General features: G+C 64.4%; 60 protein-coding genes (1 of these 60 running past the window's edge). 33 read left to right on the top strand and 27 right to left on the bottom strand.

The annotated features are described in order from the left end of the window. Window positions 1-312, top strand: the 3' end of a protein-coding gene (locus GJ698_RS22060) for a helix-turn-helix transcriptional regulator (protein WP_154360016.1). The gene continues 723 nt to the left of window position 1, outside the view; 312 of the gene's 1035 nt are visible here — the last part of the coding sequence; its start codon lies beyond the left edge, outside the window; it ends in the stop codon at window positions 310-312. Between the two features lie 211 nt (window positions 313-523). Further along, window positions 524-2368 carry a hybrid sensor histidine kinase/response regulator gene (locus tag GJ698_RS22055; protein ID WP_166454927.1) on the top strand — a complete coding sequence of 615 codons (1845 nt, stop codon included), beginning with the start codon at window positions 524-526 and terminating at the stop codon, window positions 2366-2368. On the opposite strand, the gene GJ698_RS22050 is transcribed toward GJ698_RS22055, so the two are convergent. Genes GJ698_RS22050 through GJ698_RS22040 form a run of 3 tightly spaced genes read right to left on the bottom strand, consistent with a single transcriptional unit; the run spans window position 2352 to window position 4526 of the window. Further along, on the bottom strand, window positions 2352-3500 hold the full coding sequence (locus GJ698_RS22050; RefSeq protein ID WP_154360014.1) for an SGNH/GDSL hydrolase family protein: 1149 nt from the start codon (window positions 3498-3500) through the stop codon (window positions 2352-2354). The genes GJ698_RS22055 and GJ698_RS22050 overlap by 17 nt on opposite strands. Beyond that, complete coding sequence (locus tag GJ698_RS22045) at window positions 3497-4072, bottom strand: TetR-like C-terminal domain-containing protein (RefSeq protein ID WP_154360013.1); 576 nt, start codon at window positions 4070-4072, stop codon at window positions 3497-3499. Before GJ698_RS22045 ends, GJ698_RS22050 begins: the two co-directional genes overlap by 4 nt. A 28-nt stretch (window positions 4073-4100) precedes the next feature. Beyond that, window positions 4101-4526 carry a hypothetical protein gene (locus GJ698_RS22040; protein WP_154360012.1) on the bottom strand — a complete coding sequence of 142 codons (426 nt, stop codon included), beginning with the start codon at window positions 4524-4526 and terminating at the stop codon, window positions 4101-4103. A gap of 117 nt (window positions 4527-4643) precedes the next feature. Between GJ698_RS22040 and paoA the strand changes: the two genes are divergently transcribed. Genes paoA through GJ698_RS22020 form a run of 4 tightly spaced genes read left to right on the top strand, consistent with a single transcriptional unit; the run spans window position 4644 to window position 8702 of the window. Next, entirely contained in the window at window positions 4644-5297 is a 654-nt protein-coding gene (gene paoA, locus GJ698_RS22035; protein ID WP_154360011.1) for an aldehyde dehydrogenase iron-sulfur subunit PaoA, read from the top strand. Beyond that, complete coding sequence (locus GJ698_RS22030; protein WP_154360010.1) at window positions 5294-6247, top strand: FAD binding domain-containing protein; 954 nt, start codon at window positions 5294-5296, stop codon at window positions 6245-6247. Before paoA ends, GJ698_RS22030 begins: the two co-directional genes overlap by 4 nt. 4 nt (window positions 6248-6251) lie before the next feature. After that, window positions 6252-8444 carry an aldehyde oxidoreductase molybdenum-binding subunit PaoC gene (paoC, locus tag GJ698_RS22025; RefSeq protein ID WP_154360009.1) on the top strand — a complete coding sequence of 731 codons (2193 nt, stop codon included), beginning with the start codon at window positions 6252-6254 and terminating at the stop codon, window positions 8442-8444. A gap of 42 nt (window positions 8445-8486) precedes the next feature. Further along, the gene (locus GJ698_RS22020; RefSeq protein WP_154360008.1) at window positions 8487-8702 is read left to right on the top strand and encodes a hypothetical protein; all 216 of its coding nucleotides are present in this window, start codon (window positions 8487-8489) and stop codon (window positions 8700-8702) included. A gap of 6 nt (window positions 8703-8708) precedes the next feature. On the opposite strand, the gene GJ698_RS22015 is transcribed toward GJ698_RS22020, so the two are convergent. Beyond that, the gene (locus tag GJ698_RS22015) at window positions 8709-9911 is read right to left on the bottom strand and encodes a serine hydrolase domain-containing protein (RefSeq protein ID WP_154360007.1); all 1203 of its coding nucleotides are present in this window, start codon (window positions 9909-9911) and stop codon (window positions 8709-8711) included. 2 nt (window positions 9912-9913) lie between these two features. After that, a complete protein-coding gene (locus tag GJ698_RS22010; RefSeq protein WP_154360006.1) occupies window positions 9914-11053 on the bottom strand; it encodes a pyridoxal phosphate-dependent aminotransferase in 1140 nt (379 codons plus the stop codon). A 53-nt stretch (window positions 11054-11106) separates the two neighbouring features. Between GJ698_RS22010 and GJ698_RS22005 the strand changes: the two genes are divergently transcribed. From GJ698_RS22005 to GJ698_RS21980, 6 genes are all read left to right on the top strand, one after another. Continuing rightward, window positions 11107-14469, top strand: a complete 3363-nt coding sequence (locus GJ698_RS22005; RefSeq protein ID WP_154360005.1) for a DUF748 domain-containing protein — start codon at window positions 11107-11109, stop codon at window positions 14467-14469. Window position 14470: 1 nt separating this feature from the next. After that, window positions 14471-15325: an EamA family transporter gene (locus tag GJ698_RS22000; RefSeq protein ID WP_154360004.1), complete on the top strand. Its 855-nt coding sequence runs from the start codon at window positions 14471-14473 to the stop codon at window positions 15323-15325. Between the two features lie 54 nt (window positions 15326-15379). Then, entirely contained in the window at window positions 15380-15652 is a 273-nt protein-coding gene (locus GJ698_RS21995; protein ID WP_154360003.1) for a hypothetical protein, read from the top strand. A 60-nt stretch (window positions 15653-15712) separates the two neighbouring features. After that, window positions 15713-16030 (top strand): hypothetical protein, encoded by a 318-nt coding sequence (locus tag GJ698_RS21990; protein ID WP_154360002.1) that lies wholly within the window; start codon window positions 15713-15715, stop codon window positions 16028-16030. A 108-nt stretch (window positions 16031-16138) separates the two neighbouring features. After that, a complete protein-coding gene (gene alaC / locus GJ698_RS21985) occupies window positions 16139-17338 on the top strand; it encodes an alanine transaminase (protein WP_154360001.1) in 1200 nt (399 codons plus the stop codon). An 88-nt stretch (window positions 17339-17426) separates the two neighbouring features. Next, window positions 17427-17954: a hypothetical protein gene (locus GJ698_RS21980; protein WP_154360000.1), complete on the top strand. Its 528-nt coding sequence runs from the start codon at window positions 17427-17429 to the stop codon at window positions 17952-17954. Here GJ698_RS21980 and GJ698_RS21975 read toward each other — a convergent pair. After that, window positions 17951-18967 (bottom strand): zinc-binding alcohol dehydrogenase family protein, encoded by a 1017-nt coding sequence (locus tag GJ698_RS21975; RefSeq protein WP_154359999.1) that lies wholly within the window; start codon window positions 18965-18967, stop codon window positions 17951-17953. The genes GJ698_RS21980 and GJ698_RS21975 overlap by 4 nt on opposite strands. A 98-nt stretch (window positions 18968-19065) precedes the next feature. Between GJ698_RS21975 and GJ698_RS21970 the strand changes: the two genes are divergently transcribed. Beyond that, a complete protein-coding gene (locus tag GJ698_RS21970) occupies window positions 19066-19965 on the top strand; it encodes a LysR family transcriptional regulator (protein WP_154359998.1) in 900 nt (299 codons plus the stop codon). Between the two features lie 87 nt (window positions 19966-20052). After that, window positions 20053-21129 carry an AI-2E family transporter gene (locus tag GJ698_RS21965; protein ID WP_154359997.1) on the top strand — a complete coding sequence of 359 codons (1077 nt, stop codon included), beginning with the start codon at window positions 20053-20055 and terminating at the stop codon, window positions 21127-21129. A 72-nt stretch (window positions 21130-21201) separates the two neighbouring features. On the opposite strand, the gene GJ698_RS21960 is transcribed toward GJ698_RS21965, so the two are convergent. After that, window positions 21202-21432 (bottom strand): hypothetical protein, encoded by a 231-nt coding sequence (locus tag GJ698_RS21960; RefSeq protein ID WP_090192292.1) that lies wholly within the window; start codon window positions 21430-21432, stop codon window positions 21202-21204. Window positions 21433-21660: 228 nt separating this feature from the next. On the opposite strand from GJ698_RS21960, the gene GJ698_RS21955 reads away from it, so the two are divergent. Genes GJ698_RS21955 through GJ698_RS21945 form a run of 3 tightly spaced genes read left to right on the top strand, consistent with a single transcriptional unit; the run spans window position 21661 to window position 24007 of the window. Then, window positions 21661-22284: a phosphatase PAP2 family protein gene (locus tag GJ698_RS21955; protein ID WP_154359996.1), complete on the top strand. Its 624-nt coding sequence runs from the start codon at window positions 21661-21663 to the stop codon at window positions 22282-22284. Window positions 22285-22289: 5 nt separating this feature from the next. After that, window positions 22290-23180 (top strand): diacylglycerol/lipid kinase family protein, encoded by an 891-nt coding sequence (locus GJ698_RS21950; protein ID WP_154359995.1) that lies wholly within the window; start codon window positions 22290-22292, stop codon window positions 23178-23180. A gap of 8 nt (window positions 23181-23188) precedes the next feature. After that, complete coding sequence (locus tag GJ698_RS21945; protein WP_154359994.1) at window positions 23189-24007, top strand: metallophosphoesterase family protein; 819 nt, start codon at window positions 23189-23191, stop codon at window positions 24005-24007. 94 nt (window positions 24008-24101) lie between these two features. Here the strand turns inward: GJ698_RS21945 and cls are convergent, their stop codons facing one another. Next, a complete protein-coding gene (gene cls, locus GJ698_RS21940; RefSeq protein ID WP_154359993.1) occupies window positions 24102-25493 on the bottom strand; it encodes a cardiolipin synthase in 1392 nt (463 codons plus the stop codon). A gap of 1 nt (window position 25494) precedes the next feature. Next, window positions 25495-27507: a site-specific recombinase gene (locus GJ698_RS21935; RefSeq protein ID WP_154359992.1), complete on the bottom strand. Its 2013-nt coding sequence runs from the start codon at window positions 27505-27507 to the stop codon at window positions 25495-25497. 175 nt (window positions 27508-27682) lie between these two features. On the opposite strand from GJ698_RS21935, the gene GJ698_RS21930 reads away from it, so the two are divergent. Further along, window positions 27683-28750, top strand: a complete 1068-nt coding sequence (locus GJ698_RS21930) for a porin (RefSeq protein WP_154359991.1) — start codon at window positions 27683-27685, stop codon at window positions 28748-28750. Window positions 28751-28785: 35 nt separating this feature from the next. Next, window positions 28786-29622, top strand: a complete 837-nt coding sequence (locus tag GJ698_RS21925) for a branched-chain amino acid aminotransferase (protein WP_154359990.1) — start codon at window positions 28786-28788, stop codon at window positions 29620-29622. 2 nt (window positions 29623-29624) lie between these two features. On the opposite strand, the gene GJ698_RS21920 is transcribed toward GJ698_RS21925, so the two are convergent. The 3 genes from GJ698_RS21920 to GJ698_RS21910 all read right to left on the bottom strand — a co-directional run bounded on the left by GJ698_RS21920 (window position 29625) and on the right by GJ698_RS21910 (window position 31051). Continuing rightward, window positions 29625-30152 carry a DUF3617 domain-containing protein gene (locus tag GJ698_RS21920; protein ID WP_154359989.1) on the bottom strand — a complete coding sequence of 176 codons (528 nt, stop codon included), beginning with the start codon at window positions 30150-30152 and terminating at the stop codon, window positions 29625-29627. A gap of 62 nt (window positions 30153-30214) precedes the next feature. Continuing rightward, window positions 30215-30361: a lmo0937 family membrane protein gene (locus tag GJ698_RS21915; protein ID WP_008446864.1), complete on the bottom strand. Its 147-nt coding sequence runs from the start codon at window positions 30359-30361 to the stop codon at window positions 30215-30217. A 78-nt stretch (window positions 30362-30439) separates the two neighbouring features. Further along, the gene (locus tag GJ698_RS21910; protein ID WP_154359988.1) at window positions 30440-31051 is read right to left on the bottom strand and encodes a glycine zipper 2TM domain-containing protein; all 612 of its coding nucleotides are present in this window, start codon (window positions 31049-31051) and stop codon (window positions 30440-30442) included. Window positions 31052-31172: 121 nt separating this feature from the next. Here GJ698_RS21910 and GJ698_RS21905 point away from each other — a divergent pair, with 121 nt between their 5' ends. Then, entirely contained in the window at window positions 31173-31892 is a 720-nt protein-coding gene (locus GJ698_RS21905) for a Crp/Fnr family transcriptional regulator (protein WP_154359987.1), read from the top strand. 43 nt (window positions 31893-31935) lie between these two features. Here GJ698_RS21905 and GJ698_RS21900 read toward each other — a convergent pair whose 3' ends face one another. Both GJ698_RS21900 and GJ698_RS21895 read right to left on the bottom strand, forming a co-directional pair. Further along, on the bottom strand, window positions 31936-32160 hold the full coding sequence (locus GJ698_RS21900; RefSeq protein WP_154359986.1) for a YMGG-like glycine zipper-containing protein: 225 nt from the start codon (window positions 32158-32160) through the stop codon (window positions 31936-31938). A 106-nt stretch (window positions 32161-32266) separates the two neighbouring features. Then, window positions 32267-34228 (bottom strand): AsmA family protein, encoded by a 1962-nt coding sequence (locus GJ698_RS21895; RefSeq protein ID WP_154359985.1) that lies wholly within the window; start codon window positions 34226-34228, stop codon window positions 32267-32269. A 126-nt stretch (window positions 34229-34354) separates the two neighbouring features. On the opposite strand from GJ698_RS21895, the gene GJ698_RS21890 reads away from it, so the two are divergent. From GJ698_RS21890 to GJ698_RS21860, 7 genes are all read left to right on the top strand, one after another. Further along, on the top strand, window positions 34355-34744 hold the full coding sequence (locus tag GJ698_RS21890) for a DUF4398 domain-containing protein (protein WP_154359984.1): 390 nt from the start codon (window positions 34355-34357) through the stop codon (window positions 34742-34744). Between the two features lie 17 nt (window positions 34745-34761). Beyond that, on the top strand, window positions 34762-35676 hold the full coding sequence (locus GJ698_RS21885; RefSeq protein WP_154359983.1) for an OmpA family protein: 915 nt from the start codon (window positions 34762-34764) through the stop codon (window positions 35674-35676). Between the two features lie 29 nt (window positions 35677-35705). Continuing rightward, complete coding sequence (locus GJ698_RS21880; protein WP_154359982.1) at window positions 35706-36251, top strand: ferritin-like domain-containing protein; 546 nt, start codon at window positions 35706-35708, stop codon at window positions 36249-36251. A gap of 64 nt (window positions 36252-36315) precedes the next feature. Continuing rightward, a complete protein-coding gene (locus GJ698_RS21875) occupies window positions 36316-36618 on the top strand; it encodes an ElaB/YgaM/YqjD family protein (protein ID WP_154359981.1) in 303 nt (100 codons plus the stop codon). A gap of 6 nt (window positions 36619-36624) precedes the next feature. Next, a complete protein-coding gene (locus tag GJ698_RS21870; RefSeq protein ID WP_371865411.1) occupies window positions 36625-37008 on the top strand; it encodes a phage holin family protein in 384 nt (127 codons plus the stop codon). 9 nt (window positions 37009-37017) lie between these two features. Continuing rightward, window positions 37018-37407 (top strand): hypothetical protein, encoded by a 390-nt coding sequence (locus GJ698_RS21865; protein WP_371865410.1) that lies wholly within the window; start codon window positions 37018-37020, stop codon window positions 37405-37407. Further along, window positions 37404-38561 (top strand): patatin-like phospholipase family protein, encoded by a 1158-nt coding sequence (locus GJ698_RS21860; protein WP_229260115.1) that lies wholly within the window; start codon window positions 37404-37406, stop codon window positions 38559-38561. The genes GJ698_RS21865 and GJ698_RS21860 overlap by 4 nt, the downstream gene beginning before the upstream one ends. A gap of 18 nt (window positions 38562-38579) precedes the next feature. On the opposite strand, the gene GJ698_RS21855 is transcribed toward GJ698_RS21860, so the two are convergent. The 3 genes from GJ698_RS21855 to GJ698_RS21845 are packed head-to-tail and all read right to left on the bottom strand — an operon-like array spanning window position 38580 to window position 39575. Then, window positions 38580-38906 (bottom strand): hypothetical protein, encoded by a 327-nt coding sequence (locus GJ698_RS21855; protein WP_154359980.1) that lies wholly within the window; start codon window positions 38904-38906, stop codon window positions 38580-38582. A 15-nt stretch (window positions 38907-38921) separates the two neighbouring features. Continuing rightward, a complete protein-coding gene (locus tag GJ698_RS21850; RefSeq protein ID WP_090192273.1) occupies window positions 38922-39074 on the bottom strand; it encodes a DUF3309 domain-containing protein in 153 nt (50 codons plus the stop codon). 60 nt (window positions 39075-39134) lie between these two features. After that, entirely contained in the window at window positions 39135-39575 is a 441-nt protein-coding gene (locus tag GJ698_RS21845; RefSeq protein WP_154359979.1) for a glycine zipper 2TM domain-containing protein, read from the bottom strand. A gap of 228 nt (window positions 39576-39803) precedes the next feature. Between GJ698_RS21845 and GJ698_RS21840 the strand changes: the two genes are divergently transcribed. Both GJ698_RS21840 and GJ698_RS21835 read left to right on the top strand, forming a co-directional pair. Beyond that, on the top strand, window positions 39804-40118 hold the full coding sequence (locus GJ698_RS21840; protein WP_154359978.1) for a BON domain-containing protein: 315 nt from the start codon (window positions 39804-39806) through the stop codon (window positions 40116-40118). A 52-nt stretch (window positions 40119-40170) separates the two neighbouring features. Next, window positions 40171-41367, top strand: coding sequence for an AI-2E family transporter (locus GJ698_RS21835; RefSeq protein ID WP_154359977.1), 1197 nt, complete (start codon window positions 40171-40173; stop codon window positions 41365-41367). Here GJ698_RS21835 and GJ698_RS21830 read toward each other — a convergent pair. Both GJ698_RS21830 and GJ698_RS21825 read right to left on the bottom strand, forming a co-directional pair. Beyond that, on the bottom strand, window positions 41353-42216 hold the full coding sequence (locus GJ698_RS21830) for a YihY/virulence factor BrkB family protein (protein ID WP_154359976.1): 864 nt from the start codon (window positions 42214-42216) through the stop codon (window positions 41353-41355). The genes GJ698_RS21835 and GJ698_RS21830 overlap by 15 nt on opposite strands. A 48-nt stretch (window positions 42217-42264) precedes the next feature. Beyond that, on the bottom strand, window positions 42265-43308 hold the full coding sequence (locus GJ698_RS21825) for an OmpA family protein (protein WP_371865409.1): 1044 nt from the start codon (window positions 43306-43308) through the stop codon (window positions 42265-42267). Window positions 43309-43594: 286 nt separating this feature from the next. Between GJ698_RS21825 and GJ698_RS21820 the strand changes: the two genes are divergently transcribed. Both GJ698_RS21820 and GJ698_RS21815 read left to right on the top strand, forming a co-directional pair. Continuing rightward, window positions 43595-44224: a winged helix-turn-helix domain-containing protein gene (locus GJ698_RS21820; protein WP_371865408.1), complete on the top strand. Its 630-nt coding sequence runs from the start codon at window positions 43595-43597 to the stop codon at window positions 44222-44224. A 130-nt stretch (window positions 44225-44354) separates the two neighbouring features. Further along, entirely contained in the window at window positions 44355-45221 is an 867-nt protein-coding gene (locus GJ698_RS21815; RefSeq protein ID WP_154359975.1) for a M90 family metallopeptidase, read from the top strand. Here the strand turns inward: GJ698_RS21815 and GJ698_RS21810 are convergent, their stop codons facing one another. The 4 genes from GJ698_RS21810 to GJ698_RS21795 are packed head-to-tail and all read right to left on the bottom strand — an operon-like array spanning window position 45222 to window position 49414. Beyond that, window positions 45222-45722 carry a response regulator gene (locus GJ698_RS21810; protein WP_154359974.1) on the bottom strand — a complete coding sequence of 167 codons (501 nt, stop codon included), beginning with the start codon at window positions 45720-45722 and terminating at the stop codon, window positions 45222-45224. It lies immediately after the preceding gene. Beyond that, entirely contained in the window at window positions 45719-47095 is a 1377-nt protein-coding gene (locus tag GJ698_RS21805) for an ATP-binding protein (protein ID WP_154359973.1), read from the bottom strand. Before GJ698_RS21805 ends, GJ698_RS21810 begins: the two co-directional genes overlap by 4 nt. Before the next feature lie 10 nt (window positions 47096-47105). Further along, on the bottom strand, window positions 47106-47921 hold the full coding sequence (locus GJ698_RS21800) for an HDOD domain-containing protein (protein WP_154359972.1): 816 nt from the start codon (window positions 47919-47921) through the stop codon (window positions 47106-47108). Then, the gene (locus GJ698_RS21795) at window positions 47918-49414 is read right to left on the bottom strand and encodes an EAL domain-containing protein (protein ID WP_154359971.1); all 1497 of its coding nucleotides are present in this window, start codon (window positions 49412-49414) and stop codon (window positions 47918-47920) included. The genes GJ698_RS21800 and GJ698_RS21795 overlap by 4 nt, the downstream gene beginning before the upstream one ends. 162 nt (window positions 49415-49576) lie before the next feature. Between GJ698_RS21795 and GJ698_RS21790 the strand changes: the two genes are divergently transcribed. Next, on the top strand, window positions 49577-50128 hold the full coding sequence (locus GJ698_RS21790; protein ID WP_154359970.1) for a glycine zipper domain-containing protein: 552 nt from the start codon (window positions 49577-49579) through the stop codon (window positions 50126-50128). Window positions 50129-50256: 128 nt separating this feature from the next. Further along, window positions 50257-50616 (top strand): hypothetical protein, encoded by a 360-nt coding sequence (locus GJ698_RS21785; RefSeq protein ID WP_154359969.1) that lies wholly within the window; start codon window positions 50257-50259, stop codon window positions 50614-50616. On the opposite strand, the gene GJ698_RS21780 is transcribed toward GJ698_RS21785, so the two are convergent. The 4 genes from GJ698_RS21780 to hyi all read right to left on the bottom strand — a co-directional run bounded on the left by GJ698_RS21780 (window position 50613) and on the right by hyi (window position 53085). Next, entirely contained in the window at window positions 50613-50987 is a 375-nt protein-coding gene (locus tag GJ698_RS21780; protein ID WP_154359968.1) for a TraR/DksA family transcriptional regulator, read from the bottom strand. The genes GJ698_RS21785 and GJ698_RS21780 overlap by 4 nt on opposite strands. Window positions 50988-51033: 46 nt before the next feature. Then, window positions 51034-51459, bottom strand: coding sequence for a hypothetical protein (locus tag GJ698_RS21775; protein WP_154359967.1), 426 nt, complete (start codon window positions 51457-51459; stop codon window positions 51034-51036). A 9-nt stretch (window positions 51460-51468) separates the two neighbouring features. After that, window positions 51469-52239: a hypothetical protein gene (locus GJ698_RS21770; protein WP_154359966.1), complete on the bottom strand. Its 771-nt coding sequence runs from the start codon at window positions 52237-52239 to the stop codon at window positions 51469-51471. A gap of 66 nt (window positions 52240-52305) precedes the next feature. Next, complete coding sequence (gene hyi / locus GJ698_RS21765) at window positions 52306-53085, bottom strand: hydroxypyruvate isomerase (protein ID WP_154359965.1); 780 nt, start codon at window positions 53083-53085, stop codon at window positions 52306-52308. Between the last annotated feature and the right edge of the window lie 170 nt (window positions 53086-53255).

Genomic DNA, 53255 nt, shown 5'->3' with positions numbered 1-53255 from the left:
TTATTTCCTTTGCCTGTTGAGGAAGAAAGTTACGCAGGGTGGCATGACGACCGGCACTTTATGCTCATCATCGACCTGCCAAACGACAATGTGGACGAGATTATGGCTCGGGCAGCAGTGCTCTTCGCGCTGAGCGGTGCCGAGCAGCGACTGGCGGCTGCACTGGTCAAGGGCTTGTCATTGGAACAGATCGCGGAGGCGCGAAATGTTTCGCACAATACCCTACGCACGCAAGTACGCAGCCTGCTGAGCAAGACCGGCTTCACGCGACAGATAGATTTCGTGCGGACAATGACCCGGCTGATTGGCTGAGCTGCATGACGGTCAGTGCGTATTGATGTCTCTTGGGGATGTCCTAGCCGCATAGCGAACTCTCCAGGTCCATCGCCAGCATCAATGCCTTGAACGGCACCGTCAGGACGAACCATAGCACGGCCAAGCACTGATTGTTTAGTCAGTGTGAGATGCGCACGATGCATAATGTGGGATGAGAACCGCTCAACGAATCGAAATACTGAAGACCATGGATACCCGACATACCGAACACCAAGACCGCTCAGACTCGGCGCTGCAACAGCGCGTCGACGAGCGTACCGCTGAACTGAGCCAGGCGCTGGCCGTGGTCGAAGCGCAAAAGCGCGAGCTGGAACACGCCTTGCGCATGCGCGACGAGATCCAGCTGCAGCTGGAAGCCGAGCTGGAAGACGCCCGCCTGCTGCACGGCATCAGCGCGATGCTGGTGGACGAGCACAACGTCGGCGAGCTGTTCCAGAAGCTGGTGGATGCCGCCACGCTGATCATGCGTTCCGATTTCGGCAGCATCCAGCGCTACGACGAAGCGCGCGGCGAGCTGCAGTTGATCGCCACCCGCGGCCTGAGCGACGAAGCGGTCAGTTACTGGCAATGGGTGCATCCCGGCCGCGCCACCACCTGCGGTCACGCGCTGCTGAAGTCGCAGCGGGTGGTGGTGCCGGATTTCGAGTCCTGGAACGACATCTCCGGCAGCGACGATCTGATCGCCTTCCGCGCAGCCGGCGTGCGCGCGGCGCAGTCGACGCCGCTGCTGACCCGCAGCGGCCGCCTGGTCGGCATGATCACCACGCACTGGACGCGCAGTCATGAACCGCAGGAGCGCGACCTGCGCCTGATCGATATCGTGGCCCGCCAGGCCGCCGACCTGATCGAGCGCAACTCCGCCGCCGAGGCCTTGCAGCACCACGCGCGCAAGCTGGTGGAGGCGGACCGCTACAAGGACGAATTCCTGGCCACGCTGGCGCACGAGTTGCGCAATCCGCTGGCGCCGATCCGCAACGGCCTGGCGGTGCTGAAGATCGGTAAGCCCGAGCAGGCGCAGCGCGTGCTGCCGATGATGGAGCGCCAGCTGCATCACATGGTGCACCTGATCGACGACCTGCTTGACGTGTCGCGCATTTCGCGCGGCATGGTGAATCTGAAACGCGCGCGGGTGCAGCTGAGCGCGGTGATCGACAGCGCGGTGGAAACCAGCCGGCCGCTGATCAGCGCGGCCAATCACCGTTTCACCATCACGCTGCCCGGCACGGCGGTCTGGCTGAATGCCGACATGACCCGCGTGGCGCAGATCATCAGCAACCTGCTCAACAACGCGGCCAAGTACACGCCGCCGGGTGGCGACATCGAACTGGTCGCGGAGGTGATCGGCGGCGAGGTGGTGGTGCGCGTGATCGACAGCGGCATCGGCATTCCGGCCGCCATGCTGCCGCGCATTTTTGAATTGTTCACGCAGGTGGATGGTTCGGCCGAACGCTCCAAGGGCGGCCTTGGCGTCGGCCTGGCGCTGGCGAAGCGGCTGGCGGAAATGCATGATGGCAGTGTTGACGTCGAGAGTCCCGGCGACAAGGCGGGCGCCGTGTTCACGCTGCGGCTGCCGATCATGGCATCCACGACGAACGTGGCGGACGACGATGGCAGCGATGGCGCGCCGGCGAAAGCGCGCGCGTTGCGCATCCTGATTGTCGATGACAACGAGGATGCCGCCGAAACGCTGTCCCTGCTGTTGCAGGAGCTTGGCCACGTGACCAGCGTGGTGACCGAGGCGCCGAAGGCGATGGCGGCGGCGCTTGCCTTCCAGCCCGAGATCGCGGTGCTGGATCTGGGCATGCCGCATCTCAACGGCTTTGATCTCGCGCGCCAGCTGCGGGCCGAGCCGGCGCTGCGCAATACCTATCTGATCGCCTTAAGCGGCTGGGGCATGGAAGAAGATCGCGCGCGCAGCCGCGACGCCGGCATGGACCATCACCTGACCAAGCCGGTCACGTTGCGCGACGTGGAAGACGCGCTGCTGAAGTCCATCGTGGCGATGGGCGGCGGCATCAGCAAGCGTTCCTGACAAATGCTCCGGACTGGAATACCAGCTCGTTGAAGCGCTCGCCGATCAGCTGGTGCGTGGCTGCATCCGGATGCAGTTCGTCCGGCAGCGGCAGGCGGGCGTTGTCGACCGCGCCGTAGAGCTCGGTGCCGTCCAGGTAGTGCAGGTTGGGATCGTTCGCCTGCCGTTGCTTGACGATGGCTTGCAGTTGTTCGCGGATGATGCGCAGCGTCAGCTTGCCCTGGCGGATGTCGCTGCGCTTGCCGGCGGCGCGGAACAGCAGGCGGCCTTCGCCCAGCGCCGGCAGGTCGAACAGGCAGGGGCCGGGCGTGTCTTCGTGGATCGGGCAGTACACCGGCGAGATCAGCAGCAGCGGCGTGGCCGGATGGCCGTCGCGGATGGTGTCCAGGAAGCCGTGCACCGCCGGAGCGAAAGCGCGCAGGCGCAGCAGGTCCGTGTTGACCAGGTTGATGCCCATTTTTACGCTGATCAGGTCGGCCGGCAGGTCGCGCATGGTGCGGGCGGTGAACGGATCGAGCAGGGCGTTGCCGCTGAGGCCGAGATTCATCAGGTCGACGCCGGCCTGGCGCGCGGCGACGGCGGGCCAGATGCCGGAAGGGCTGGCGGCATTCGAGCCCTGGCTGATCGAGCTGCCGTGGTGCAGCCAGCGGCGTTTGCCGGAGGTGATTGGCATGATGGTGGCGTTGGCGCGCAGGTCGATCAGTTCGGTGGTTTCGTCGTGCGGCAGCCAGATCTCGATGGTTTTGTCGCCGGTGGACAGGTCGCTGAAATGCAGGGTTTGCGGCGTGCCTGGCGTGATGCTGGCGGTGCCGGCGGCCATGTCGATGTGCATGGTCTTGCCGGCGGGCGCGCTGAGTTGGCGGAACAGTGCGCCGTCGATGTACAGGTCGTAGACGCCATCCGGCCGTGCCGCCATGCCGGCGTAGGCGCGCTTGGTGGGCAGCGTGTCGAGTTCGATGCTGATTGCTGTCGTTTGGAACACCAGGCGGACGCCGGATGGCTGGGAGGCGGCCATCGCCAGTTGCGGGTCCGGGCATTGAGCGCGGGCCCAGGCGGGCAGGCGGTAGGGCAGCAGGCCGTCTGCGGTCTGTTCGATGTCGATGGCGCCGTGGATGAGGTTCTGGTTGATCATTGGGTGTCCTTGGGCCAGTTCTTGAGGATGGCGTCGAGCGCGTCCAGGCTGCGCAGCCAGGAGTGTTGGGCGTCGGGCTGGCTGTGGCTGAAGCTGCCAGCCAGTTCCAGCATCGGGTAGCCAAGGAAGACGCTGCCGAGCAGGCGCATGGCGTCGGTGGCTTCAGTGTCGCTGAGGGCGTAGCCGCGCAGGATGGCGCGGGTGACGCGCGAGATGCGGATGCCGCCATTGTTCTCCGGCAGCGGGGCTTGCAGGCGGTAGCGCGCGGCTTCGAACAGGCCGGGATGGACGCGGGCGAAGTCGCGGTGGACGTTGGCGACGGCGACCAGCGCGTCCTTGCCGGCGCGGCCGGCGGCGGCTTCATCGGCGAGGTCGGCCAGCTTGCTCAAAGCCAGCAGGGCGACGCGGGTGTTGAGGTCGTCGGAGTTCTTGATGTGCGCATACAGGCTGGCGACCTTGACGTCGAAACGTCGCGCCAATTCCGTCAACGTCAGCGCGCTGAAGCCGATTTCGTCGGCCAGCGCAGCCGCTGCGTCGACCAGCAGGTCGGGCGTTAATCCAATTCGGGGCATAATCTAACCATAAACTAATATGGTGTGATTATTTCCTAATGAGATTAGGTTTGTCAATTTTTGCGACAAGTTGTGCGGTTGGGCGCGCAGTAACATCGTCTTTCGGCGCGAGGCGTAGAAACAGAACGGATGTGACGGTGACCGAGATTGCCGTCAGGCCAACCATTGTGCCGATCATCCATTTAATGGCGTCGTTCAGGCTGCGGTGGAAGTTGGTTTCCATTTGCGCGAGCTTGGTGTTGACTTCTTCCTGAACGGACTGCAAACCATGCTGGAAATTATTTTCCGCTTGGGTGATTCGGGTATTCATTGACGACAGGCCGTGCTCGATTGTTTGGTTGAGTTCCTTCAAGCGGGCGTCCGTTGCGATTTGGTGCGCACGGGCTTCGCCGTTCATTCTTTCGATCACGGCCTCCAGTCTGGCGTCGATGTAGTCTTTGTCGGCGGTCTCCATTCTGCCATTTTGCGCTGCGGGAGGACGCTGTCAATGACGGCCGTCAATCGTGTTTAACCTGAAGTCGTAACGCCTTTACTATAAGGTCTACCCCTACAGGCAAGAGGATGCGACGACATGAACGATCTTAGCGATATCAGTGTTTCTCGGCGTAATTTATTGATTGCAGGCGCACTATCTGCGACCACCACGGCGGTGCCGCTGCGAGCGGCGGAGGCCCCGTCCGCAACAGCCCCACCCGCCACCACACCGCCACCTTCCATCACCAAATTCACCTTCCAGGTCAACGGCAAACAACAGACACTGGAAGTCGATACGCGCACCACGCTGCTCGATGCCTTGCGTGAACATCTGCATCTCACCGGCACCAAGAAAGGCTGCGACCACGGCCAGTGCGGCGCCTGCACGGTGCTGGTCGACGGCCGCCGCATCAATTCCTGCCTGACGCTGGCCGTCATGCACGAAGGCAGCAAAGTCACCACCATCGAAGGCCTGGGCACGCCCGACAATCTGCACGCGATGCAGGCCGCCTTCGTCAAGCACGACGGCTACCAGTGCGGCTACTGTACGCCGGGACAGATCTGTTCCGCCGTCGCCGTGCTGGACGAAATCAGACAAGGCATCCCGAGCCACGTCAGCGCCGACCTGAATACCAAACCGCTGCTGAACGAAGCCGAACTGCGCGAACGCATGAGCGGCAACATCTGCCGATGTGGCGCCTACTCCAACATCATCGATGCCATCACCGAGGTGGCAGGGAGGACGGCATGAGGGCCTTTACCTATCAGCGCGCACAGTCGCCGGCCGAGGCCGCCGCAGCCGCACAGCGCACGCCGGGCGCCAAGTTCATCGCCGGCGGCACCAATCTGCTGGACCTGATGAAGCTGGAGATTGAAACTCCGCAACATCTGATCGACGTCAACGGCCTGGCGCTGGACAAGATCGAAGCCATCTCCGGCGGCGGCCTGCGCATCGGCGCGCTGGTCCGCAACACCGACCTGGCGGCCGACCAGCGCGTGCGGCGCGATTACGCCGTGCTGTCGCGCGCCTTGCTGGCCGGCGCCTCCGCGCAGCTGCGCAACAAGGCCACCACTGCCGGCAACCTGCTGCAACGCACGCGCTGCCCGTATTTTTACGACACCAACCAGCCGTGCAACAAGCGCCAACCGGGCAGCGGCTGTTCGGCCATCGGTGGCTACAGCCGCAACCACGCCATTCTCGGCGCCAGCGACGCCTGCATCGCCACCCATCCGAGCGACATGGCGGTGGCCATGCAGCTGCTGGACGCCACCGTGGAAACCGTCAAGGCCGACGGCGCCACGCGCACCATCCCGATCGCCGACTTCCACCGCCTGCCGGGCAGCACGCCCAACGTCGAGAACGCCCTGATGCCGGGCGAGCTGATCACCGGCGTCGTTCTGCCCAAGCCGCTCGGTGGCGTCCACGTCTACCGCAAGGTACGCGACCGCGCCTCGTACGCCTTCGCGCTGGTCTCGGTGGCTGCCGTGGTGCTGCCGGACGGCAGCGGCCGCGTGGCCCTGGGCGGTGTCGCCCACAAGCCGTGGCGCGTACCGGCCGCCGACGCCAGCATGCCGCAAGGCGCCAAGGCTGTTGCCGAACAATTGCTGGCCGGCGCCAAGCCGAGCGCCGAGAGCGCGTTCAAGGTGCCGCTGGTGCAGCGCACGCTGGCCTCGATCCTGGCTGATGTGAAGAAAGGCTGACAACATGAAATTTGCCACTCCCGCCACCACCAATCCCATCGATCAGCTGAAGATCATCGGCCACGCCACCGACCGCATCGATGGTCCGCACAAAACCACCGGCACCGCGCCGTACGCCTACGAGCACAAGTTCGACAACGTCGCCTACGGCTACGTGGTCGGCGCCGGCATTGCCAAGGGTCGCATCACGTCTATCGACACCAGCGCCGCCAGGCGCGCGCCTGGCGTGCTGGCCATCGTCACCGCCGACAATGCGGGCAAGCTGACCAAGGGCGATTTCAACACCGCCAAGCTGCTGGGCGGACCGGACATCCAGCACTACCACCAGGCGATTGCGCTGGTGGTGGCCGAGACCTTCGAGCAGGCGCGCGCCGCCGCGCAGCTGGTCAACGTCAAGTACAGCAAGGAGCAGGGCGCCTACGACCTGGCCAAGGCGAAGGACAAGGCCAAGGAGCCGGACGACAAGGACGCCAAGGACAAAAAGGTCGGCGACTTCAACGGCGCTTTTACCGCCGCGCCGGTCAAGCTGGACGCCACCTACACCACGCCCGACCAGTCGCACGCGATGATGGAGCCGCATGCGTCCATCGCCAGCTGGAAGGGCGACAAGCTGACGCTGTGGACCGCCAACCAGATGATCGCCTGGGGCCGCGGCGACATGGCGAAAACGCTCGGCATTCCGAAAGAGAACGTGCGCCTGGTGTCGCCGTACATCGGCGGCGGTTTTGGCGGCAAGCTATTCCTGCGCGCCGAATCGTTGCTGGCTGCGCTGGGCGCCAAGGCCGTGCAGCGGCCGGTCAAGGTGGCCTTGCAGCGTCCGCTGATGATGAATAACACCACGCACCGTCCGGCCACCATTCAGCGCCTGCGCATCGGCGCCACGCGTGAAGGCAAGATCAGCGCCATCGCCCACGAAAGCTGGTCCGGCGACCTGCCGGAAGGCAAACCGGAAACCGCCGTGCAGCAGACGCAACTGCTGTACGCCGGTCCCAACCGCCTGACCAAGATGCGCCTGGCCGTGCTCGACCTGCCAGAAGGCAATGCCATGCGCGCGCCCGGCGAAGCGCCGGGTCTGATGGCGTTGGAAATCGCCATGGATGAAATGGCTGAGAAGCTGAAGATGGACCCGGTCACCTTCCGCATCATCAATGACACCACGGTTGATCCGGCCAAGCGCGAGCGCAAGTTCTCGACGCGGCGCTTTGTCGATTGCCTGCGTCTCGGTGCGCAGCGCTTCGGCTGGGACAAGCGCAATCCGCAGCCGGGCAAGATGCGCGACGGCCGCTGGCTGGTCGGCATCGGCATGGCCTCGGCCTTCCGCAACAACATGGTGCAGAAGTCCGGCGCACGCGTGCGGCTGGACAACCAGGGCGTGGTGACGGTGGAAACCGACATGACCGACATCGGCACCGGCAGCTACACCATCATCGCCCAGACCGCTGCGGAGATGATGGGCGTGCCGCTGAACAAGGTGGTGGTCAAGCTCGGCGATTCGGACTTCCCGGTCTCGGCCGGTTCGGGCGGGCAGTGGGGTGGAAACAGTTCGACGGCGGGCGTGTACGCGGCCTGCGTCAAGCTGCGCGAGCTGGCGGCGCAAAAACTGGGGCTGGATCCGGTGCAAGCCGAGTTCGCCAACAACGCGGTGCGTGCTGACGGCCGCTCCTTCCCACTGACCCAGGCCGCCGCCAACGGCGAGCTGGTGGGCGAGGATACGATGGAGTACGGCGACCTGGACAAGAAATACCAGCAATCAACCTTCGGCGCGCACTTTGTCGAAGTCGGCGTCGATGCCGCCACCGGCGAAATCCGCGTGCGGCGCATGCTGGCGGTGTGCGCCTCGGGCCGCATCCTGAATCCGAAATCGGCGCGCAGCCAGGTGATCGGCGCCATGACCATGGGCGTCGGCGCGGCGCTGATGGAAGATCTGGTGGTCGACCATCGCGCCGGCTTCTTCGTCAATCACGACCTGGCGGGCTACGAAGTGCCGGTGCATGCCGACATCCCGCACCAGGAAGTGGTGTTCCTCGACGAAACCGATCCCATCTCTTCACCGATGAAAGCCAAGGGCGTGGGCGAGCTGGGCATTTGCGGCGTGGGGGCGGCGGTGGCCAACGCGGTCTACAACGCCACCGGCGTGCGGGTGCGCGATTATCCGATCACGCTCGATAAGCTGATCGCAAAAATGCCGGAAGTGTGAGTTGGTGCTATCCTGTTCAGACGTTTTGAACAAGGAGGATATATGCCTGCTTCTCACGAAACTTATACCCGTAAGCAAGGTCTGAAACAGACTTACGACGTGGAGTACACGGCGCTGCGCTACAAGATATCCCTGGGCAACAAAGTGCTCAAGGATATACAACTGGGTCTGCAGTCAGCGCCGGTCTACGATCCGGAAATCGCGTGGCGACATGCGGTGGCCGATATCGAAAACCTGCGCGGCATGACCGAGCAATAGCCTGGCTCAACGGCCACACCCGGCGCTCAGCACCGGGTGTTCCCGCATATTCAACCCCATCAGTTCCGGCTTGTCGTAGGGAATGTAGTTCATCCAGAACCACGGCAGGCAAGTCTTGCCGTAGACATACTCTACGGCGGGGAGGAACATGCTGTTCCCATTCGAACTGTTGCTCAATAACACGATGCCGTCACGCTGCTGGCGGAAGCCCAACGCGAAGTTGTTGGTGCCATCGTCCGCTCCCTCCTTGAAGAACGCCGGCCCCATCGGCGAGTTGTACAGCGGCCAGCCCAGGCCGATCGACAGGCCGATGCCGCGCCACAGGTCGGTATCGCCCGGCCAGTGCGAGGGGAACTGTTGCAGCGAGACGATGGCCATCTGCGGCGACAGCATTTCCTTGTATGACGCTGCCGACAAGCCTTCGCCGCGCAGCACGCCGGCCATGAAGGCGGCGTAGTCGCCGATGGTGGTGTCCATGGAACCGGCGGCGCGTGCGTCGCTGCGGCGCTTGTGCGGGATGACCGTGCCGTCCTTGCCATAGTGCGTGGTTTCGCGTCCGGCCCAGTCGTCGCGCCAGACCATGCTGGTGTCGCGCATGCCGAAGCGGTCGAACACGCGCTGTTGCATCAGCGTTTCCAGCGGGATGCCGGTGCGCTCCTCCACGGCGATCTGCAGGATGTTCAGACCCTCGCCGGAGTAGACGTAGCGGCTGCCGGGCGGATATTTGAAATCGAGCTTGCCGTTGTCGTTGATGTAGCGCCAGTTGAGCAGACCGCTGGTGTGGGACAGCAGCATGCGCGGCGTCAGTTGCTGCCAGCGCGGATCGTCCTTCAGGTCGGCATATTTCGGGTAGTCGGGCAGCGGCTTGTTCAGCAGCATGGGCAGCGGTGCGTCGAGCGAGAAGACGCCTTCGTCCACGAGTTGCATTACCGTGTAGGCGAACACGGCCTTGGTGAGCGAGGCGGCGTACATGATGGTGTCGGTGCGCAGCGGCTGCTGCTTTTCGACGTTGGCGTAGCCGTAGGCCTGGGTGTAGCTGACCTTGCCGTCCTTGATGAGGGCTACGGCCAGGCCGGGTACTTTGGCGGCGGCCATCAGGCGCTGCATCTCGGCGTCCAGCGCCGGCTCGGCCGGCGGCCGGGTAGCGCATCCTCCAAACATCACAACGGCAATCAATGCAGCGTAGCGGGGCAGGGAGGAGAGGCGCATGATCAGACCTTTCTGGGTTGGGCCGCGAACCAGGGTTTCAGGCGGCGGATGGCTTCTTCGATTTCCGCCGTGGAGACGGCGAAGCTGAACCGGATGAAGTACTTGCCGTCGACCGGATCGAAATCGATGCCGGGCGCGCTGGCGATGCCGGTGTCCTGCAGCAGGCGCTTGCAGAAGGCCAGGCTGTCGTCGGTCAGGTGGGCGATGCTGGCGTAGATGTAGAACGCGCCATCGGGCGGCGCCACCGTGGTCAGGCCCAGTTCGGGCAGGGCGGCCAGCAGCAGGCGGCGGTTTTCGCGGTAGACGCTGATGTGGCCGTCCAGCTCATCCAGCGCGTCGAAGGCGGCCAGGCCGGCGTGCTGGCTCAGCGACGGCGCGGTCAGGAACAGGTTGCCGCAATAGGCTTGCGCGCGTTCGACGTGCTCCGCTGGCGCCAGCAGCCAGCCCAGGCGCCAACCGGCCATGCTGAAATATTTCGAGAAGCTGCTGACCACCAGCGCCTGCGGTTCGTGGGCGAGGATGGTTTGCGCCGGCTCGACGTAGCTCAGGCCGTGGTAAATCTCGTCGGAGATGATGCGGATGCCGCGTGCGCGGCAGACTTCGGTGATGGCCTTCAGCTCGTCGGCCTTGATCAGCGTGCCGGTCGGATTGGCGGGCGAGGCGATGATTACGCCCTGCGGCGTCGGTTCGACGGCGGCCAGCGCGGCGGCGGTCAGCTGGAAGCCAACGTCGGCGCCGCAGGCGATTTCCACCGGCTGCATGTGCAGCGCCTTCAGGGTGTTGCGGTAGGCCACGTAGCCGGGACGCGCCATGGCGATGCGGTCGCCCGGCGAGAACATCGAACTCAGCGCCAGCACCAGCGCCGGCGAGGCGCCGCAGGTCAGGATGAAGCGGTCGGCATCGACTTTTACGCCGTAGCGTTCGTCGTAGAACTGCGCCAGCCGCTGTTTCAGCGGCGCGCTTTCCCAGTAGCCCATGCTTTCGGCGTCCAGCACGGCGTGCGCCCTGGCGATGGCGGTCTTCGGCGCGCCGGTGGACGGCTGGCCAAATTCCATGTGGATGATCGAGCGCCCCTCGGCTTTCAAGGCGTGAGCCTGTTTGCTGATGGCGATGGCGTGGAAGGGTTCGAGTTCGGCTTTCATGGCATCGATTATACTGTTGCTTGTTACATAAAAATAGTGAAGGCTGGCTGGGTATGGCAATACGTTGGAAGCGGTGGGGCATAGGTGCGGCGAGCGCCGTCGGTGTGTATGCATTGGCGGGGGCCTGGCTGTTGCCTAGCGTGATCAAAAGCCAGCTGCCCAAGTATGCCGAGACCGAACTGGAGCGCAAGGCCAGCATCGGCCAGCTCAGCTTCAATCCCTTCACGCTGCGGCTGGAAGCGCAGGATGTGCGCCTGACCGAGGCTGATGGCGCGCCGCTGTTCGCGGTCGGCGGCCTGGCGGTGGAGATGCAGTGGCGTTCGCTGTTCCGCCGCGCCTGGAGCTTTGCCGAGATCCGCATCACGCAACCAGCCGTGCAACTGGCGATTGCTAAGGATGGCAAGTTCAATATCGCCGAGTTCCTGGCGACGCTGGACAAGCATAAGAAGGACGACAAGGATAGCGGCATGCCGCGCCTGATCATCGAGCATTTCGCGCTCGATGGCGGCAAGGTCGCCATGCACGACAAGCACGCCGGCTACGACGATACTTTTACGCCCATCACCTTCGCACTGAATAACCTGAGCACGCTGCCGGACGAGAACGGCGACTACACGCTGAGCGCGGATGCCGGACTGGGCGGCAAGCTGCACTGGAAAGGCGTGGCGGCGGTCAATCCGATCAGTGGCAGCGGCGTGCTGACGCTGGACAAGGTGGTCTTGCCGGGCCTGGCGACGTATCTGAAGTCGTTCTCGCGCATTGTGGTCGAGGATGGCAAGTTGTCGGCCAATCTGCCGTACCAGTTCGGCTACAAGGACGGCAAGCTGAATGCGAGCCTGAGCGGCGCCGGCCTGACCTTGAGCGACTTGTCGCTGAAGCGTGGCGACGATGCGCCGTTCGTGAAGCTGAAGCAGCTGGTGGTCGGCGATGTCGGCCTGGATTTGCTGAAGCAGTCAGTGGTGATCGGCAGCCTGCAACTGAACGGCGGCGCGCTGGCGGTGCGGCGCGATGCCGTGGGCGAGCTGGATGTCGCCAATCTGATGCTGCCCGCGCCTGCCGCCCCTGCTGCGGCCAAGCCTGCGCCGGCCAAGGAGGGCGGCTGGAAGCTGCAATTCAAGCAGATCGGCCTGGATGCGGTGGCTGTCAACTATTTCGATCAGACGGTGAGCCCGGCGCTCAAGGTCAGTACCGACAACGCCAAATTGAAACTGGCCTTGCAGCTGGATGGCGCGAAACTGAATATCGCCGATGCCGATTTTTCGATGGACAACCTGTCGCTGAACAGCGGCTCTCAAGCGCCACTGAAGCTGTCGCGTATTGGTTTTGAGGATGCGTCGCTGGATCTGGATGCGCGCAAGGCCAGCGTCGGACGCCTGTATGCGGACGGCGGCCAGCTGGACCTGTCGCGCGACGCCAAGGGCAAGTTCCTGTTCCTGAACGCGCTGCCCAAGTCGGGCAGCAACGCGGCCGCCCCGGCCCCGGCCAGCACCGACACGCCGGCGTGGAGCGCAAACGTCAAGTCCGTCGAACTGAACAAGTTCGGCGCGCGCTTTGACGATGCCAGCACCGGCATCAAGGTCAACCTACAAGACTTCAACCTGAAAGTGCGCGACGCCGGCACCGACCTCAAAAAGCAGCTGGCGTTTGAAGGCGGCGTCGGCCTGCGCGAAGGCGGCCAACTGGTCGCCAAAGGCAGGGTGGTGCCGGCCACCGGCGTGGTGGACACCGACCTGAAACTGAGCAAGCTGGCGCTGGCGCCGGTGCAGCCGCTGCTGGGCAAATACGTCAAGCTGAAGATCGCCGACGGCGCCATCAACGCACAAGGCCGCTTGCGCACCGGCGCCGGCGGCAGCAAGAACGATCCATCGCTGCGCTACGACGGTTCGTTTGAAGTAGCCGAACTGTCGCTGAACGAACTGGATAACGACCGCTTCGCCCACTGGAAATCCGTCGGCGCCGACAAGGTGGCGCTGAGCCTGAAACCGGACCTGCTGGACGTGGCGGAACTGCGCGTGATCCAGCCGAATGCGATTCTGATTATCGAAAACGACCGCAGTTTCAACGCTCAGCGTCTGCTGGTGGAACAGCCGGCCGCGCCATCGGCGCCCGCCGTGCAACCGGCTGCATCGGCCAGCGAACCATTCCCGGTCCGCGTGCGCCGCGTGCGCTTGCAGGACGCCAAGCTGGACTTCACCGACTTGAGCCTGCGTCCGCAATTCGGCGCCAAGATTTATGAACTGAATGGCGTGATCACCGGCCTGTCGTCCAAGCGCGATGCGCGCAGCCAGATCGAGCTTGACGGCCGCGTGGACGATTACGGCCTGGCGCGCGTGCGCGGCCAGCTGAATCCCTTCGCGCCAGCCGACAACACTGATCTGAACGTGCTGTTCAAGAACATCGACATGGTGTCAGCGTCGCCGTACAGCATGAAGTTTGCTGGTTACAAAATCGCCGAGGGCAAGATCTCGCTGGACTTGCAGTACAAGGTGCGCAACAACCAGCTGGAAGGCAACAACCAGGTGGTGCTCGACAATCTGACGCTGGGCGAGCGCATCGACAGCCCGGATGCGCTCAAGCTGCCGCTGGAACTGGCCTTGGCCATCCTGAAGGACAGCAATGGCCGCATCGACCTGGGCGTGCCCGTATCCGGCAATATGAACGATCCGTCGTTCAGCTATGGCGCGGTGGTGTGGAAGGCGATCGGCAACATCATGACCAAGATCGTGACGTCGCCGTTCCGCGCGCTCGGCAATCTGTTCGGCGTCAGCGGCGACAAGCTGGAAGCGGTGGAGTTCGACGCCGGCAGCGATATCGTGCTGCCGCCGGAGCGCGAGAAGCTGGCGCAGGTCGCCAGGATTCTGCAGAAGAAACCGGAGCTGAAGCTGTCCGTGCCCGGCTTGTACAGCGAGGCCAATGACGGCGCCGCCCTGCGTCAGCAAGCGCTGCGCCGCGCGGTGTTGACCAGGGCCGACATCAAGCTGGCGGCCGGCGAGCAGCCAGGTCCGCTGGATGTCGGTCAGCGCAAGGTGCGCACCGCATTGCGTGACCTGTACGCGGAACGCTTCGGTGCGCCGGAACTGGACAAGCTGAAGAAAGCCGCCGAAACCGCCAACGGCGCCGCCGACGCAGGCGCCGCGCAGAAGAAGCTGCCGGTGCTGCAACGCCTGGGCAAGATGGTGCAGGGCGAGCCGCAGGTGGCGGACGCGACAGCGTTCTATGGCGATCTGCAATCGCGCCTGGAGAAAAACCAGCCGCTGGCCAAGGACGCGTTGCCGCAGCTGGGAGCAAGCCGCGCGGCGGCGATTGTCGCGGCGCTGAAGGAATCCGGTACAGCGGCGACGGCGGCCGAGCCAGTCTCGACTGAAAGCGAGGCCGGCAAGCCGGTTGCCGTGAAGCTGGAACTGGCGGCGAAATAAGATGGGCGAATCGGATAAGCATCCCGCCGGCAATCCCCTGTTGGCGGGGCTGGCGCTGCTGTGCAGCCAGCTGTCCCTGAACGTCGGGGCGGCGATTGCCAAGCATCTGTTCCCGAAAATCGGCGTGGAGGGTGTGACGGCGTATCGCGTCGGCATTTCGGCGCTGGTGATGCTGTTGATCTTCCGTCCGTGGCGCACGCCGCTGACCCTCAGGCAGGTGGTCAACGTGGCCATCTACGGCTCGGTGATCGGGCTGATGAACCTGATGATTTACCGCGCCTTCAGCCGCATTCCGATGGGCGTGGCGGTGGCGATCGAGGTGGCGGGACCGCTGACGGTGGCGGTGCTGTCGTCGCATCGTCCGCGCGATCTCGTGGCGGTAGGCCTGGCGGCGCTGGGACTGTATTTTCTGCTGCCGATTCATGGCCATGTCGATCAGCTGGACCCGGTTGGTGTCGCCTATGCGGCAGCGGCGGCGGCCTGCTGGGCCATGTACATCATTTACGGCAAGCGCGTGTCGGCGATGTCGGGCGGGCAGTCGGTGGCGTGGGGCATGCTGGCGGCGTCGCTGTTCATCGTGCCGATCGGCGTGGCGCATGCCGGTGCGCTGTTGCTGACGCCGTCGCTGCTGCTGGTTGGCGTGGCGATTGCGCTGATGTCCAGCGCGGTGCCGTACACGCTGGAGATGGTGTCGATGCGCACGCTGTCATCGCGCACCTTCAGCATGTTCAGCAGCGCCGCACCGGCGCTCAGCGCGCTGGCCGGCATGGCGGTGCTGGGCGAGCACCTGACGCTGACGCAGTGGCTGGCCATCGCCGCCATCGTCACCGCCTCCGCGCTCACGTCCTTGCGCTAGCTCAAACCGGCTCAGCTTGCCTGAGGCGCGGGGCGCGGCGTAGGATGAATCATCATGGATATCGAAGCCCGCCTCGACAAGCACGACGAAATGTTCGTCAACGTGATGGAACGTCTGTCGAAGATTGAAGCGCGCCTGGAGCACATGGCCACCAAAGAAGATGTCGAGAAAATGGGCGCCAGGATCGTCAGGTGGGTGGTTGGCATGATATTTGGCGCCAGCGTCGCGGCGATCACCGTCATGACTTTTGTATTGAACAACGCCGTGCCCAAGGCGCCACCGGTTCCGCCGACGCCTATTGTGATCCAGGTGCCCGCCTACAAATAGCAGGGTTATTGCTTTTGCAACGAGTTCATGGCAGCATAAGCGCTTCTTTATGGAGGTGCTATGCAAGTCGCTCGTGCTCAACAACCGATCGCCGCTGCCACCGTCACGCTGGTGTTGTGGATGATCAGCGTGGCGTCGTTCCTGCCGCCGATGTTCAAGTACACCAGTCAATCCGTGTTGCTGATCATCGCCGCCGGCATGGCAATTTTCGTCTGCCTGGTGCTGCATCTGTTTTTCATCGCCATGGCCGCCAAGCGGCTCGACCGTTCGCCGGTGCTGTGGGTCGTGATCTCGATACTGTTCATGCCGGTGGCGTCCATCATCGGCCTGATCCTGTTCGAGTGGTTCAGCGAGCAGGAAAAAGAAGCCACTGCTTGAAGTTGATGTAAGCCACTTGCCAGACATGGACGGGATCGTCTAGTATCGATCCCGATGCATCTGCATCGACGTCGCTCGGACGGTTCCGGGCGCTTACGTGAGATCTCCATGACTGACACCCAAACTCCGCGCAGCTTTGCGCGCATCGATCGCCTGCCTCCCTACGTTTTCAATGTCACCGCCGAGCTCAAGCTCGCGGCGCGCCGTCGCGGCGAAGACATCATCGATATGTCGATGGGCAATCCAGACGGCGCCACGCCGCCGCACATTGTGAGCAAGCTGGTCGACACCGTGCAACGGCCCGACACCCACGGCTACTCGGCCTCCAAAGGCATCCCGCGCCTGCGTCGCGCCATTTCGCGCTGGTACAAGACGCGCTACGACGTCGAGTTCGATCCGGACTCGGAAGCCATCGTCACCATCGGCTCCAAGGAAGGTCTGGCGCACCTGATGCTGGCCACGCTGGACCAGGGCGACACCGTGCTGGTGCCGAATCCCAGCTACCCGATCCACATCTGGGGCGCGGTGATCGCCGGCGCGAATATCCGCTCGGTGCGCATGACGCCCGGCGTCGACTTCTTCGACGAACTGGAACGCGCGGTGCGCGAAAGCTATCCGAAGCCGAAGATGATGATCCTCGGCTTCCCGTCGAATCCCACCGCGCAGTGCGTGGAGCTGGAATTCTTCGAACGCGTGGTGGCGCTGGCGCGGCAGCACAACATCCTGGTGGTGCACGACCTGGCTTATGCCGACATCGTGTTCGACGGCTGGAAAGCGCCGTCCATCATGCAGGTGCCGGGCGCGCGCGACGTGGCGGTGGAGTTCTTCACGCTGTCGAAGAGCTACAACATGGCCGGCTGGCGCGTCGGCTTCATGGTCGGCAACAAGGAACTGGTGGCGGCGCTGGCGCGCATCAAGAGCTACCACGACTACGGCAGCTTCACGCCGGTGCAGGTGGCGGCGATCGCCGCGCTGGAAGGCGACCAGAGCTGCGTCAGCGAGATCTGCGCGCAATACCAGAGCCGGCGCGACGTGCTGCACAAAGGCCTGGTCGAAGCCGGCTGGCCGGTCGACAAGCCGAAGGCTTCGATGTACATCTGGGCGCGCATCCCGGAAGCGTATCGCCATCTAGGTTCGCTGGAATTCGCCAAGCTGCTGCTGGCCGAGGCCAAGGTGTGCGTTTCGCCGGGCATCGGCTTCGGCGAATATGGCGACGAGTACGTGCGCTTTGCCCTGATCGAGAACGAAGCCCGCATCCGCCAGGGTTTGCGTGGCATTAAGGCAATGTTGCGTAAGACTTCGACATAAAAATCCGCATGCAGTTTAAGCCGCATCAAATCCCGTGTTTGATGCGGCGGCTACTGTAGCTCACTGGACCCTCAGAGGAGCTACTGTCATGTCCCGTCTTCCTACCGGAGCCAGCGCGCGCCGCCTGGTCGCAGCTGTCCAAAAACTTGAGCGCAATCTGAATACGGCCGGACTGCCACGCTTTGTCGCGCGCCTGCCGGTATGGTGGTTGAGCTGGCATTACTGCCGCATGCTGGATCAGAAGATAGCGCGCATCAAACGCATACGCGGCAAGTTCGACCGCTGGGGGCCGGCCATCTGCGAAGCGTCGCCGGTGGCGCAGGAAAAGATGGAGATGCTGGACCTGGACCGCAGCATGCGCACCGATATTGAATACACCAAGGGCACGATGCTGGAACTGCGCGATTATTGTGAGGACATCGGCCGCATGTTCGATCAGCTGGGCTACGACTCGGCCGCGCTGAAGCGGCGCCAGACGGCGTTCATGGAAATCCTGGATGCTTCCTGCGCCTCGGCCAGCCGCATGCAGGAAGCATTGACGCGTCACGACGACGCGGTGCTGGCGCTGCTGCGGGCCCAGGCGGACGCCGCCGCGGCCCATGCAGCAAGGGCTTAGAAGCCTTCCAAAACAATCTTGCCTTTGGCGCGATTGCTCTCGATCAGGGCATGCGCGCGCTTCAGGTTCTCGGCGTTGATCTTGCCGAAGCGTTCCGCCAGGGTGGTCTTTACCGCGCCGGTTTCCACCAAGGTGGCCACGTCGTTCAGCAACTGATGCTGTTGCTGCATGTCGTCGGTCTGGAACATCGAACGCGTGTACATGAATTCCCAGTGCAGGGACACGCTCTTGCGCTTCAGCGTGCGCACGTCGATGGCGGCCGGGTCGTCGATCAGCGCGACCTTGCCCTGCGGCGCCACCAGCTCGCTGATCGCCGGCCAGTGGTGGTCGGTCTGGTTCAGCGACGCCACGTAAGTCACCGGCGGCAGGCCCAGACGCGCGATCTCTTCATTCAGCGGCTTGCTGTGGTCGATCACGTGATGCGCCCCCAGCTGCTTGATCCACTCGCCGGTTTCCGGACGCGAAGCGGTGCCGATGATGGTCAGGCCGGTCAGCTGGCGCGCCAGCTGCACCAGGATGGAACCGACGCCGCCGGCCGCGCCGATCACCAGCAGCGACTTGCCTTGCGTGGCGCCGGCGTCGCGGCTTACCGCCAGACGGTCGAACAGCAGCTCCCACGCGGTGATGGTGGTCAGCGGCAGCGCGGCGGCCTGGGCGAAATCCAGATTCTTCGGCTTGAAGCCGACAATGCGTTCGTCCACCAAGTGCAGTTCGCTGTTGGTGCCGGCGCGGGTCAGGTCGCCGGCATACCAGACTTCATCGCCGACCTTGAACAGCGTCACGTCGGGGCCGACCGCCTTCACCACGCCGGCCGCATCCCAACCGATCACCTTGGTCTGGCCGTCGGCCGGCGCCACATTGCGGCGGATCTTGGTGTCTACTGGATTGACGGAAATGGCGCGTACTTCGACCAGCAAGTCGCGGCCGCCGGCCTGAGGCGCCGGCAGTTCGACGTCGATCAGCGATTCAGCATCTTCGATAGGGAGGGACTTGCGGTAGGCGATGGCTTTCATGGAATGCTCCAGTGTGGTGACGATGGAGGTATCATATTTTGTTTTCTGGCGCGAAAAAAGCGCGCCAGGGCGAAACTCTTTCAAAGGGATGACGAAAATTGCTGCGTTTTGACGACCTCAACGTATTTGTCCGCACCGCCGATCATGGCAGCCTGTCGGCCGCCGCGCGCGAACTGGAGATTTCGCCGGCCCTGGCCAGTTCCGCCGTCAAGCGGCTGGAAGGCGAGTTGAAGCTGCGCCTGTTCGCCCGCACCACGCGTTCGTTGCGGCTGACGGAGGAGGGCGAGCATTATCTGCTCCACGCGCGCGAAGCGCTGCGGCTGCTGAAAGAAGGGCATGATGCGCTCATCCAGGGCAAGGAAACGCTGGGCGGCACGCTGAAAATTTCCATGCCGTCCGACCTCGGCCGCAATATGGTGGTGGGCTGGCTGGACCAGTTCCAGGCGCAATATCCGAAGGTGGTACTTCAACTGGGCATCAGCGACCGTGTGTCGGATATGTACCGGCAGCCAATCGACATCGCCATCCGCTACGGCCCGCAGGAGGATTCCAGCCTGATCGCCTTGCCGCTGGCGCCGGAAAACCGCCGCGTGCTGGTGGCGTCGCCGGAGTACATCAAGCGCCACGGCAAGCTGCAATCGCTGGGCGACCTGGCGCAGCACAACTGCCTGCGCTTCATGCTGGACGACGTCATCCACGACCGCTGGAGTTTCTACCGGGACGCCCAGGCGGCGCCGGAAGTGGTGCGCGTCAACGGCAACCGCAGCGCCGACGACGCCGACGTGGTGCGGCGCTGGGCGGTGGCCGGCGTCGGCATCGCCTACAAATCGCGGCTCGACCTCAGCGACGACATCCGCGCCGGCCGGCTGCAGGTGCTGCTGCCCGACATGCTGGGCGAGCCGACGCCGCTCAACATGCTGTGCATGCACCGCGCGCAGATCACGCCCACGGTCCTGCAACTGCGCGACTTCCTGCGCGCGCAGTGCGAGAAAGCTTAAGGACACCTGAAATCAGCCTACGGTGTGGTTGCGCCGCGACAAAATGCGCTTACCATAGCGCTAATAAAAAATGACCGGGAGAGAGAAATGACCGAAAGCCAGCGCGATATCCTCAGCGCCATCTTTTCCCTGACGCTGATCGTCCTGGCGGCGTTCGTGATGCAGCGCTTCTTCCTGCCGCTGGTGTGGGCCGGTATTTTGTGCGTGGCGACCTGGCCGATGTACTTGCGGCTGCGCGCCCGCATCGGCCACAGCATCCTGTCCGCCGCCTTGCTGACCTTGCTGGTGGCGGCGATCTTCATCGTGCCAGTGCTGCTGGGCGCGGCGCAGGCCGCGCGCCAGGCGCCGGAACTGGCCAACTACATCGTCAGCGCCAATACCGACGGCGTTCCGGTGCCGGACTTTGTCGCCCACCTGCCCGTCATCGGCGATTCGATCGCGGAATGGTGGCAGGCGACACTCAGCCAGCCGCATGGCCTGTCGCATTTGTTCTCCGATCGCGAAATCAACGGCTTCCACTCGGCCAGCGACATCATCAAGGTGGCTGGCGTCGGCTTCATGCACCGGCTGGTGGATTTCGGCCTGGCGTTCCTGTGCCTGTTCTTCTTCTACAAGGACGGCGAAGTGCTGAACCGCCAGATCATGAACATCGGCAGCCGCTGGTTCGGCGAGCAGCGCTGGGCGCGCTATTCGGAAAAAATCCCGACCGCGATCCGCGCCACCGTCAACGGCCTGGTGCTGGTCGGCCTGGCGGAAGGCGTGTTGATCGGCATTGCCTACTGGCTGACCGGCCTGAAGTCCGCCGCCTTGTGGGCGGCCGCGACCGGCATCCTGGCCATCATTCCCTTCGGCGCACCGCTGGCGTTTGTCAGCGCCGCCATTGTGCTGGCCGTCGGCGGCGCCATTCCCGCCGCCATTGCGGTGGCTGGGTGGGGCATGGCGGTGCTGTTCGTGGCGGATCACTTCGTGCGGCCTGGCATCATCGGGAATGCGACGCAACTGCCATTCCTGGCCGTACTGTTCGGTATCTTGGGCGGGGTGGAAACCCTGGGCCTGATCGGACTATTTATTGGTCCGGTGGTGATGGTTCTGTTTGTAACCCTGTGGCATGAAGCGCAGTCCCATCATGGGGATGTCGGCTCGCCAGTTGCCACACCCAGGTGAGGAGCGCCAACGAGGCTGCGGCATCGGCCGGCCTGTCGTGCGACTGGGTGAGGCAACTGGCACCGGCAACCATTAATGCGCCTTCGACTTCGACAGGATCAGCAGCCAGCGGCGGAACAGCAGCACTTCCAGATGGCCAGCCTGCACGCCGGTGTCGCATTCCATGATCGGGTTCACAGCGTAGAAACGTTTGCGGAAGTCACGGCACACCATCATTTCGCGCTTGCCCATACGGACCATGAAGGACGTAGGCAGGTATTCCAGGCCGAAACGGGAACCATAGCTGCTATTCAGAGTGCTCATGACAATTCCTTTGTTGGAGATGTGTTTAACGAGGAGTTCAGAATAGCATAACTACTGTATGAATAAACAGGTACTGTGTAAATAAACAGTAAATTCGCTATTTCGTAGTTTTTACGCCAACTTCATCGGCGGTCAGGCACGGAGGACCAAATTTTCAGCAAATTGCGTAATTTCGTAGAGGCAAGACTGTCTCCCGGCGACGAATTCGGTTTACATTTGACCGTGGGCATGGCGCTGCTGCTGGTTTCCGGGCTGGTATTCCATGAACTGGCGGAGGCGGTGATGGGGCAGGACGCCATCACCGTGCTGGACGTGCAGGTGGCGCACTGGTTCAACGCCCACGCCTTCGAACCGCTCACCAGCCTGATGTACGCGGTCTCTGCCGTGCACTCGGTGGCCGGCATGATCGTGCTGTTCTGCGGCCTGGCCTGGTATCTGTGGCGGGCGCAGGCGCGCTACTGGCTGCTGGCGCTGGCTTTCGCCGTACCGGGCGGGATGGTGTTGAATGTGGCGCTGAAGTTCTTCTTCCAGCGCGCGCGGCCGGTGTTCGAGGAGCCGCTGGTAACGCTGGCTACCTACAGCTTCCCCAGCGGCCACACCACGGCGGCCACCTGTTTCTACGGCCTGCTGGCCAGCTACCTGGTGATCGCGCGGCCGGCGTGGAATGTGCGCCTGGGAACAGTCGCCGGCTGCCTGATGATGGTATTGTTGGTGGCATTCAGCCGGGTCTATCTGGGCGCGCACTATGTCAGCGATGTGCTGGCGGCCATGGCCGAGAGCGTCGCCTGGCTGGCCGTCTGCATCACCGCCATCTCCACGCTGCGCCGCCGGCGCGAGGGTAAAACAGTATAAACAATATGGATAAAATCGTCGTCATCGTCAACGCCAGCGCCGGGCTGGGATATTGCGGCGGCTGGACCAGCGCGCTGGAAGAGAAGTTCCGCGGCCAGGGCGTGGCGCCGGACATCACGCTGGCGCAAAGCGGCGCGGAAATGATCGCGCGCGCCGAACGGGCGGTGGCGGAAGGCGCGCCGGTGGTGGTGGCGGGCGGCGGCGACGGCACCATCAACGCCGTGGCATCGGTGCTGGCCGGCACCGAGACGCGCCTCGGCGTGCTGCCGCTTGGCACGCTGAACCACTTCGCCAAGGATCTGAAGATACCGCTGGACCTGGATACCGCGGTGGCCAATGTCGTGCACGGTGTGGTCGGCAAGGTCGACGTGGGCGAGGTCAACGGCCGCATCTTCCTGAATAATTCCAGCCTGGGCATCTATCCCGACATCGTGCGCGACCGCGAGCAGCAGCAACGCCACCTGGGACGCGGCAAGTGGCCGGCGTTTGGCCGCGCGCTGTTCGGCGCGCTGCGGCGCTTTCCGTTCATGAACGTGCGGCTGAAGATCAACGGCGACGAGCATCTGCGCCGCACGCCGTTCGTCTTCATCGGCAACAACGAATACCTGCAAGGCCTGACCATGGGTGCGCGCGAGCGGCTCGACACCGGCAAGCTGTGCCTGTACGTGGCGCAGAAGCCGACCCGTCTCGGCCTGCTGCGCTACGCCGCCCACGCGCTGTTCGGCAAGCTGCACGAGGCGCGCGATTTTGATGTGCTGTCGGCGCCGTCGCTGACGATCGAAACCCGCCACCACCACCTGCGCGTCGCCACCGACGGCGAGGTGACGCTGATGAAGCCGCCGCTGTGTTACCGTTCCAGGGCCTCGGCGCTGAACGTCATCGTGCCGGCGGCCTAGGAGAGAGTATGCGCACCATCGTTCATTTATCCGATCTGCATTTCGGCCGCGTCGACCAGGAGCTGCTGCGGCCGTTGCAGGAACTGGTCACGCGGCTGGCGCCGGATGTGGTGGTGGTGTCGGGCGACCTGACCCAGCGCGCCAAGACCGAGGAATTCAAGGCCGCGCGCACGTGGCTGGACACCTTGCCGGGGCCGCAGATCGTGGTGCCGGGCAATCACGACATCCCGCTGTACAATGTCGCCAGCCGCTTTCTGACGCCGCTGCGCAAGTACACGCGCTACGTGACGCTGGACCTGGCGCCGGAATACGTGGACGAGGAGATCGCCGTACTCGGCATCAACACAGCGCGCTCGCTGACGTTCAAGGATGGCCGCGTCAACAAGGAGCAGCTGGCGCAGATGCGGCAGCGCATGAGCGCGGTGAGTCCCGACCACACGCGCATCATCGTCACCCACCATCCCTTCGATTTGCCGGACACCTTCGACAAGGACGACCTGGTGGACCGCGCGCCGATGGCGATGCAGGCGTTTTCCGAATCCGGCGTCGATGTGCTGCTGGCCGGGCATTTGCATGCCAGCCATGCCGGCAACAGCGCGCAGCGTTACAAGATCAGCGGCTATGCGGCGCTGGTGGTGCAGGCGGGCACGGCCACGTCCACGCGCGGGCGCGGCGAATCGAACTCCTTCAACGTGCTGCGGATCGCGCCGGATGATGTGCAGGTGGAGCGCTACAGCTGGGTGGAAGGCACGGGCAGTTTCGAATCCGCCCACACCGAATGCTTCCGCCGCAGCGGCGACGTCTGGTCGCTAGCCGCCGAATCCTAAACCCAAACCGGGGTCAGTTCTGCCAATCGCACACGGGCTCAACCATTGCAATGATTGAGCCCGTGTGCGATTGGCAGAACTGACCCCGGTTTTTCTAGAGCCAGTAGTCCATGAAGCGGGCGGCCCATTCTTTCATGCGGTTGGCCCAGGGGCGGTGACGCCAGGCTTCCAGCGTGATCAGGTTGGAATCGCGCATGTCTTCCTGGAAGGCTTTTTCCATTTCGGTGCCGAAGGCGTCGCCCATGACGATCACGTTCAGCTCGCTGTTGTGCAGGAAGCTGCGGGTATCGATGTTGGTCGAGCCGACCGTCGACCAGTTGCCGTCGACCACGGCGGTCTTGGCGTGCAGCACCGCCAGTTTGAGCTGGTAGATTTTCACGCCGGCTGCCAGCAGGTCGTCATAGAAGGCATGGCCGGCGTAAAACACCAGGCCGCTGTCGGAGACGCCCGGCAGCACGATCTTGACGTCCACGCCGCGCCTGGCGGCCGCGATCAGCGCGTCCACCGTCTGCCGGTCCGGCACGAAATAGGCCGAGGTGATGTGGATCGATTTCTTGGCTTCCTGGAACGCCAGCGCATACGCCTTGTAGATTTCGAACTGGCCGCCGGGATCGCTGCCCAGCACGCGCACCACCTTGTCGCCGGCGATCACCGGTTTCGGGAAATAGTCGGCCTCGCGCAAGTCGTCCTTGTCCTGCGACGCCCACTGGCGCACGAACAGCCACTGGAAGGCCTGCACCGCCGGCCCTTCGACCTTGATGTGGGTGTCGCGCCAGCCGACGTCGGATTTGCTGGTCGGCTTGGAGGCGGAGCGGAACAGCGAGCTCTTGGCATAGGTCGCGCTGATGTTGATGCCGCCGGTGAACGCGGCCTTGCCGTCGACGATCAGCACCTTGCGGTGGTCGCGGTTGTTGATCTTCCAGTCGTTGCCGCTGACCTTGGCCGGATTGACCGGATTGAATTCGATCAGCTTGATGCCGCCGTCGCGCATGCGCTTGAAGAACTCGGCCGGCACGCCGATGGTGCCGACGCTGTCGTACAAAATATTGACCGTCACGCCGGCCTGCTGCTTGGCGATCAGCGCGTCGGCGAACTTCAGGCCCAGCTCGTCCTGGTCGAAGATATAGGTTTCCAGATTGATGTTGTTCTGCGCGCCGTTGATCGCCTTCAGCATCTCGGTCATGGTCTGCGGACCGTCGAACAGCAGCGTGGTCTTGTTGCCGGCGATCAGCGGCACGCCGGTGGCCGCTTCCTCCAGCGACGCCTGGCTCTGCAGGTCCAGCGTTCCCTTGGACCAGCGCTTGGCCAGCAGCGCCTTGGTGCGCGCGTCGCTCAGGTCGCCATGCGTACCCTTGACCGTGGGCGTGGCCGACGGCTCCAGCTTGTCGCCCAGCGCCGTCACATTCGGCAGCGATGCGCAGGCGCCCAGCAAGCCCCAGCACATCAGGCCGAGGGGTAACCAGAAACGCATGCGCGGAGCTTTCATCTTAGGCCTTTTCGATTAATTTCGTATCATCCGACGAGCCGAACAGGAACGAGATCGGCCCTTGCCGGAACCGGCGGCCCAGCGCTTTCGTCAACTGCCAGCCGTGCTTGAAACGCACCTGGCGCGAGCGCAACGCAACCCACAAGGCCAGGCCGAAGCTGACCAGCAGATTGACTGTCCCGATGGAAAGAAAACCTGCCACAGAGGTCACAACCAGTTCCCAGCTGACATTGTGATCGAGTCCAACAATTGCTGTCGCAAAGTTGGCGGACGAGAAGGTCACGTGGCGGATATCCAGCGGAATGCCCAGCACGAAGCCGATGAACGGCATCACGCCAAGCAGGATGCCGAAGAAGAAATTCCCCATCAGCCCGCCCAGGTTGTTCTCCATGTAGACGCCCAGCCGGTCCAGCCGTTCCTGGCCCAGCAGCCAGCGCAGGCCGCGCAGTTGCGCAATGCGTTGCGCCCAGCGCGTGTACAGCGCCTTGTTGTCGTAGTAGCCCGAAATCAGGCCGGCAAAGAACAGGCAGACGCCGGCGATCGCCGCGTAAATCAGCGTCGGCGCGTGGATCGGGTCGATGTCGGCCAGCAGGTGCATGGCCTTGTCCGGCGACACCAGGTGGTGGCCAGTCAGGTGCGGCCACGCCATGGCGATCAGCCACGCGGTCGGGATCGCCACCGCCAGGTTGCCCAGCACCGCCATGTTCTGCGTGCGGATCACCTTGTTGCACAGCTCGGCCATGCTGTCGATGTCGATGTTGCGGCCGTCCTTCGACTGCAGGCCGGAAGCGATGCGCGAGGCGGTCATGGCCGGCTGCTTGGTCGCCACCGTGAAGTGCAGCAGGTGGATGAACATGAAGCCGATCGAGTAGTTCATGCTGAACAGGAAGGCTTCCACCAGCGGCGCCGCGCGCAGGTAGGACATCAGGATTTTGAACAGCGCCATGAAGCCGATCACCAGGCCGGCGCCGGCCGCCTGCACGAACATGCCGCCCAGCTCGCGGCGCGTGTCGGCCACGTAGTGCTCGCCGGTGTGGCTGGCGTTTTCGGTGACGTTGCGCGCCAGCAGGTTGATGTTGTCGCGCAGCAGATCGCGCACCATGTACTTGTTGTTGTGCGCTTCGATTAGTTCCAGCGCCAGCGCGATGGCGGCGTGGCGGCGCGCGCTGTCGTGCTCTTCGCCCGGCAGGTGCACATCGACCAGGAACAGCAGCTTGCGCATGCGGTCCAGGCTTTGCGTCAGCGACACCAGCAGGTAGGTGAGGGCGATGCTGGTGCCCTGGCTCAGCGCTTTCTTGCGGATCTTGCCGATCACGGTTTCGCACTGGTCCAGCATCACCAGCAGGTGGCGCGCGTCGTCGATGTCGACTTCGGCGCCGGCCAGCTTGCGGTGGTAGGCGTCGAGGTAGGCGTTGACCTCGAAGTTCTGCACCATGAAGGGCGATTCGTAGGTCTCCATTTCGGTATGGAAGTTGGTCAGGCGCGGCTCCAGGCCGATGGCGCAGACGCGGTAGGACAGCGTGCGTATCGCATCCAGCAGCCCGGGCAGCATCAGGTTGCCGCCGCGCTGGACGTCGGCGCGCTGTTCGGCGTGCAGCACCACATCGAGCAGCGCCAGCCAGTCCTCGTGCGGCACCGCGGCCATCCAGATGTAGTCGGTGCGCTTGTAGGCGATCTGGTCCAGCGCCTCGCTCAGGTAGTCGTTGCCCAGCGCCGGCGGCAGGATGCGGTAGGCGATGCGGCTCTTCAGTTCGCTGAAGAAGCCGTCGCTCGACAGCACGCCGATCTCGGTGTACAGGCTGGCGTGGCGGCGCGAGGCCAGGATGTTGCGCGCGTAGTTGCGCAGCGCGATGGCGTGCGCCGGATTGCCTTTCAACAGCTGGCACAAGGTGCGCACGTTGCCGATCGCGCGCGCACTGTCGGTGACGCGCCTGGGGCGCAGGGTGTGAAACAGCTCGACCATCAGGCCGATGTCGTTGCTGTCTGCGTTGATACGTTCCAGAATTTCGAGCATGCAGAAAGCCTCGCTAATCAAAAACGCAGTATAACCGCTGACACCTGTGCGGTATGTACGCCAGCGAACATACGTTTCTGCGGCGAAATTGTACAAGTGCGTGGTCATGCGCACAGAGGGCGCGGGCATCGATGACTACACTGTTCATAACAGCTCACCGATTTTGCGAACCATCATGAAACCCGTCCTCGTCACCCTGGCACTGATTGCACCGCTCAGCGCGCTAGCGCAGACCGAAGTGTATGGCGTGCTCGATGCCGGCCTGGTGGCGGAACGTGGCTGCAGCGGCGATTGCGCCAGGACCAAGCTCGACAGCGGTGTCTCGACCGGTTCGCGTATCGGCATACGCGGCAAGGAAGACCTGGGCAACGGCACCTCGGCCATTTACACGGTGGAAGCCGGCATCCTCAACGATACCGGCGCCTCGGACCAGAACGGCCGCCTGTTCGGCCGCCAGGCTTATGTGGGGCTGGACGGTCCGCTGGGCGTGGTCACGCTGGGACGCCAGTACAATCTGGTGTACGAAGCGCTGACCGACGTGGCCGATCCCTTCCACGGCGGCATGGCCGGCAGCGCCGCCAACCTGGTCGGCTATACCACCAAGCGCTACGACAACACCATCAAGTACAAATCGCCGCGCTCGCGGGGCGGCTTTGTCGGCTCGGCGATCTATAGCTTTGGCGAATCGCCGTATAACAGCAAGGTCAACCGCGCATACGGCGCCACGCTGGGCTACGAGAACGGCCGCGCCAATATCAGCATCACCCACCAGCGCAAGGAAAACATGCTGGACGCCACCGGCACCACGCCGCCGGTCGACCAGTCAGCCAGCAACTCGCTGGTGGCGGCCAATTTCGACTTCGGCCGCTTCGTCGGCTACGCGGCATACGGTCACAGCAAGGGCGACGGCAGCGCGCAGTGGGATGAAAACAATCCCTACGGCGCAGTGGCGCAGCGCGACTTCTCCACCAACAGCCGCGACGTGCTGCTCGGCGTGGCGGTGCCGATGGGCGCGACGACCTTGCTTGCTTCCTACATCCACAAGGACGACCGCAGCCTGGCCGACCGCGACGCCAACCAGATCGCCGTCGGCGCCAGCTACGCCTTCTCCAAACGCACCAATGTCTACGCGTCGTTCGCCAAAATCCAGAACCGCAACGGCGCCGGCTACACGGTCGGCAATGCCAGCAATCGCGGCAGCGGCGACCGCGCCATCAACCTTGGTCTCAGGCACGCCTTCTAAACATGCTACATTGCTGGTTTTGACCAGGAAGCAGCATGTACCTCACTTACTTCAACGGCACTTGGGCCGAAGGCAATGCGCCGCTGTTTGGCGCCATGGACCACAGTGTCTGGCTCGGCTCGTCGGTATTCGACGGCGCCCGTTCGCTCAGCGGCCATATGCCCGACCTGCGCCTGCACTTGCAGCGCGTGATCACTTCGTCCGAACGCGTCGGCCTGACGTGCCCGCTGAGCGTGGATGAGATGGAAAAGCTGGTGCGCGAAGGCGTGGCCAAGTTCCCGGCCGATGCCGAGCTCTACATTCGTCCGCTGGTGTTCGGCACTGACGGCCTGCTGATTCCGGTGCCGGAAAAGAGCGCGTTCGCGCTGACCCTGTTCGACGCACCAATGCCGCCGTTCACCGGCTTCTCGGCCTGCCTGTCGGTGCTGCGCCGTCCGGATGCGTCGATGGCGCCGACCGACGCCAAGGCCTCCTCGCTGTACGCCAACACGTCCAAGGCGCTGCGCGAGGCCAAGGAACGCGGCTACGACAACGCCGTGGTGTGCGACAGCGCCGGCAACGTGGCCGAGTTCGCATCGGCCAATCTGTTCTTCGTCACGCCGGCCGGCCAGGTGGTGACGCCGGTGGCGAACGGTACTTTCCTGTCCGGCATCACCCGCGCCCGCGTGATCGAGCTGCTGGCGAAAGAGGGCGTCAAGGTCGAGGAACGCAGCGTGCGTCCGGAGGAGCTGGAAACCGCCGTTGAAATCTTCAACACCGGTAACTACGGCAAGGTCACGCCGTGCGTGCGCTACGAAGGCCGCACCTTGCCGGTCGGTCCCATCGCCACGCTGGCGCGCGACCGCTACATGGCGTTCTCCGACAGCCAGTAAGCCTAAGGGCGGGCAGGGCAGGTGGCGGACAGCCAGCGCCCGGTGGATTCCACCGTGGCGTTCTGCGGGCCGGCGCCGGTGTTGTTGGTCACCTGCATGGTGGCCGTGTACGCGTCTTCGCCCAGGAAACGCACTTGCCCGGTGCCGCTGGATGCCGGATCGGTGCAGCTGAACGACACGTTCAGTCCGCCCGGCACCGGCGTCTGCGTCGAGCGGCATTTGCCTTGCTGGCTCAGCGGCAGCTCCTTGCGCGCCGCCATTTCCGGCGTCACGCAGGCGCGCATCGTCAGTCCGCCGTCGCTGGTGGCCTGCGGCAGCGAGACGCCGTTCTGCGCCATCATCGCCTGCACCTGCGCGCGCTGTTCCGGCGGCAGCGCCGCCAGCTGCGACAGGCCGGCGCTGACCGCCTGGTCGGTCTGCGCATTGCCCGTCATGATCTTGTTATTCAGTTCCCACAAACCTGGCTTGACGGTTTGCGCCTGCGTTTGCGCGGCGGCCAGCAGGGCCAGTGTTGTCAACAGTGCTTTCATCAGTCGCTCCTTTGGAAATGAAAACGGCGCCCAAGGCGCCGTTTGAACCGCTGCGGAGAAGGCTACACGCCGCGTCCGCTAATCAGGCGCAGCAGCACCATGATGATGGCGACCACCAGCAGGATGTGGATGAAGCCGCCGATGGTGTACGAAGTTACCAAGCCCAGCAGCCACAGGATAAGCAGAACTACAGCGATGGTATAAAGCATGATGATCTCCTCGGGTTGTGTTGAAGCTATTATCAGCAATCGCCGGTCCGGCTTCTGTACGATGCCGTACTTAAATCCTTAGTCCATCGAACGCAGCTGGCCTTTGACGATGCGCACCGAGTCGCCCGAGCGCCATTGCGGCTGCGCCGACGAGTGGATGGTGCGCTTGCTGCCGTTATCCATGCGCACCACGACGTCCCAGCTGTGGGTGGTTTTCATATTGCCTTCGATCTGGTTGCCGGCCACCGCGCCGCCGACCGCGCCGGCCACCGTGGCGATCTGACGGCCATGGCCGCTGCCGACCTGGTTGCCCAGCAGGCCGCCAAGGATGGCGCCGCCGGCCGCGCCGACGCCGCTGCCTTGCGGACGATGTTCAATCGTGCGCACCGATTCCACCACGCCGCAGTTGCTGCATGGCGCGCTGCGCGCTTCCTGTTCCGGTGCCTGGCCCCGGCCTTGCGACACGCCAGGGGCCATGGCCGCGGCGCCGGCCGGCGGCGCGTCGTTGTAGGCCATCGGCTGCGAGGCTGCCGGCGCCGGCGGCAGGCCGCTTACGGCCGCCGGTACGCTGGCGTTGGAGGTTGGCAGCCAGCCCAGGATGGCTGCGCTGCCGACGCCGCAAAACAGTACCACCGCGACGGCGGCGATGACCATGACAGGGTGGGTGCCAGATTTGGTTTGGGTGTCCATGTGTGTGTCCTTTGTTATTAGGTGAGGTAGTGCACTGCAGCCCATATTTTCCCCGAGTACATCTATTGCTTCCGTGCGTCACCGTACATACAGAGCAAAACATTGCCCTTAATCTGATCCCATGCATACCTCTATCTCAACTACTCCCGACGAAGACCGGGCGCTGCCGCGGCTGGCCAATAATCGCCTGCTGGCCAGCCTGCCGGACGACGATCAACGCCAGCTCGCCGCCAAGTGCGAAACGGTGCGGGTGGACAACGGCCAGGTGTTGTCGGAGCCGGGGCAGGAAGTGCGCTACCTGTATTTCCCCATCGATTGCCTGGTGTCGCTGCTGGGCGTCGCCGAAGGCCGCATGACGCTGGAGGTCGGTTCCATCGGCCGCGAAGGCATGCTGGGCGCTTCCGTGGTGCTGGGCCACGAAATGGCGCAGGTGCGCGCCGTGGTGCAGCGTTCCGGCCGCGCCTACCGCATCGCCACCGCCGATTTCATCACCGAGTTCTACCGCATGGAATCGCTGCAGCGCCTGCTGTACCGCTATACCGACACCGTGCTGGCGCAAACCATCCAGATCGCCGTCTGCAGCCGCTTCCACGTGCTGGAGGCGCGCCTGGCGCGGTCGCTGCTGATCACGCGCGACCGCCTGCAGTCGGAGAAATTCCACCTGACGCACGAATTCCTGGCGCATGCGCTGGGCGTGCGCCGGGTCGGCGTCACCAAGGCCGCCAGCGCGCTGCAAAACCAGCGCCTGATCACCTACAGCCGCGGCAATATCGAGATCCTCGATTCGGCCGGCCTGGAAGCCGTCTCCTGCCACTGCTACGAAATGTTCAAGGACAAATAAAAAAACGGACCCGAGGGTCCGTTTGCTTTCTGCAGCGCCGCGATTAACGCGGTGGCTTTTGTACCTGGTTACCGATCACGCCACCCACTGCCGCGCCGCCGACGGTGCCGACTGCGCTGCCGCCGGTCAGGACCGAGCCGGCCACTGCGCCAACGCCTGCGCCCACGGCGGTGTTACGGTCTTGGTTCGACATGCCTGCGCATGCGCTCAGGCCCAGGGTCGCGGCCAGTACGGCGGCGGTTGCTGCAATTCGCTTGACGTTGTTCATGATGTTCTCCTCAGGCAGGTTAGACGCGGTATTGCGCCTTCACCGATGCCTCCAGAGTACGAAACTTGCGTAATCGCTTCCGTTCGTCAGCACACACTAGCGGCAATCAGTGTTGCGGCTTGCCGGCCTGGGCGATCAGGGCCTGGCAGCCGGCCGTCTCGCCGGTGCTGGTGCTGACCAGCGGCACGATGGCCGCCACCGGCGCCACCACGGCCAGCGCCAGCGCGCTGCCGGCGCGCAAGGCCATGGCGCCCTTGTCGACGCTGATGTCCGGTTGCTTGAAGGTGCCGCGTACATAGATCGGCGCGCGCAGCGAAATCACCCGCACCGATTTGGCGTCCGGCTTCAGCGTCAGGTCCAGCTTCTCGTTGCCGAGGTTGACGGTGCCGTGGACGTCGATGCGCGCCTCCGACGTGTCTGCCACGAACAGGCGCGAGTTCATCACGCCGTTGCTGACGGCGAAGTCCGTCACCATGCAGTTGAGCTTGACCTGCTTGTCGCCGACCAGCTTGGTCATCACCACGCTGCCGAGGTTCAGGCCCATGGCCTCCAGCAGCAGCTTGCTGACGCTGCCCTGGTTGACCACGCCTTTGAATTCGCCGTTGGAGGCGCCCAGCAGGCTGGCCACCGAGTTGCCGGTGGAGGTCAGCGCGACGTCGGCGTTGATTTCGCCGACGGTGGCCTGCATGCCGTCGATGGACGGGAACAGCTGCCGCAGTTGCAGGTGCGCGGCCTTGGCCTTCAGATCGGCGCGGATGGCGTGGGCGTTGACCTTGCCGCTGCCGTCCAGCACGATGTTGGAGGTGAAGCGGCCGCCGGCGATGTCGAAGTTCATCGGCTTCAGCGCCAGCACGCCGTCCTTCAGGTGGATCTGCGTTTCCAGGTTCTGGATCGGCAAGTCCTTGTTGCGCGTGATGCGCGCGGCCTTGAAGTTGACGTTGGCGTCGATGGCGGTCCAGCGGTCGGTGCGGAAGGTTTCCACCGGCAGCACCTTGTTGCCCGGCTGGAGCTCCTCGGCGCCGCGCGCTTCCTTGCTGGCGTTGGAGTCGGCGCCGATCAGCGGGCCGAGGTCGGACACCTGCAGCAGCCTGGACTGGATATTGCCGCTCAACAGGGAACGCGGCGCGCCGGTCTTGAAGTCGAGCTTGCCGGCGATGTCACTGGCGCCGACCTTGCCGGTGAACTGGTCGTAGATCCAGTGGCTGGCGTTGGCGCCGAGGTTGCCGGTGAGGTGGCCCTCGGTGACGAAGGGCGGCGTTTCCGGCAGCAGCACGCCGGTCAGGCCGTACAGCCGCGCCATGCTGGGACCGGACAGCTTGAGGCGCATGTCCAGCGCGGTCAGCGCGGCCGGCTTGGTCAGCGTGCCGTCGAAGCTGATGCTGGTGCCGCCGACGTTGAGGCTGGCCGCGAGCGGGAAGGGCGCGGTCTGCTTCTGCAGCGACAGCACGGCGCCGGCCTTGCCGCTGCCCTGGATGTCCTGGTTGTTCCATTTGCCGCGCAACTGCCAGCTGACGCCGTAGCGCGGGTCCTTGATGGTGTCGACCTGGGCGCTGGCGTCGACGTGGGTCATGGCATCGATGTAGCGCACCGTGCCCTTGGTGAAGACCACGCGCTGCACGTCCAGCGACCACACCGATGCCTTGTCCTCGCTCTTGAAGGTCCAGTTGTTCTTGCCGTCGGCTTCGCGCTGCAGCAGCAGCTTCGGATTGTCGAAGCGCAGCTCCGGGATCTCGATGCGCTGGCGCAGCAGCGGCAGCAGTTCGACGGCAAAGGCGAACTGGCCGACGCTGGCCAGTTCGTCCGGCGCCTGCATGCCGCGCGGATTGCCGACATGGACGTCGCGCGCCACCAGGTGCGGCATCGGCAGGAGTTCGCCCTCGTTGCGCCACGCCAGCGACACCGCGCCGCGGATGTCGAACGGCCGGGCGATGGCGGCGCTGATGCGCTCGTTGAGCCAGGGGCGCGCCTGGTTCCAGTCGTAGCTGGCCAGCACGACGGCGGCGACCAGCGGCGCGGCGACGACGCCGCCAACGGCAATGGCGATTTTGGTAGGGCGTGGAATGGACATGGTCGATCTGCTTTTTATAGTTGCCTCATTTTACACACTCAGGGTTTTTGTGCGGCACCGTACTGATGTCCGTGCGCTATCGGCTTATAAAGTCATCATCGCCTGAACAATTTGAGGAGAACAATAATGATGACCATGAATACCCAGTGGCAAGTGCTGTTTGGCGCCGTGATGCTGGCCGGCCTGGCCGGCTGCGCCAGCGACAAAACCCCGGCCACCGCCGACGTGGCGGTGTCGCGCGAAGCCGTCAGCGCCGCCACCGCCGCCGGCGCCGCCGACCTGGCGCCGGCCGAAATGCTGTCGGCGCGCGAAAAACTGATGCGCGCCAACCAGGCGCTGGCCGCCAAGGATTACAAGACCGCCCAGGATCTGGCCACCCAGGCCCAGGCGGATGCGCAGCTGGCCCAGAGCAAGGCCAACTCGGCCAAGGCCACCGCCGCGTCTGACGAACTGCAACAAAATATCCGCCTGCTGCGCGAAGAAGTGGCGCGCGCCAACGCCGCCAGCCAACAATAATTGAGGGAGAAGCCATCATGAAAAAACTGATACTGTTGCCTACCGCTTTTGCCGTGTCCGTGATGTTTGCCGCCTGCAGCAGCACGCCGACCACCACCAGCCAGCTGGACCAGGCGCGCGGCGACTTCGTTGCCGCCCAAAGCAATCCCTCGGTCGCCGCCAACGCGCCGCTGGAATTCAAGGCCGCTTCCGATGCGCTGGACCGCGCCAACGCCGCCGCCGCCAAGCGCGACAGCCTGGACGAGATCGACAAGCTGGCCTATATCGCCAAGCAGAAGATCGCCACCGCGCAGGAAGCCGCCAAGGCCAAGCAGGCCGAAGCTGACGTGGCCAACGCCGCCCGCCAGCGCGACGAGATCCGTCTGCAGGCCCGCACCGCCGAAGCCAACCAGGCCCGCATGAGCGCCGACCGCGCCAAATCGCAAGCCGAGCAGGCCAAGGCCGACGCCGACGCCGCCCGCGCCCAGGCTGACGCCGCCGCCAGTTCGGCGCGCGAGGAATCGGCCAAGAACGCCGCGCTGCAACAGCAGCTGGCCGACCTGCAAGCCAAGCAGACCGACCGCGGCATCGTGATCACCCTGAACGACGTGCTGTTCAATGTCGACCGCGCCGAACTGAGCGCCGAAGGCATGCGCACCGCGCAGAAGCTGGCCGACGTGCTGCTGCAGGAACCGCAAAGCGTGGTGCTGGTGGAAGGCTTTACCGACAGCACCGGCACGTCGTCGCACAACCTGGACCTGTCGCAACGCCGCGCCGAATCGGTGCGTAACGCGCTGATCGGCCTGGGCGTGCCAAGCGCCAAGATCGCCACCCGTGGCTACGGCGAGGCGTATCCGGTTGCCAGCAACGGCGACGCCGGCAGCCGCCAACTGAATCGCCGCGTGGAGATCGTGCTGTCGCAAAACGGCGCCCCGATCGCCAACCGCCGCTAATTCACCTCTTACTTAGGAAGGAAAGACTCATGGCTGAATCCAATCCCACCCCACCGGCAGGCATCGATAAAGAAGCCATCCGCGCCGCCGCCCGCAATCTGGAAGACGGCCCTGTCACCTCGGGTTACAAGGGCGACCGCCAGGCCGTCATCAAGATGCTGAACGAGGCGCTGGCCACCGAGCTGGTGTGCATCAACCGCTACAAGCGGCACTACTACACGGTCAGCGGACGCGAGAACGCCGCCATCAAGGCGGAGTTCCTCGAACATGCCAACGAAGAGCAGGAGCACGCGGATTGGCTGGCCGAACGCATCGTCCAGCTGAACGGCGACCCTGATTTCAATCCTGCAACGTTGCTTGACCGCAGCCATGCCGAGTATGATGCGTCAGAGGACGTGCAGTCGATGGTGCGCGCCAACCTGATCGCCGAACGCGTGGCGATCGAGGCCTACCGTCAGATGATCGAGCAGATCGGCGATACCGACCCGACGACGCGCCTTCTTTTGATCAAGATCATGGCGGTCGAAGAGGAGCACGCCGACGATATGCGTGACATGATGACCGAGCACGGTTAATCGTACGGCCCGCGCCGATTTGCTGTAAAGTTTTCACACCGACAACCAAAACAGGAGCTTTATCATGCTGGAACAAAACATCAGTACCGTGAATAACGACGTGAAAACTCTGGTTAAAGATGCCCAGGCATTGTTCACCGCCGCCACCGCACTGACCGGCGAAAAAGCCGAAGAACTGCGCGGCCGCGGCATGCGCGCGCTGGACACCGCCCTGGCCAAGGCCCACGAAGCCCAGGTCAGCGCGCTGGCCGCCACCAAGGAAGCCGCCAAGCACGCCGATGAATACGTCAAGGAAAACCCGTGGCGTTCGATCGCAGCAGCTGCCGGCATCGGCCTGCTGATCGGCGTCATCATCGGCCGCAAGTAAGCTACCGTGGCGCACGACGAAGACAATCGTCCGCCGGGCTTGATCGCGTCGCTGGGTCTGGTGACCCGCAACGCGATCGGCCTGCTTTTGAACCGGCTCGAACTGGCCGCTTTGGAACTGGCGCAGGTCCGCAACCATCTGCTGCAACTGGTGGTGGTGTTCGCGCTGGCCGTGCTGCTGGGCGGCTTTGCCCTGATCTATGCCTCGGTCACCATCGTCTACCTGGCGTGGGCCGCCATCGGCTGGGTGATCCTGCCGATCATCACCGTGGTGTTCCTGCTGATCGCCATCGGCCTGATCGTGTACGCGCGCGGACTGCTGCGTAGCGGCAAGCTGTCGCTGCCGGCCACCATGGCGGAACTGAAATCCGACCGTGACATGCTGTTGTAAGGAGAGGCCGTGAGCAAGCTTGAAGACGAGGCCGCCCTGGCGGCCGAGAAGCAAAAAATCATCCGCGAAGGCGAGTTGTACCGCATCAAGCTGGTGCACTCGAAAGCGCTGGTCGGCCAGGCCTTGCAGCCGGACGCCCTGATGCACGGCGCCATCGACCATGCGGTCGGCCTGGCGCAGGCGCGCCTGGGCGGCCTGCTGCACGGCGGCGCCTCGGGCGGCTTCAGCCTCAGTTCGCTGAAGTCGCTGAGGTCGCTGGCGCCGTACGCGCTGACGGTGGGTTCCTTCATCGCCCGCCGCAAGTTGATCAAGCCGGCGCTGGCGCTGGCCACGGTGGCCGGCATCGGCGTCGCCTGGCTGCTGCGGCGCAAAACCTCGACGCAGTACGAGCAGCCTTGAGCGCCGCTCCCAACCCGCTGAATCCCGCAGGCTTGCGCATCGTGCTGGTCCTGCAGGGCGGCGGCGCGTTGGGAGCGTATCAGGCCGGCGTATTCCAGGCGCTGCATGAACACCAGCTGGCGCCGGACTGGATCGTCGGCACCTCCATCGGCGCCATCAACGCCGGCATCCTGGCCGGCAATCCCCATGCAACCCGTTTGACGCGGCTGCGCCAGTTCTGGCAGGGCATCGCCCATCGCGACAGCTACGACATGCGCCACGTGCCCGATGCCCAGCGCCGTTCCAACATCGTGCTGCAGACCTGGGATACGCTGGTGCGCGGCGTGCCGGGCTTCTTCACGCCCCGATTGTTCAGCCCGTTTGCTGCCGGCGCGCGCGTCAATCCGGAGCAGGCCAGCTTTTACGACACCGGCGAGCTGCGCGATACGCTCAACGAGCTCATCGATTTCGACTACCTGAACGCGCCGGGCGGCATCCGCCTGACGGTCAACGCGCTGCAGGTCACCAGCGGCACGCTGCGCGGTTTCGACAACCGCGAGCTGACCATCCATGCCGACCACATCCGCGCCAGCGGCGCGCTGCCGCCGGGCTTCCCGGCGGTGCGCATCGACGGCGAGCTGTACTGGGACGGCGGCCTGTACTCCAACACGCCGCTGGAAACCGTGCTGGACGACAGCAAGCAGGTCGACACGCTGTGCTTCATGGTCGACCTGTGGAGCGCCGACGGCGAAGAGCCGGTCACGCTGGACGAGGTGCAGACGCGCCAGAAGGACGTCACCTTCGCCTCGCGCTCGCGGCGCCACCTGACCGACTACGTGGCCACCCACCAGATGCGGCAGAAGCTGCGCGAGCTGTACTCGGCGCTGCCGCCGGCAAAGCGCACGCCCGAGCAGACGCGCGAACTGGAAGCGCTCGGCTGCGACAGCACCTTGCACGTGGTGCGCCTGCCGTACGCCGGCCGCGACTGGAACATGGCCGCCAAGGACATCAACTTTTCCGAGGGATCGATCAACTGGCGCTGGGACCAGGGCTATCAGGACGCGCTGCGCGCCATCAAGGCGGCGGGCTGGCTGAGCTTCGTGTCGGAGGATACACCGCTGGTGGTGCATGAACTGCCGCCGCTGGCCGTGCCGGGCGGCGAACGGGCCGCCTGAGCGGCAGCCCGTAGCGGTTTATTTCTGCGCCACGGTCTGTGGCACTTTGGCCATGTCGTCGTGGTAGGTCTGCTGCGCTTCCTTGATGCAGGCGCTGCGTTCGCTGGCCGGGCCTTTCTGGCAGGCCTGTTTGGCTTCGGCCAGGGCCGCGCCGATTTCCTTGCGCAGGGTGCGCGTCTGTTCCGCGGTGGTCTGGTCGCCCTGCGACCAGCGCGCCGGCTCGCCCCTGGCGATTTCCTGCCGCTGCAGCTGGGCGTTCTGTGGTGGCGTGGTATCGGTTTGCTGGGCGTGCACGGCCAGGGCCGCGCACGCCATCATCACGCCGGTGACGATGCGATGAACCATGATGTCCTCCCTGGTTTAGAGCCTGCCGGTCAGCAGCATGATCAGCAGTATAACCACGATCAGGCCGGTGATGCCGCTGGGCGCATAGCCCCAGTTGCGGCTGTGCGGCCAGGTAGGCAGTGCGCCAATCAGCGCCAGAACCAGAATGATCAGAATGATGGTACCCATGGAATTCTCCTTGTCGTTAGCGCTTGTAGTGAGAGATGTTGAACTGGTCCTGGCCGCTGATTAATAGCGGTACAGGCGGCCGTCGATCAGGCGCACGCGGTTGCCCACGCGCAGATCGTAGGCGCTGTCTTGCTGGATGATGCGGGTATCGCCGTTGTCCATGCGGACGCTGATCTGGTATTCCTCCTTGCCGGCATTGCGGTTGTTCTCGACATTGTTGCCGACCACTGCGCCGCCGACCGCACCGGCCACGGTGGCCACGGCGCGGCCCGAGCCGCCGCCCACCTGGTTGCCCAGCAGGCCGCCGATCAGGCCGCCGGTCACGGCGCCGACGCCGGAACCGCCACGGGCCTGCATGATCTGGATCGAATCGATGGTGCCGTAGGTGGACGAGTCGTTGCTGATATAGCCGATCTGTTGCGGCTGCTGGTTGCTGGCGCAGCCGCTCAATACGGCAACGCCGGCAAAGATGGCGGCGGCAAGCGTGGTTGAGCGTTTCATGTTGTTCTCCTGAAAAAGTGTGAGTCCAGAATAAACAGCGGACGCGGCAAGGTCTGTGCGCTTACGCACGATGGACAGCGTCACCGCGCGCATCGCCGTTTTGTACGCTAACGTACAGAGGACTGGCGCGAAGCAGCGTTTAATGGCGACATCGGTAGCAGAGACGGCAAACAAACGTCCCGCTGGCTGACAAACTCATTGTTCTTAAATACTCCAAGGAGAATCGCCATGAAAATCGCACATAAAATCGCTACTGCCCTGTTCACCGTATCGCTGCTGGGCGCCATGACCGGCTGCGCATCGACCTCGTCCAAAGAAGGCACCGGCGAGTATGTCGACGATTCCGTGATCACCACCAAAGTGAAGGCCAGCATCTTCAACGAGCCTAGCCTGAAATCGACCGAAATCAACGTTGAAACCTTCAAAGGCACCGTGCAGCTGAGCGGCTTCGTGGCCCAGCCTGAAGACATCGCCAAAGCCGGCAGCGTGGCACGCGGCGTCAAAGGCGTAACGGCTGTGAAAAACGACCTGCACGTCAAGTAATTCCCCCGGCCGGCGCGCCCAGCCGCGCCGGCGCTTTTCACTGTGAGTCATCATGAACCAGCCTGTCGATCTTCCCCGGACTCACGCACAGGCGCTCACCGCCGATGCCGACGCTTCCGCTTCTTCCCTCGCTCCCGCACTGCCTGAACCCTCCCGAATTCCCCTGCACGTCAACGCCCGCGGCCTCGCGCTTGGCGTGATCGCCACGGTCGCCTTCCTGTATGCCTTGCAGTGGTCGCGCAATTTCCTGGTTCCCGTTTTGCTGGGCATCCTGTTTACCTACATGCTCAGTCCGCTGGTATGCTGGCTGGAGAAGCTGCGCATTCCGCGCATCATCGCCGCCACGCTGATCACCGCCGCCATCCTGGGCGGCTCGGTGCTGGTGATGGAAAAGCTGCAGGGCGAGTTCCAGTCGATCGTCGATGAATTGCCGACCGCCGGGCACAAGCTGTCGCGCTTGCTGGCCGACCGGTTGCACAGCGGCGGCCCCAGCGCCCTGCAGCGCATCCAGGACGTGGCGACCGAGCTGCAGCAGGCCACCGCCGGCGCCCAGGAAAAACGCGCCGCGCGCCGCGCCGCCGTGGCCTCCGCGCCGGACACGCTGCCGGTGATGGACTGGATCTGGGCCGGCTCGATGGGTGTGATGGGCTTCCTCGGCCAGGCCACGATGGTGATCTTCCTGGTGTTCTTCCTGCTGATGTCCGGCGACACCTTCAAGCGCAAGCTGGTCAAGCTGACCGGGCCGTCGCTGACCAAGAAAAAAATCACCGTCCATATTCTGGAGGACATCAACAGCTCGATCCAGAAATACATGCTGATGCTGCTGGTGACCAACGGCGCCTTGGCGCTGCTGATGTGGGCCGCCTTGCGCTGGATCGGCCTGGAAAACGCCGGCGCCTGGGCCATCGTCGCCGGCCTGCTGCACCTGATGCCTTACTTCGGCCCGCTGCTGATCATGCTGGCGACCGGCATCGTGGCCTTCCTGCAGTTCGAATCCTTGCAGATGAGCTTGCTGGTGATGGGCGCCTCGCTGGCCATTGCCACGCTGATCGGCACTGTGGTGGCGACCTGGATGACCGGCCGCTTCGCCCGCATGAACGCGGCGGCGGTGTTTGTCAGCCTGCTGTTCTGGGGCTGGCTGTGGGGCGTGTGGGGCTTGCTGCTCGGCGTCCCCGTGATCGTGATCGTCAAGGTGGTCGCCGAGCGGGTGGAGGGCATGGAAGTGGTGGCCGAACTACTCGGCGAGTGACGTCCCGCGCAGGCTGCCTAGCTGTAGCGCATATTGCCGCGCAAACTCGGCGCCGAGGAAGAAGATCTGCGCCGAGTAATACACCCACAGCAGCAGGGCGATCATCGAGCCGGCGGCGCCATAGCTGCTGGCCACGCCGCTGTTGCCGATATACGCACCGATCGCATATTTCCCCAGCGTGAACAGGGCCGCCGTGCCGAGCGCGCCGATGGTCACGTCATGCCACGACAGTTTCACGCGTGGCAGCATCTTGAAGATCACGCCGAACAGCGCGGCGATGACGATGAAGCTGATCGCGATATTGATGCCGGTGAGCGCGACGCCGGCGTCGGTCCAGTAACTGCCCCAGAACTTCTCCAGCAGCGTCAGCGCCGCGCTGACCACCAGCGACACCATCAGCAGGAACGCCAGCACCAGCACCATGCCGAACGACAGCAGGCGCGTGCGCACCGTGTCCCACAGCGTGCCTTGGGTCAGGGGCGGGACTTGCCAGATCGCGTCCAGGCTGGCCTTCAGTTCGGCAAACACGGTGGTGGCGCCGAACAGCAGCAGGCCGCCGGCCACCAGCGTCGCCAGCCGTCCTTCCTCCTTGTTGCGGGCGCCGGCCAGCACCGCCTGGATCGCTTCCGCGCCCTGGGCGCCGACCAGTCCGCGCAGTTGCGCGAACAGCTCGCCCTGGGCCGCCTGCGGGCCGTAGAACCAGCCGGCGATGGCCAGCACCAGCACCAGGATGGGCGCCAGTGAAAACAGCGTGTAAAAGGCCAGCGCCGCGCCCATGCTGCTGCCGCGATGCTCGAACCATTCGAGGACGGTGCACTTCAGCACCGAGAATATATTTTTTGAGTTCATAAAAAAAAAGCCCCGCAACCGGAGTTGCGGGGCTGTCACTTTCAGAGATTATTGTACGCGGCGTTCGATGGTGATCTGTTCCACTTCAACGCGGCGGTTAGGTTCCAGGCACTTGATCAGGTCAGCGCGTTTCTTGTCGTTGCACTCGACGACAGGATTCGACTCGCCTTTGCCGACGGCGTTCAGGCGGTTGGCGGCGATGCCTTTGCCGACCAGGTAGTCCTTGACCGCATTGGCGCGGCGCTCGGACAGTTTCTGGTTGTACTTGTCGCTGCCCAGACGGTCGGCGTAGCCGGTGATGACCACGTTGTCGATGCTGCTGTTGGTGTTCAGCACGTTGGCGATGTCGTCCAGCTTGGGCTGGTTCGAATTCAGCTTGGCGCTGTCGAACGAGAACAGCTCGGTCGCCGACATCGTCACTTTTTCGAAGCGTGCTGGCGGTGGTGACGGTGGGGCTGGCGGTGCTGGTGGCGGCGGTGGTGGTTCGGCCACCGGCGGCGCTGGCGGCGGTGCCGGTGGCGCTGGGCGCGGTGGCGCATCGAAGGCGAAGTTCAGGCCGACGGTCAGGTAGTAGTTGTTGCTCTTGCTGTTAGGGAATTCATCGCCGCGGATGAAGCCGTGCACGTCGCGCAGGTCAGCCTGGAAGGTGACGCGGTCGTTGATGTCGGCCTGGAAGCCGATACCGGCGCTCAGGTAAGGCGAGTTCTTCTTGCGTTCGACGTACAGCGGCAGGTTGGCCTTGTCGCGCTCGGCGCCGATACCGATCAGCACGAACGGACGGAAGGTTTTACGCGAGAACATGTACAGGCCGTCGACGCCCAGCGTGTCCTGCTGGTAGCGGCGGTCGCCGTCACGGGAGCGGGCATAGGTGTAGCCGCCTTGCACATCCCATTTTTCATTGATGGCTTTGCCGAATTTCAGACCGGCGCCGTAACCGCGCTTGTCCGTGGCGCCAAAGTCGGAATCCGGCTTGATGCCGTTCACGCTAGGCTGGATGTACCACGATGGATTGATGACCGCATCCTGAGCCAGGGCGGAGAACGACGCGCAGAGAGCTGCAACGGCGAAGGCGATTTTCTTGGATTTATTCACAGGGTGGCTCCCGATTGTTTAAAAAATTATTTCACTGCCAGCAATGTTGTTGCATCGCTGTTGGACCGAAGATTAGGCGACAAGGTGCCGCTCTTCCGTTCGCTACCGCACCAAACCTTGTGCTGTATCAAACCCGCCACATTTCCTGAAACTTATCGAGAACTCCCTTGTCCGAACTTAAAGCCTATAGATGCATCGCTAATGTTCGTTGCCGCACAGACCGTACCCTCGCAAACAGGCATTCTTGAGTCAAAGCAGTATCAATCCAGTTTAAAGGAGCGTTCTCATGCATGCAGTCAGCAAACAACAAACCATGGTCCAAAACGAGATGAAAGCCTCGCCGGAGATGCAGTCCACCACGGCGCGGCTGACGGCGCTGATGGATCGCTCGACCCCGGCGCCGCTGGACCGCAAGCCAGCCCTGTCGATGGCGTCGATCGAGCGCGTGCGTTCGACCTCGGCCACGCTGCGCCGCATCGAAAACATGCAGAAACTGATCGGCGAACTGTCCATGCACGAAATGCTGGCCGACGAAATCGCCTGGTTCCTGAAGTTTTCGCCGTCCGGCGCCCGCAAATATATCCGCGACCTGCGCGAAGCCGGCGTGATCGAGCTGGCCCGCTATGTCGAAGGCACCGCCACCTACCTGGGCAAGGCCGTTTATCAGCTGACGCCGGACCCGGAGCGTATCGCCGCCTTCCTGGCCGCCATCGCCCAGCCGAAACGCGAAGGCGCGCCGCCGCGCAAGGAACGTCCGGGCCTGCGCGAGCAAGCCATGGCAGGCAGCGGCCGTCACTTCCACATCCTGGCCGACGACACCCATTACGCCATTCGCGTCAACCGCGGCCCGGTGATGCGCGATCCGCTGGTGGCAGCCCTGTTCGGCAGCGCGCCGTCGCAGCAAAAAGCAGAATAAAACTCCCCGCAGGGGTATCATGAACAGCCGGCCCGGTGACCACCGCGCCGGCTGTTTTCGTGTTGACATATTGAAATGCGGCGCAGCCGCCCCACCTATGCTGGCATGACATCTTACGGACCTGCGGCACATGGAAGCTTTGATCTGGATAGGCCTGACGGCACTGGCGATCGCACTGCCTTTTTACTACCCGCGCTGGCGCCTGCAGCGGGTGCTGGCCCGGCCGCTGCCGCGTGAGGCGGAGCAGGTTTTACAGCGCCATATTCCCGTCTACCGCAACATGAGTCCGGACTTGCAGCAGCAATTGCGCAAGCTGGTGGTGCAGTTCCTGCATCAAAAAAAGTTTGTCGGCTGCGAAGGGCTGGAGGTGACCGATGAAATGGCGGTCATCATCGCCGGCCAGGCCTGTTTGCTGCTGCTGAACCGGCCCAGCAAGGTGTATCCGGCGCTGCACACCATCCTGGTCTATCCGAGCGAGTTTGTCGCCCAGCGGCCGCAGGTGGGGCCGGGCGGCGTGATCACGCCGGGCCACCAGAGCATGCTGGGCGAGTCGTGGGACGATGGCCGCGTGGTGCTGTCCTGGGACGACGTGCGGCGCGGCGCCGGCGACTGGACCGATGGCCATAACGTCGTGCTGCACGAATTCGCCCACCAGCTGGACAGCGAATCGGGCCGCGCCAACGGTGCGCCGTACCTGGGCAATCCGGCCAGCTACCGCGAATGGTCGGAAGTGCTGTCGCGCGACTTCCAGAACCTGCGCATGAACGCCATGTACCGCCAGCACACGGTGATGGACTACTACGGCGCCACCAATCCGGCCGAGTTCTTTGCCGTCGCCACCGAAACCTTCTTCGAGAAACCGTACCAGATGGCCGAGCACCACGCCGAGCTGTACGCGGAATTCCTCAAATACTACCGCGTCGATCCGCGCGAATGGATGTCGCCGCCGCCACCGCCGCCGGCAGCAGAGCCGGTCTCGTTCGCCTACGGCTGGTAGTCACAGGATGATGGAGCCGTCGTCGGTGCGCTTGACGTGCAGCAGGCCTGGTTCCTCTTCCTCCAGCCGCTGCGCTTCCAGCTCCTGCGCCGACGGCGCCTTGCCGGCCTCGGCCAGCAGGCGCTGACGCTCTTCCAGTCCCTGCAAAATATTCTGTTCCAGTTCGGCCTGCTGCCAGGGCTTGGGGATGAAGCGGAACACATGGGCGTCGTTGATGGCCGCCATGGCGGTCTTGAAATCGGTCGAGGCGCTGAGCATGATGCGCACCGTGGTCGGCGCCACGTCCTTCAGCGCCTGCAGGAATTCGCCGCCGCTCATTTCCGGCATCATGAAGTCGGACACCACCAGGTCGAACTCGCAGACGCAGATGCGGTTCAGCGCCTCGAACGGATTGGTGAAGGTTTCGATCTGCGCGCCGGCCAGCGCCTTGCTCAACCGTAGCGCCCGTTGCAGCGCGCTCAGCATGTTCGGTTCGTCGTCCACCAGCAGTATGCGGGTCATGTTTGCTCCTCGGTATGGCGGATCGGCAGCAGCACGCGGAAACAGGTGCCGCGTCCCAGTTCGGTATCGACTTCGATGCGGCCCTTGTGCTTCTGCACGATGCCGTAGGCCAGCGACAGGCCCAGGCCGGTGCCCTTGCCCACCGCCTTGGTGGTGAAAAAGGGATCGAAGATGCGCGACAGCGCGTCCGGTGCGATGCCGTTGCCGGTGTCTTCCACTTCCAGTTTCACCGTCTGCTGGTCGGCCATGCCGGTGCGCAGCGTGATGGTGCCGCGCTGCTCGCCCATGGCCTGGGCCGCGTTCACCACCAGGTTCAGCACCACCTGGTTGATCTGCAAGGGCAGGCATTCGATTTCCGGAATGTCGCCATAGGCCTTGACCACGTCGGCGCGGTACTTGACCTCGTTAGCGACGATGTTCAAGGTCGAGTCTATGCCCTGGTGCAGGTCGGCGCGGCTCCATTCCTGGTTGTTGTCGGCGCGCGAGAAATCCTTCAGGTCTTCGACGATGTGGCGCACGCGCACCAGGCCTTCGCCCGATTCGCGCATCAGCGCCGGAATGTCCTCGCGCAGGAAGTCGAGGTCGATGCGCTCGCGCATGGCGCGCAGGCGCGTGACCACCGCCGGCTGGGCGATGCTGGCCTCGGCTTCCTGGTAGGCGTCCAGCATGTCGAACAGTTGCCCCAGGTAGTTCTGCAGGGTGCCGACGTTGGAGAAGATGTAGCCGATCGGGTTGTTGATCTCGTGCGCCACGCCGGCCGCCAGCTGGCCGATCGAGGCCATCTTTTCGGCCTGCACCAGCTGCTGCTGGGCCGCCGACAGCAGGTCGTTGAGCTCGGTCAGCTGGCGGATGTCGTCCTCCAGCTTGTCGTTGGCGTGCGCCAGCTGGGCGGTGCGCTTTTCGACGATGTGTTCCAGCCCGTCGCGCGACTTGCGCAGGGCGTTTTCGGCGACGCGGCGCTCGGTGACGTCGCGCAGCGTTTCGATGGCCCCGACAATATTGCCCTCGGCGTCGCGCAGCGGCGCGGCGGTGAAATGCAGCCAGTGGCCGCTTTCGCCGATGTTGGGGAAGAAGTCTTCCGACTCGTAGGCGCCGGGGATCAGCGTCGATGGATGGCTGTGGCCCGGATAGTGGTCGGCGATATTGGTGTCGCCGGCCACGATCAGGTCGCACAGCAGCGAGCGTTCCTTGACGTAGAACGGCTGCCACTGGTTGCGGGTGCCGACCATGCAGGCGCGGGTCCAGCCCAGCAGCTGTTCGCAGGCCTTGTTCCAGTGGGTGATGACGTGGTGGCGGTTGATGGCGAAGGTGGCGACCGGATGACCGTCGAAGAATTCATCCAGCGCCACTTCGGCCTGCGAGGGGAGTTTCATCGTAGCGTTCCTAATTGACCAGAATCTGGCACATATCGTTGACCATCAGCGGGCAGCTGGCGCTGAGTTGCTGGCGTTGTTCCTCGTCGAGCGCCAGCGTGCTCCAGGCGTGCTCGCGCTGCGCTTCGCTGGCGTCGGTCGGTTCGGCCAGCAGATGGGCCAGGCCCACCGCCAGCGCCAGGCCGGTGGCGTTGTCGTCGCGCTGGTGGCTGATGGCGTCCTGTATCGTCGGCGGGAATTTCCAGTAGGCGGCCAGCGCGCTGCCGGCCTGCGTGTGGTCGACGCCGAACACGGCCAGCTCGGCCTCGGCCACGCTGGCGTCTTCATGCTCGGCGCGCCAGGCCGGCACCGCCGCGTATTCGTCGGGAAAGCGGGTGGCCAGCACCAGCGTGCCGAGGTTGTGCAGCAGGCCGGCGGTGAAGGCGGTGTCCGGACTCTGGCGCAAATGGCGCGCCAGCGCACGGGCCCAGACGGCGGTGGCGATGCCGTGGCGCCAGAAGGCGTCGAAATCCAGCGCCGGGCCGCTGGCCGGCGGCACCGCGCCGATCACGCCGCAGGCGGTCACCAGGGTGCGCACGCTGTGCAGGCCCAGCACCGACATCGCCTGCTGGATGCTGGTGACCTTGGACGGCATGCCGTAGAACGAGGAATTGGCCAGGCGCAGCGTCTTGGCGGTCAGCGCCTGGTCGAGCGCGATGCGGCCGGCCAGGTAGTGCAGGTCGACGTCGTCCTGCTCCATGCTGACCAGCAGTTCCGCCACCACCGCCGGCAGCGAGGGCAGGTCGTGGACGCGGCGCACCACGTCATCCAGGGCGACGTGGCTCATGCGGCGGCCTCCAGGCTGAGGGTGATCAGGCTGCCGCGCGAGGCCGAATGCAGGCCCATCGGATAGGCGGTGACGCTGTAGCGCCGGCCGCCGATGGCGGCATGGTGCCTGGCCGGCGGCAGGCAGGCCGGGTCCGGGAACAGTTCCGGCAGCACCAGGCAGGCCTCGTTGCCCAGCAATGCGCCGCTGCGCTGGAACAGGCGGCCGGCGGCGCCGTTGATGAAGGCGATCATGCCGTCGTCGTCGAGGCCGATCACCGGCAGTGGCAGCTGTTGCAGCAGGTCGCGCGCCACGCCGAGGCTGATCTCGTCGCGGTCGATCTGGCGCTGCATCTGGTGCAGCAGCTGTTCCATGCGGCGGTTGGCGCTGGCCAGTTCGTGGTTGGCGTTGCGCACCTCCATGTGCAGGCGCGCGTTGTCGTCGGCGATTTCCTTCAGGTGGAAGGCGTCGCGCAGGTGGGTGCGCAGCTGGTCGTCGTTCCACGGCTTGGTGAGGAACTTGTAGATGGCGCCTTCGTTGACGGCGTCGGTCACCGATTGCAGTTCGGTGTAGCCGGACAGCATGATGCGGATGGTGTCCGGCCGCAGCGTGCGCGCCTGGCGCAGGAAGTCGGCGCCGCTCAGGCCCGGCATGCGCTGGTCGGAGATGATGACGTCGATCTGGTGCTGGGCCAGCATCTCCAGCCCCTGTTCGCCGCAATTGGCGGTGTGGATCTCGTAGCCGTCCGGGCGCAGCAGGCGCTTCAGCGCCGACACGATGTTGGCCTCGTCGTCGACCAGCAACAGGCGGCGCTGCCGCGCCTGCACCCGCAGCAGGTGCGGCGGCAGCCGGCGGTCGGTGCTCAGCAGCGCGCCGATTTCTTCCGGCAGCTGCGGCGCGCCGTACAGCTCGCCCTGGATCAGGTCGCACAGATTGTCGCGCAGGAAGGTGCACTGGGCTTCGGTCTGCACGCCGTCGGCGGCGACGCGGATGCCGAGGTGCAGCGCCATGGCGATCAGCGCCTGGCACTGGGCGGCGACGGCGTCGCTGTCGGCCACGCCGCGCACCACGGCGCTGTCGAGCTTGATGTAGTCGAAGGGATAGCGTTGCAGATTGCTCAGGCAGGCGGGACCGGCGCCGAACTGGTCCAAGGTCAGGCTCACGCCCAGCTGTTTGAAGAAGCCCAGCGCGGCGGCGCTGGCGTCGTCGTCGTGCATCAGCGTGGCCTCGTCCAGCTCCAGCGTCAGCGCGGCCGGGGCGATGGCGTGCTGTTCCAGCAGGGCGGCGACGGCGGGGCCGAAGCGCGGGTCGTGCAGCTGCGCCGGCGCCAGGTTGATGGCGACCTGCAGGTCGGCGCCGCTCAGCACGCCACCTTGCCACAGCGCGCGGTCGGCGCAGCTGCGGCGCAACAGCGCCAGGCTGTCGCCGCGCGCGGACCACGCCTCGACGCCGGCGACGGCGCCGTTGCGCAGATCGACCAGGGGCTGGTAGCGCGGCGGTTGATCGAACTCCATCAGGCGTTCCTATCGAAATGGAAGCTTGCTGCTCGAAAATACTATCGATTGATTATACGGCCAAGTGCGCGCGGTTCAACCTTTTTAACGTGTGCGCAAGCGAACGGAAAAGCTGCGGCGCGCGCGCCACACTGGCAGCAAACTTAAACCAGGAGAACACCCATGAGCACCATTATTGCCGGGCATTTTCAATTACAGGATGAAATCGCCGACGCGCGGCTGGCCCTGTTGAGCGCCGGGTTCGCGCCGGCCCGCATCAGTTCCTTCTACGTCAATCCGCCGGGCCAGCATGACGTGCACCAGCTGGGCGGAGACCACGACCAGTCGCCCGGCGCCAGGGAAAGCGACGAGGGCGTGGTGCAGGGCGGCGCCACCGGCGCGGTGGCCGGGGCAGTGGTGGGCGCCGCGACGATTCCGATTACCGGTCCGGTGGGGCCGGTGGTGGGCGCGCTGGTCGGCGCCCACGTCGGTTCGCTGTACAGCCTGCACAAGATGAAGGAAGCGGGCGAACCGGACGAGGACGGCAGCAACGTGCAGCCGCCGCGCAAGGCCGGCATGATGATCGCCGTGGCGACCGACGAGCCGGCCGATGCGGACAGGGCGCTGGACCTCCTGCGCCGCTTGGGCGCGCGTGAAATCGAGCGCGCCGAAGGCCAGATCAGCGGCGGCGACTGGCGCGATTTCAATCCGAATTCGCTGCCCGAGCGGGTCTGAGTCCGGCAACAGTGTCGGCTTGTTATCTTCCATTTGGATAGCGCTGTTGCATATCCGAGACTAGGGCTGCACGCAAGGCAATTTTCGGTATGATAGTCGCAGAGATCAACCGAAGAGCGGAGGCGGCAATGACACAGGCATGGCTGGTACTCACTCGTCCGGACGGGCGTGACGTCACGGCGCCGTCCGAGGCTCAGCTGGCGGCGGCGCTGAGCGACGTCTACAGCGGCAAGACCGCCAGTCCCGAAGGCGGTCCCGGCAGCGCGGTGCTGCGCTTCGGCTATGACGACGGTTTGATGTATGAGATGGAAGTGTCGAGCGGCGGCGCGGTGCGCTTTGCCGAGTGGTCGGACCGCGACTGCGAAATCGCGCTGGCTTCGCCGCGCACCATGACCGTGCTGAAGCAGGCCGACGCGCTGCAGCTGTGGCGTTTGATGGCGCAGCGGCAGGTGGCCAAGATCCGCAACCAGCCCTGGCTGGACGACTAGCGTGTCCTTTGTTCCAGCCGCGTCTGGCAATTGATGCAGAAGCGCGCTTCCGGCCGCGCATTCAGCCGCGAGTAGCCGATGGCCTCGCCGCAATGTTCACATAATCCGTAGAGCTGATCGTCGAACTTGGCCAGCGCGTGGCGCACGATGTCGAGCTGGCGCGAAGTCAGCGTGGCCGCCTCGTGCACGGCGGCGTGCAGTGTGCGCTGGCTGGCGTTGTCGGCCGGCGAGGCTTCCGCCACGTGCGGCAGGGGCAGGCGCAGGTCGGTGCTGCGGTCGAGATCATCCGCAAGCTGACTCAGCAGCGCGGCGCGCGCGTGTTCCAGCCGCGCCTGCAAGGTCTGCCATTGATGGTCGTCCAGTCCGTTCATGCCGCGCACTCCTTACGGCATTTGACCTGTTCCGGCGCGATTTGTTCTACAGCGCCTCGATATGGTGCTTGAGTTTTTCCAGCGGCGACAGCACGTGCTCGGGCTTGCCGGCGGCAATGGCGGCGCCGAGCGACAGCAGCTCGCCGGCCAGGTCGACCAGATCCTTGAGGCGGTCGATCTTGTCGATTTTCTGCTGCGCCAGTGCGGTCAGGTCCAGCAGCTGCTGCTGTTGCGTGCCGAGGCCGGTGGCGGCCAGCACGGCGGCGTCCAGGTACAGGCCGTTGGCGCGCTGGCGCAGCGCCACCTCGTTTTCAAACAGCGCCTGCGCCACGCCTTGCGAAATGCCGGGCAGGGCGCCGTCGGGCGACGGCGTGCGGATGGCGCGCATCAGGCGCCGGTGCAGGGCGTCGGCGTTGGCGGACAGGTTGTCGGCCAGCGCCTCGATCTGCGCTTGCTGGGTAGGATTTGCCATGGCCCCTCCTTACTGTTTGGTCGGGATCTGCTCGGCCAGCGCGCGGTGCCGCCGCTCGATGGCGTCCAGGTTGTTGCGCGCCAGCGTGTAGCGCAGGCCGATCAGGCGGAACTCGGCCTGTTTTTCCTGCAGCTGGGCCTTGGCCAGCGCCAGCAGCAGGCGGTCGCGCTGCGGGTCGCGGAATGGAATCTCCGCTTCCAGCATGCCGGTGACGATTTTTGCTTCGTTGTCGTTGCTCTTGTCGTACAGGCGCAGCAGCGTGCGCATGGCGTCCAGTACGTCCTGCACCGGCTGCCGGCCTTCGCGCATCACGTCGTTGACGGTGTTTTCCTGCAGCGGCCCGGTGACGGCGCGCGCCACCAGCCGCGTCAGGCCGGCAAAGGCGTTGACGTGGCGCGCTTCCAGGCCGGCGTCGGGCCAGGCCTTGATGCCGGTGCTGATGTTCTTGACCTGGTCTTCCAGGTCGTACTGGCTGTCGCCGGCCAGCTTGCCCAGCGTTTGCATATAGGCCTGCAAGCCGTATTGCAGCTTGACGAAATCGTCGCAGGCCTGCTGGCGGCGGGCGTTGAGTTCCTGCTCGCGGGCGTCGGCCTCGGGCGACAGGTAGGGCTGCTCGCGCTGGTAGGTGCCGCGGTAGCGCTCGGTGAGTTCATGGTAGGCGCCCAGCTTGGGCGCTTCGGCGGCGAAGGCGCGCACGTCGGCCATGCGCGGCGTGCTGCTGGCGCAGCCGGTGAGGATGGCCAGCAAGCCAAGGATCAGGAACCAGCGTGACAGTTTCATGGGCGCTCCGCAGTGTGTGGGACATTGTTGCCGGTGGTGGGCCGCGCCGTCTTGCGCGCGCGCAGACTATGTGGTCAGCGCCTCGCGCCAGCCAAGGCCGGCGTTGGTGTCGCCGGCCGGAATGTATTCGCAGCCGAGCCAGCCTTCATAGCCGAGCTGGTCGATGAAGGCGAACAGGTGGCGGTAGTTGATTTCGCCGGTGCCGGGTTCGTGGCGGCCGGGTGTGTCGGCGATCTGCATGTGCTTGATGAACGGCAGGTTGGCCTGGATGGTGTTGGACAGCTCGCCCTCCATGCGCTGCATATGGTAGATGTCGTACTGCAGGAAGATATTCGGGCAGGCCGCTTCGGCGATGATTTGCAGCGCCTGGCTGCTGTGGGTCAGCAGGTAGCCGGGCATGTCGTAGTGGTTGATCGGTTCGATCAGGACATTGATGCCGGCCGGCTGCAGCTGCTGGGCGGCGTAGCGCAGGTTGTCGAGGTAGGTGGCGCGCGCCAGCTCGGGCGCCAGGCCGCCGGGGATTTTGCCGGCCATGCAGTGCACCTGGGTGACGCCCAGTTCGCCGGCATATTCCAGCGCGCTGGCGACGCCGGCGCGAAACTCGTCGACGCGGCGCGGATCGCAGGCGATGCCGCGGTCGCCCGCGTTCCAGTCGCCGGCCGGCAGGTTGAACAGCAACAGCTTGAGCTGGTAGCGGCGCAGGCGTTCGGCGATCTGCTCGGCGTCGAAGGCGTAGGGGAACAGGAATTCGACCGCCTCGAAGCCGGCCGCATGGGCCAGCGCGAAGCGGTCGAGGAATGGCGTGTCGGTGTACAGCATCGACAGGTTGGCGGCGAATTTGGGCATGGCGATAGCATCCGTGGTTGAGTTGCTATCCTAATCCATATCACCGCCGCGCGCGGCACGAAAAAAAAGCCATCCGAAGATGGCTTTTTGTTTTAGCGGCCGCGGCCGCCGGAGCGGTGCTGGGAGGCGGCGCGTGGCGCGCCGCCGTTGCCGCCGCCACCGGTGCGCGG

Source organism: Duganella aquatilis (genome assembly GCF_009674565.1).
GTDB classification, from domain to species: Bacteria; Pseudomonadota; Gammaproteobacteria; order Burkholderiales; family Burkholderiaceae_D; genus Rugamonas; species Rugamonas aquatilis.
The sequence above is the reverse complement of the archived record's forward strand: the minus strand, read 5'-3'. Positions and strand labels throughout refer to the sequence as shown.

What these genes read in the sequence shown, in the direction of transcription:
- GJ698_RS22055 (WP_166454927.1), top strand. Translation starts at nt 524, where the DNA reads ATGGATACCCGACATACCGAACACCAAGACCGCTCAGACTCGGCGCTG.
- GJ698_RS22050 (WP_154360014.1), bottom strand. Translation starts at nt 3,500, where the DNA reads ATGATCAACCAGAACCTCATCCACGGCGCCATCGACATCGAACAGACC.
- GJ698_RS22045 (WP_154360013.1), bottom strand. Translation starts at nt 4,072, where the DNA reads ATGCCCCGAATTGGATTAACGCCCGACCTGCTGGTCGACGCAGCGGCT.
- GJ698_RS22040 (WP_154360012.1), bottom strand. Translation starts at nt 4,526, where the DNA reads ATGGAGACCGCCGACAAAGACTACATCGACGCCAGACTGGAGGCCGTG.
- paoA (WP_154360011.1), top strand. Translation starts at nt 4,644, where the DNA reads ATGAACGATCTTAGCGATATCAGTGTTTCTCGGCGTAATTTATTGATT.
- GJ698_RS22030 (WP_154360010.1), top strand. Translation starts at nt 5,294, where the DNA reads ATGAGGGCCTTTACCTATCAGCGCGCACAGTCGCCGGCCGAGGCCGCC.
- paoC (WP_154360009.1), top strand. Translation starts at nt 6,252, where the DNA reads ATGAAATTTGCCACTCCCGCCACCACCAATCCCATCGATCAGCTGAAG.
- GJ698_RS22020 (WP_154360008.1), top strand. Translation starts at nt 8,487, where the DNA reads ATGCCTGCTTCTCACGAAACTTATACCCGTAAGCAAGGTCTGAAACAG.
- GJ698_RS22015 (WP_154360007.1), bottom strand. Translation starts at nt 9,911, where the DNA reads ATGCGCCTCTCCTCCCTGCCCCGCTACGCTGCATTGATTGCCGTTGTG.
- GJ698_RS22010 (WP_154360006.1), bottom strand. Translation starts at nt 11,053, where the DNA reads ATGAAAGCCGAACTCGAACCCTTCCACGCCATCGCCATCAGCAAACAG.
- GJ698_RS22005 (WP_154360005.1), top strand. Translation starts at nt 11,107, where the DNA reads ATGGCAATACGTTGGAAGCGGTGGGGCATAGGTGCGGCGAGCGCCGTC.
- GJ698_RS22000 (WP_154360004.1), top strand. Translation starts at nt 14,471, where the DNA reads ATGGGCGAATCGGATAAGCATCCCGCCGGCAATCCCCTGTTGGCGGGG.
- GJ698_RS21995 (WP_154360003.1), top strand. Translation starts at nt 15,380, where the DNA reads ATGGATATCGAAGCCCGCCTCGACAAGCACGACGAAATGTTCGTCAAC.
- GJ698_RS21990 (WP_154360002.1), top strand. Translation starts at nt 15,713, where the DNA reads ATGCAAGTCGCTCGTGCTCAACAACCGATCGCCGCTGCCACCGTCACG.
- alaC (WP_154360001.1), top strand. Translation starts at nt 16,139, where the DNA reads ATGACTGACACCCAAACTCCGCGCAGCTTTGCGCGCATCGATCGCCTG.
- GJ698_RS21980 (WP_154360000.1), top strand. Translation starts at nt 17,427, where the DNA reads ATGTCCCGTCTTCCTACCGGAGCCAGCGCGCGCCGCCTGGTCGCAGCT.
- GJ698_RS21975 (WP_154359999.1), bottom strand. Translation starts at nt 18,967, where the DNA reads ATGAAAGCCATCGCCTACCGCAAGTCCCTCCCTATCGAAGATGCTGAA.
- GJ698_RS21965 (WP_154359997.1), top strand. Translation starts at nt 20,053, where the DNA reads ATGACCGAAAGCCAGCGCGATATCCTCAGCGCCATCTTTTCCCTGACG.
- GJ698_RS21960 (WP_090192292.1), bottom strand. Translation starts at nt 21,432, where the DNA reads ATGAGCACTCTGAATAGCAGCTATGGTTCCCGTTTCGGCCTGGAATAC.
- GJ698_RS21955 (WP_154359996.1), top strand. Translation starts at nt 21,661, where the DNA reads ATGGCGCTGCTGCTGGTTTCCGGGCTGGTATTCCATGAACTGGCGGAG.
- GJ698_RS21950 (WP_154359995.1), top strand. Translation starts at nt 22,290, where the DNA reads ATGGATAAAATCGTCGTCATCGTCAACGCCAGCGCCGGGCTGGGATAT.
- GJ698_RS21945 (WP_154359994.1), top strand. Translation starts at nt 23,189, where the DNA reads ATGCGCACCATCGTTCATTTATCCGATCTGCATTTCGGCCGCGTCGAC.
- cls (WP_154359993.1), bottom strand. Translation starts at nt 25,493, where the DNA reads ATGAAAGCTCCGCGCATGCGTTTCTGGTTACCCCTCGGCCTGATGTGC.
- GJ698_RS21935 (WP_154359992.1), bottom strand. Translation starts at nt 27,507, where the DNA reads ATGCTCGAAATTCTGGAACGTATCAACGCAGACAGCAACGACATCGGC.
- GJ698_RS21930 (WP_154359991.1), top strand. Translation starts at nt 27,683, where the DNA reads ATGAAACCCGTCCTCGTCACCCTGGCACTGATTGCACCGCTCAGCGCG.
- GJ698_RS21925 (WP_154359990.1), top strand. Translation starts at nt 28,786, where the DNA reads ATGTACCTCACTTACTTCAACGGCACTTGGGCCGAAGGCAATGCGCCG.
- GJ698_RS21920 (WP_154359989.1), bottom strand. Translation starts at nt 30,152, where the DNA reads ATGAAAGCACTGTTGACAACACTGGCCCTGCTGGCCGCCGCGCAAACG.
- GJ698_RS21915 (WP_008446864.1), bottom strand. Translation starts at nt 30,361, where the DNA reads ATGCTTTATACCATCGCTGTAGTTCTGCTTATCCTGTGGCTGCTGGGC.
- GJ698_RS21910 (WP_154359988.1), bottom strand. Translation starts at nt 31,051, where the DNA reads ATGGACACCCAAACCAAATCTGGCACCCACCCTGTCATGGTCATCGCC.
- GJ698_RS21905 (WP_154359987.1), top strand. Translation starts at nt 31,173, where the DNA reads ATGCATACCTCTATCTCAACTACTCCCGACGAAGACCGGGCGCTGCCG.
- GJ698_RS21900 (WP_154359986.1), bottom strand. Translation starts at nt 32,160, where the DNA reads ATGAACAACGTCAAGCGAATTGCAGCAACCGCCGCCGTACTGGCCGCG.
- GJ698_RS21895 (WP_154359985.1), bottom strand. Translation starts at nt 34,228, where the DNA reads ATGTCCATTCCACGCCCTACCAAAATCGCCATTGCCGTTGGCGGCGTC.
- GJ698_RS21890 (WP_154359984.1), top strand. Translation starts at nt 34,355, where the DNA reads ATGATGACCATGAATACCCAGTGGCAAGTGCTGTTTGGCGCCGTGATG.
- GJ698_RS21885 (WP_154359983.1), top strand. Translation starts at nt 34,762, where the DNA reads ATGAAAAAACTGATACTGTTGCCTACCGCTTTTGCCGTGTCCGTGATG.
- GJ698_RS21880 (WP_154359982.1), top strand. Translation starts at nt 35,706, where the DNA reads ATGGCTGAATCCAATCCCACCCCACCGGCAGGCATCGATAAAGAAGCC.
- GJ698_RS21875 (WP_154359981.1), top strand. Translation starts at nt 36,316, where the DNA reads ATGCTGGAACAAAACATCAGTACCGTGAATAACGACGTGAAAACTCTG.
- GJ698_RS21855 (WP_154359980.1), bottom strand. Translation starts at nt 38,906, where the DNA reads ATGGTTCATCGCATCGTCACCGGCGTGATGATGGCGTGCGCGGCCCTG.
- GJ698_RS21850 (WP_090192273.1), bottom strand. Translation starts at nt 39,074, where the DNA reads ATGGGTACCATCATTCTGATCATTCTGGTTCTGGCGCTGATTGGCGCA.
- GJ698_RS21845 (WP_154359979.1), bottom strand. Translation starts at nt 39,575, where the DNA reads ATGAAACGCTCAACCACGCTTGCCGCCGCCATCTTTGCCGGCGTTGCC.
- GJ698_RS21840 (WP_154359978.1), top strand. Translation starts at nt 39,804, where the DNA reads ATGAAAATCGCACATAAAATCGCTACTGCCCTGTTCACCGTATCGCTG.
- GJ698_RS21835 (WP_154359977.1), top strand. Translation starts at nt 40,171, where the DNA reads ATGAACCAGCCTGTCGATCTTCCCCGGACTCACGCACAGGCGCTCACC.
- GJ698_RS21830 (WP_154359976.1), bottom strand. Translation starts at nt 42,216, where the DNA reads ATGAACTCAAAAAATATATTCTCGGTGCTGAAGTGCACCGTCCTCGAA.
- GJ698_RS21820 (WP_371865408.1), top strand. Translation starts at nt 43,595, where the DNA reads ATGCATGCAGTCAGCAAACAACAAACCATGGTCCAAAACGAGATGAAA.
- GJ698_RS21815 (WP_154359975.1), top strand. Translation starts at nt 44,355, where the DNA reads ATGGAAGCTTTGATCTGGATAGGCCTGACGGCACTGGCGATCGCACTG.
- GJ698_RS21810 (WP_154359974.1), bottom strand. Translation starts at nt 45,722, where the DNA reads ATGACCCGCATACTGCTGGTGGACGACGAACCGAACATGCTGAGCGCG.
- GJ698_RS21805 (WP_154359973.1), bottom strand. Translation starts at nt 47,095, where the DNA reads ATGAAACTCCCCTCGCAGGCCGAAGTGGCGCTGGATGAATTCTTCGAC.
- GJ698_RS21800 (WP_154359972.1), bottom strand. Translation starts at nt 47,921, where the DNA reads ATGAGCCACGTCGCCCTGGATGACGTGGTGCGCCGCGTCCACGACCTG.
- GJ698_RS21795 (WP_154359971.1), bottom strand. Translation starts at nt 49,414, where the DNA reads ATGGAGTTCGATCAACCGCCGCGCTACCAGCCCCTGGTCGATCTGCGC.
- GJ698_RS21790 (WP_154359970.1), top strand. Translation starts at nt 49,577, where the DNA reads ATGAGCACCATTATTGCCGGGCATTTTCAATTACAGGATGAAATCGCC.
- GJ698_RS21785 (WP_154359969.1), top strand. Translation starts at nt 50,257, where the DNA reads ATGACACAGGCATGGCTGGTACTCACTCGTCCGGACGGGCGTGACGTC.
- GJ698_RS21780 (WP_154359968.1), bottom strand. Translation starts at nt 50,987, where the DNA reads ATGAACGGACTGGACGACCATCAATGGCAGACCTTGCAGGCGCGGCTG.
- GJ698_RS21775 (WP_154359967.1), bottom strand. Translation starts at nt 51,459, where the DNA reads ATGGCAAATCCTACCCAGCAAGCGCAGATCGAGGCGCTGGCCGACAAC.
- GJ698_RS21770 (WP_154359966.1), bottom strand. Translation starts at nt 52,239, where the DNA reads ATGAAACTGTCACGCTGGTTCCTGATCCTTGGCTTGCTGGCCATCCTC.
- hyi (WP_154359965.1), bottom strand. Translation starts at nt 53,085, where the DNA reads ATGCCCAAATTCGCCGCCAACCTGTCGATGCTGTACACCGACACGCCA.